We start from the raw sequence: 56,741 nt of genomic DNA, 5'->3' as shown, positions 1-56,741 counted from the left end.
GGGTTTTTCCATTAAAAAAAGAATAAACCGGCGAGCGCCACACCTGCAATCAGCCCAAGGCCAATACCGTACGCGGCTCCATATCCATATCCGTAGCCGCCCCAATATCCATAGCCAAATCCGCCTCTGGGGCCACCTGAAGTAACTGGAGCAATAAAAACTTTACTGTTGGTGACCCGTGTAATTCTGCCCACGTGGACTCTGCCGTTTCTTTCTGTAATTCTAGCAACTTTTCCTTGGTGCTGGCGGCAAAGATGATAGTATTTTTCCAATACAATTCCCTCCTAATCCGTCTTTCTATCAGCTTATGAAAGATAGACAAAAAAGGTTGGACGAAAAGAGGGGGGGATGCGCCGTTTTACTTGTATGCGATAAAGATACAATGACCCATATACTCGCTGTATGCCTGCATGAGGTCATAGTGGGACTGAAGCGTATCGTAGTAGATAGGATCAATTGCATGCGATACATCCATTTCTGTAGTCGGTTCAAATTCCATATCTTCCGGCAAAAGGGTGATCGTTTCTGTTTTCTGAAATCCATGGGCACGAATCGATTCCATCCACTCCAATTCGTCATAAAGCTTTGTAAAACCGTAAAAGTCCATCATTTGCTTCTTTTCGCGCGGAGGCATCGGTTTTTTGAGCGCCGCTTCAATACCGATCAGCATTCCGCCCGGCTTCAATACTCTATTAATTTCTTGAAGGGAGGATGTCACATGGGAAAAACTGAGGACAGATTCGGACAGGACGCAGGAAAAGGATGCTGAAGAAAACGGAAGACGTTCCAGCTCTCCAAGATATGCAGGGATGGCCAGCCCTTCATTTGCAAATCTTTTTTTGGCCTTCTCAAGCATGACAGGGTCTCTATCAACGACTGTGACAGGATAAAGCAAATGTCCTAAATAAGCCGCAGTTTGCCCCGTTCCGCATCCGGCATCAAGAATCGGCTGGTCAGGCGGAGGCGCGGCTTTTTGCAATAGGGCTTTTGAAAAAGCAAGCCCGCCTGGATGTGCACCAGAGACACCGAATAAGGACAGCATTTCTAAATATCGGCTCAAAATGGTATCCTCCTTTTTCGTTATTATATGTCGTGAAAAGGCATAGGTTTATGAAACGCTAAAGAAGGGCACTATCTCTATATTTTCTGCTCCGAGTTGACGAATAGGAAATCGTCCATGATAATAATGTAAGAAGAAAAAGGTGGTGTTTAATTGAAACGGCAATTGAAACTGTTTTTTGTTGTGCTGATCACTGCGGTTGTCGCTTCGGCGCTGACTTTATTTATTACGGGCAATTCAAGCATTCTGGGCCAGAAATCAACAAGCACAGGAGACAGTAAGTTCGATAAATTAAATAAAGCGTATGAGCAAATCAAAAGTGATTATTACAAGAAAACAAATGATGACAAATTAGTAGATGGAGCAATTAAAGGAATGATTGAGTCTCTGGACGATCCTTACTCTACATATATGGATCAAGAGGAAGGAAAATCATTCGAAGAAAGCATTTCTGCATCCTTTGAAGGAATAGGAGCGCAAGTAGAGGAAAAAGACGGTGAAATCCTTATTGTTGCGCCAATCAAAGGATCACCTGCTGAAAAAGCCGGAGTCAAACCGAAGGATCAAATCCTGAAAGTAAACGGTAAAAGCGTAAAAGGCATGAATGTAAATGAAGCTGTCGCTTTAATCCGCGGCAAAAAGGGCACAAAAGTGAAACTTGACCTGAACAGAGCGGGAGTGGGAGAGATTGATCTTTCCATTCAGCGCGATACGATTCCTGTTGAGACCGTCTATTCTGAGATGAAAGACAACAGCATCGGTGAGATCCAAATCACTTCTTTCTCTGAAACAACTGCTAAAGAGCTGACAAATGCCATTGACAGTTTAGAGAAAAAAGGTGCCAAAGGCTATATTTTAGACTTGAGGGGCAACCCGGGCGGATTAATGGACCAGGCGATTACAATGAGCAATCTGTTTATTGATAAAGGGAAAAATATTATGCAGGTTGAGTACAAAAACGGCTCAAAAGAAGTCATGAAAGCAGAAAAAGAACGAAAAGTCACCAAGCCGACTGTCGTTTTAGTAAATGACGGAACAGCGAGCGCTGCAGAAATCATGGCCGCTGCTCTTCATGAATCATCAGGCATTCCGTTAATTGGAGAAACCACATTCGGAAAAGGCACAGTGCAAACCGCAAAAGAGTATGAGGATGGTTCAACCGTCAAACTGACAATGGCCAAATGGCTGACTGCTGACGGTGAATGGATCCATAAAAAAGGCATCAAACCGCAAGTGAAAGCAGAGCTTCCTGATTACGCGAAGCTCCCATATTTGGACGCTGATAAAACGTACAAATCGGGCAATACAGGCACGGAAGTCAAAGTCGCTCAGCAAATGCTGAAAGCACTTGGCTATCAGGTAAAGGTAAACAGTGCGTATGATCAAGATTTTGTATCAGTCATCAAACAGTTCCAGAAAAAAGAGAATCTGAAAGAAACAGGCGTGCTGACTGGCGATACTACAACAAAACTAATGACAGAACTTCAACAAAAGCTGTCAAATAATGATACGCAAATGAAAAAAGCAATTGAAACGCTGAAAAAAGAAATGTAAAAAACCATACGCGGTTACCGCGTATGGTTTTTTTTAAGCACCCTTCTGGTTCGAATTCGGTTCAGTTTTTTTAGCAAATAAACCTTCCTTGACTGGATTTGAACCTGCTCTTTTTACAAACAGCGGATTGAGAATGACTACAGCGATGATATTGGCGGACAATCCCCAGAAACCTTCATAAATACCGTGTGCAGATTGCGTGATATACACAATAAACGTAACCGCAAGGCCGGCTAATAATCCGATTATTGTCGCCTCTCTCGTTTGGTTCTTCCAGAATAAGCTGACGGCAATCGCCGGGAAGATCTGCACCATGCCGGAAACGCCTAAAAGCTGAAGTGTCACTAAGGCAGTTGGGAACAGCATTCCAAATAGAAGAGCAAGACCGATCACAACAAACACCATGGAACGTGTAATAAGGGTCAGCTTGCTTTGTGACACATTTGGATGGATCAAGTCACGGTATAAGTTATTGGCAAATAAATTCGACGCTCCGATAGCCATGATCGAACAAGGGATCAATGAGGCAAGGGCGATAGTGGCATAGGCAAAACCTTGTGCCACGCCGCCGTAAGACGCCTGAATTAGATGCAGCAGCGCCAGTCTTGGATTTGTATCTTCCGGCAGCACAAGAAAAGCGATAAAACCAAGGAAAATAACTAAGATTAAAACGATGTTATAAAGCGGCAAAAACATGCTGTTTTTTCTAACTGCATCGGCACTTTTCGCCGTAAATACACCTGTAGCGGCATGCGCCCACATAAAAAGTGCCAAGGCGGATACAATAGATGCTGTAATAAACCAAGGGATGCCTTTTGGGCCTTCTGTCGGTATCGTCAGCATTTGCGGCGCTTCCTTCACCAATGTATCAATCATCGGCGTCCAGCCGTTGAAATGAATAAGCGGGAGTGAAACGACCATAAACAGCATAATCACCCATACTAAAATATCTTTAATAATGGCTGTAAAAGTTGGCCCTTTAATCCCGCTGAAAAACGTGTAAAGAGCAACAAGGATGAATGAGATAATGACAACGAACTTTACGTTGATATAGCCGGTGCCCGCAACCTGAAGCGTATCTTGAATTCCGCTAAGCTGAAGACAGATATACGGGATAAGCATCAGGACCCCGACAATTGCAACGAGACTTGCCAACAGCTTACTGTCAAAACGTTCCCGCGCATAATCTGCGAGAGTTGTTAATTTGTGAATTTTCGCAACATTCCAAAGCTTCGGCAGGAAGAAATAGGCGATAAAATAAGCCAATACAGAGTAAGGAATGGCAAAAAACGCAACACTACCGCCTGTGTAAGCCGTACTGGTCAGGCCTAAGAAAGTATATGCCGTGTAAAGGTCTGCGCCTACTAAAAACCAAACGAGAAGGCCGCCAAAACGTCTGCCGCCGACAGACCATTCTTCCACCGAGGTTCGCGATGATTTGTCTCTCCCGGCGAGAAATCCGATACAGACAACAGTTAATACGATAATAGCCGTAATCATAAGTGCAGTGAGATTTCCTTGCATTATTCAATTCCTCCATCTTTTCTTTGCACCAGGTAAATGCCAAATGAACATACCGGCGTAATAATAATCCACAGCAGCAGCCAAAAGTGGAAAAAAGGAAGGCCGAAAATAATCGGGTCAATTCGATTCACAAGCGGCAAAAGCGCAAGCTGAACGAATGGTAAAATGATGAGTATAACAATAAGTGCTTTTTTAACCATTTACTTTCCTCCTGAAACATGATAATGCTCACTATAATAGCAGTTGTAAGATAAGATCACAAGATAATTATTAGAAAAAAATGATTTTTTCAATTATTTAATTAAATCACATGGTTTGCATCCTGCACAATATAGGTTTAAAATAATAAATATCTCGAAATCAAGATAATTAAGGAGTGAAGAGATGAAAACAGAAGGATTGCACCATGTCACAGCATTTGCAAGAGATCCGCAAGAAAATTTGCGATTTTATACAGAAGTGCTCGGGCTTCGGCTTGTCAAAAAAACAGTGAATTTCGATGACCCGGGAACATATCATTTTTACTTTGGGAATCAAAATGGAGATCCAGGGACCATTATTACCTTTTTCCCGTTTCAAGGAAGCGGGCAGGGGACGGTAGGGAAAGGCCAAGCCGGCCGGATTTACTTTTCAGTCCCTAAAGGCTCTCTGGCTTTCTGGAAGGAACGCCTTCAAAATAATGGGCTGAATGCAGAGGAGAAAATGCTATGCGGGGAACAGGCGCTTATCTTTGATGATACGGAAGACCTTCCGTTAGCGATCATGGAAGACGGCGATAGCGAAAAAAGCGAGTGGACACCTGACGGCATTTCAGAACATGAAGCCATCACCGGGATGAAAGGCGTGCTGCTGTACTCCTATGATCCGCAAGCGACGATTCAATTGTTAGTGGAAAGCTTCGGATACAGCAAAGTGGCGGAAGAAGATCAGATCGTTAGACTCAAATCCGCAGCGGCTGTCGGAAACGTGATCGACGTTCATTTGCAGCCGGAAAAAAGAGGCGTCGGCGGTTATGGAACAGTTCATCATATAGCGTTTCGGACAACGAGTGAGGAGCAGGCCAATTGGCAGCCGGTGATTGCTGAAAAACATCTCCCTTCATCAGAAATTCTTGACAGGGAGTATTTCACATCAATTTATTTCAGGGAAAAAGGAGGCATCTTATTTGAGATCGCCACAGATGAACCAGGCTTTATGACAGATGAAACGTTTGATGAGCTGGGGACATCATTAAAGCTGCCCGAATGGCTGGAGCAACACCGCAAACAAATTACAGATCTTTTGCCTGAATTGTAGGAGGGGAACATGATGAAGCATATTTTTGAAAAAGGAACATCTGACAACGTCTTACTGCTGTTACATGGAACCGGAGGAAATGAGCATGATCTCCTTTCATTGGGACGTTTTATAGATCCGGATGCTCATTTGCTCGGTGTCAGGGGATCAGCGCTCGAAAATGGAATGCCGCGCTTTTTCAAACGCCTCAGCGAAGGTGTATTTGATGAAAAGGATCTCGTTGAGCGGACAAAAGAATTAAAAGATTTTATCGACGAGGCGGCACAAACGCATCAATTTGACCGGAGCCGAGTGATTGCAGTCGGCTACTCAAACGGTGCAAATATCGCGGCAAGCCTGCTTTTTCACTATGCGGATGTTTTAAAGGGGGCTATTCTGCATCATCCTATGGTGCCGATCCGGGGGCTTGAGCTTCCCGATATGACAGGGCTTCCTGTTTTCATTGGGGCCGGGAAATATGATCCGCTCTGCACAAAGGAAGAATCGGAAGAGCTTCACCGCTGTTTGCTTGACAGCGGGGCATCTGCTTCAGTTTTTTGGCAGGATGGGGGCCATCAGCTCACACAGCATGAAGCTGAACAGGCTCGCCAATGGTACAAAGATACGTTTCAATAAAAAAACCTTAGTCCGTGTTTATCCGGACTAAGGTTTTTCTTAGATTTACAGCCAAGTTGACACTTTTGTTAGAGGCAAGCGGTTGCTTTGATGTGCAGGTTTCACTGCTTTACCGATAGAAATAAGCATAACCGGAACATAGCGCTCGCTGATATCAAATTCCTTTTGGAACTGCTCCTTATTAAATCCTCCGATTGCGCAGGTGTCATAGCCTTTCGCTTTTGCGGCAATCATAAGCTGCATAGCAGCCAATGAAGCATTTAAGAAAGCAGAATCGCGTGCGAACTGTTCACTTTGGTAAGCACCGTTAATTTGGCCCAGCAGCGTTTGTTTGATTTCGTCCGTGATGAAACCTTGGTTTGCCAATTCAGCGTAAACGTCTTCACCGTTTTCATTCGCTTTTAGATCGCCTAAAATGGCAACAACAGCAGATGATTCAACAATTTGCTTTTGGTTATATGCTACAGGCAGAAGAGCCGCTTTTGATTCATCGCTGTGGAATACTGTAAAATGCCAGTGCTGCAGGTTCCATGCAGAAGGCGCTTTAGTCGCGAGCTCCAAAAGTTCAGTCAGTTCCTCTTTAGAGATCGGGGCATTCGTATCATATTCCTTAACAGATGCCCGTGCTTGCAAAATGTCCAGAGTATCAGTCATAATGTTTCCTCCTTCGGGTAAACGTGGTATGATAATAGAAAAGTTAGAAGCTTACTAAATGTAACTTGAAAGATCATTTTAATGGATCAGTGAATACTTGTCAAACAATAGATGAAGGGATGAAGACTAGTGGGAAATACAATGTGCCCTAAAATGGAGTCAGCTTTCTCATTGCTGGGAAAACGATGGAACGGTCTGATCATCCATGTACTAATGGATGGGCCGAAACGATTTAAAGAGATAACGGAAACCATACCGATGATCAGCCAAAAAATGCTGGCAGAGCGCCTTAAAGAGCTAGAGCAAAACGAAATTGTAGAACGCCGGGTTCTTCCCGAGACACCGGTAAAAGTGATCTACACGCTGACTGAAAAAGGAACAGCGCTGGAAGCTGTATTTCAAGAAATGCAAGCGTGGGCCGATCAATTTTGTGAGCCTGGTGTCACAGTATGCGAAGAAGAGAAATAATGGAAGGGAACAGAAAAGGGTTTGTTTCAGTGAGAAAGTCATGTAAGTGGGTCATGCCGTTTACATGACTTTTTATTTTAGGCCATGATGTGTATCAGCTTTTATTTTACATGGATAAAAAGAGATGTTAGGATGAATTCAACATACATAAATAGGAAGGGGTCCTTCCTTGAAAAAGTTACTAACAGCTATCCTGTTGTTAATGGGAATCATCATTTATCTTGTTGTTCAAATCAGCAAACCGGAACTCTATCTGCCTGAATTTTATATTTACGATCAAAACCCTGTCAGCTTTCATTGGAATTACATAGGCATTGAAACTAGATATAAAAAGGGAGACCCTAATTCTATCCACCAAATCTGGATCACTCCGTTATATTTTGTTTTGCTGGCTGTTTTCATTCTGGTTATTTCAGCTTTTCTGAAAAAGAAATAATAAAAGAGAGGTCTTGAATAAGGATCTCTCTTTTTTATTTCATTGACTGGCCATTTTCTAAGTGTAAAGCAGATGAATACGTTTCACCATTTTATAACTTGCCATTCAAAAACTGTGCTTCGCCGAGCCCGAAACTCCAATCAGCATCACCGTTTTCTGTAATGGAAACCATTAGGTCTTCCGGGGAAATACCGCATTCTGCTTCTAGTTTTTCAGCCAGCAAGGCATATAATTTTTCTTTTTGGCTCTTTGTTCTTGTTTTACTTGTAATGCTGATGACGATCAAATCCTTGCTTCTATGAAACCCTAGTCCGGTATCGTGAATCACGAGCTCATTCTCGGGATGCTGGTGGACAATTTGATATCGGTCACTCTCCGGCACGCCAAATGCTTCTACCATTGCTTGATGAGCAGTGTCTAATAGTGCTTGTAATGCTTTTTGATCACGGCCTTCTATTAGATCGAAACGTAATAATGGCATTTGAATACCTCCTTTTGAGACACAGATTTTATGAGCCTTGTTAACACATTGTTTTGTTATCGGAGCCAATTGATAGCTGAAAATTTGCTGGCTTGATAAAAAACATAACATATAACCAATAATTGATCAATATATAACCATAATATTATCTGACAGCCTATAAAATCATAAATATTATTGACAATAGTTGATTAGAAGATTAGTGTGAAAATACTAGTTGATCAAAAGATGACAATCATATCGCCAAGGATTTTATTTCGGCAAAGTGAAACGCTTTCTGATAAGCATCCTGTGCTATATCAGAAAACAAAAATGCAATGGAGGTTAGTCATGCCGGTTTTTATCGTTGCAACCGGGGTTCTTATTTTGTTATTTCTGATCATTAAAATGAAATTACATACGTTTGTATCTCTTATTGTCGTTTCATTTGTAGTGGTGATCGGCCTGGGAATGGATCTAAGCAAAATCGTACCTTCTATAAAAGCGGGAATCGGCGGTCAGTTGGGACATTTAGCTTTAGTATTTGGGTTTGGTGCAATGCTTGGGAGACTTGTCTCAGACGGGGGAGGCGGTTATCGGATAGCCATTACGCTGATTGACAAATTCGGAAGGAAAAGAATACAGACAGCTGTGGTTATTGCCTCATTTATTATTGGCATTGCTCTGTTTTTTGAAGTCGGCCTTATTCTATTGACTCCTATTGTTTATGCCATAGCGAAAGAATTAAAGGTGCCTTTTCTCTATTTGGGAATCCCGATGGCTGCTCCGCTTATGGCGGACAGCAGTGTAAATCCGGGATTGATGGTGCTTGTGACCGGAGCGGGAAGCGTGATCGCATGTCACGTAAATGACGCAGGGTTTTGGATGATAAAGGAATTTTTCGGCTTGAGCACGAAGGAAACGTTTCAAACATGGACACTGCTTTCAACGGTCCTCTCGGTAACAGGGCTGGGCTGTGTTGTATTGGCTGGATTATTTTTGTACCAATGCTTTATCAATAAAAATTAATGTAACAATAGCCTCTAGCCCAATCGTTTTTCTTCCTGGATGAATACCTTACATATAGGCAGACATAAAGGAGGAAAAAGTCATGTACCCTCAACACTCGTATCTTCGCGGGAACCCAGGTCCGGCCGGATACCCGGAACGAAACCCTTTTTTGTTTGGCGCTCCTTTAGTCGGCGGTTTATTAGGCGGTTTTCTTGGGAGTGCTCTTTTTAATTATCCGCGTCCCTATGCGTATCCGCCTGTTCCCTACGGTTACGGAGGTGCACCATACGGTCCAGTGCCGTATGGCGGAAGTTATCCCGGTTTCTATTAGCAAAAACGGCCTGCGCAGAAGCAGGCCGTTTTTTATCGCATTATTTCTACCTCGGACATATTGTAGTCCTGCTGTTTATAAAACATGACTTCCAAATGGCCGTCTTTATAAACGGCTTTCGTCCCTTTCCGCTTGACAAGACACGGAAGATTTACTTTTTTAGGATGGGTCGAACCTGGGAAATGTTCAATCAGTAATCTGTGAGATGTATGTTTAATTTTAAGCTGTTCCAGCTGGCTTTCGGTTACTGCAACCTTTACAAACACATGGTCTGCTGTTTCGAATATATCTATATCAGGTTCGGTGCGCTGTGTTTTTTCTTTAGTCGGGAGGGGATCGCGAAATGGAAATTGAGCCGCGGAATCACTTCCGAACACACTTTCCATTACACTGTTTACATAATGCTCAACCTCTTTTGGATCAGCCTTTTTTAATGCTTCCTTGGAAAATTGATTGTGGAAAGGAAAGTATTTGTTCCACTCAAACATCTTCGTCACACCCTTTCTTCACGGACAAAATAGTATATGTCTGCTCGATCTTTCACGTGATATAATATAAGATGCTCTAAAGAAAGGCAGGGACAAAATATGCATCATTCAGAAACAAAAAAAGGCGTTCTTTACACAGCCGTTTCCTTTACCATGTGGGGGCTGTTTCCGCTCTATTGGAAGCTTCTTGAACAGCTGCCTGCACTTGATATTTTAGCTCACCGTATCATTTGGTCTTTTGTTTTTATGTGTATCGTGCTATTTTTCTTTCGTCAATGGAAAACGGGGTGGCATGAGCTGCGGTCTTTAAAAAAGAACGGAGGCATACTATCCTTATTTCTCGCTTCAATTCTCATTTCGATTAACTGGTTTGTATACATATGGGCTGTCAATCATGGATTTCTGCTTGAAGCAAGCCTTGGCTACTACATAAATCCGCTTGTGTCAGTTCTTCTCGGCATTTTGTTTTTAAAGGAAAAGCTGAATCGTCTTCAATTGGTTGCTGTTTCGATTGCGGCAGCCGGTGTAATTATTTCTGCGTTTCAATACGGATCCATTCCGTATATCGCGCTGCTGCTTGCATTCAGCTTCGGCTTATACGGGTTTACCAAAAAAAGAACAAGCCTTGCAAGCGCTATCGGTTTAACGCTGGAGACATTCATGATTATGCCGATTGCATTGGGGTATTTGCTGTTTAGCGGCCATATTCAGCCTGCGGGTGCAGAAAGCGGCGGGGCATGGGTGCTTCTCTTTTTTGCCGGTGTGTTTACCGCGCTGCCGCTTTTATTGTTTGCTGAAGGGGCGAAGCGGCTGCCGCTGTATCAAGTCGGTATATTACAATATATTGCACCGACCATCACCTTGCTGATCGGGCTGTTCGTTTATCATGAGCCATTTTCAAGCTCGAAGGCATTTACTTTTGCCTGTATATGGGCTGCATTAGTCTTGTTTACGTTTTCACAAGTAAAATGGAAACGGGCATCAAAAAGCCATTGAGCCTTTGGCTTTTCAGTTTGCCTATATATTATGTATAATCATTTCATGTATGTAAGACATAAAGGAGCAGGACGATGGACAATGATATAGAAATAGGAAAAGCATACGCCTCGCTATGGAACAGCCGCTCTTTCTCAAATGAAGATGAAGAAGCGATTACAGAGGCAATTGATCTTGAGCTTTTGGATAAGAGAACACATCCGAGACTCCGTAAATCTATGCTGGAAAAATATTATGCCGCTATACAGCGCATTGTGAATTCACAGCTGGAACCGGCTGTCAAATATCAACTGGTCAAATTACATACAGAACGCGTACAGTATTTAAAAGAAGAAAGAGGGGAGCAATTATGAAAGCAATCATAAAAGAAGATGTGCAAGCATCTTTAGAACGATATGCGGACCGCCCTGTATATATCCATTTAGAAACCACAACCGGTTCTTACTCGGCACATTTAAATGAAAAAAACATGACGGTTGTTGCTTATATACGCAATGCGAAGGTAACCTATCATCAAGCTAAAATCAAAGGGAGCGGGCCTTACCGGGTCGGCTTAAAAACAGAAGAAGGCTGGATTTATGCTGAAGGCCTGACTGAGTATACAGTTGATGAAGAAAACCGCTTATTAATGGCAGGACACTTGCCGGGCGGGAAACTGGCTATTTCACTTCAAATCAGTGAAAAACCGTTCACAGTTTAAAGAAAAGGGTGAAAAAATGATGAAAGAACACGTGCTTGTAATCCTGCCTCACCCTGATGACGAATCATACGGTGTGGCGGGTCTGATAGCTTTAAACAGAAAAAAAGAGGTGCCCGTTACATATGCTTGCGCTACGTTAGGCGAAATGGGCAGAAATATGGGAGATCCATTTTTTGCTAACCGGGAAACCTTGCCATTATTAAGAAAACAAGAGCTTATCAATGCCTGCAAAGCAATGGATATCAATGACCTGCGGATGCTTGGGCTTCGTGACAAAACGCTTGAGTTTGAAGATGATGAATATTTAGCTGATATTATGGAAGAAATCATAGATGATGTAAAACCAAGCTTAATTGTCACATTTTATCCGGGACATGGCGTGCACCCTGACCATGATGCATGCGGGGAAGCGGTCATCCGGGCATTGTACCGCAAAAAGAAAGAAGACCGTCCGCGCACACTATGCATGGCTATTACACGCAATAGAGAAGAGGTGCTTGGTGAAGCAGACGTCGTACTTGATATCAAAGAAGTAGCAGATATTAAAATGAACGCGTTAAGAGCTCATCGCACCCAGACGGAAGGTATGCTTCGAGAGCTTGAGGAAAAACTGAAAAACAATGAACCTGTTATGGCAACATGGTTTGAAGAAGAAGTGTATTGGACATATCAATGGAATGATTAAAAAAAAGGTATAAGGTCTATAGGGACCTTATACCTTTTTTAATTTCAAGTCGGATGCAATCGCTGACGCAAGGGTAGATCTCAGTGAGATGTCCTCAAAAGACAAACCGAGCTGAACCGCTGTTTGCGCAATTTCCGGTCGGATCCCCGACAATGTGGATGAAACGCCAATTAAACGCAACGCCTCAATCAGACTGAAAAGCTGGTGGGCAACCATGGTATCAATGACCGCTACCCCGGACAAGTCAATGTAAAGCTGCGTCACCTTTTTTTTCGCACATTGATTCAAGGTATTTTCCATGATCAATTTAGCACGGACGGTATCAATATCTCCGATTAACGGAAGCAGTCCCACACTGTGGAACAGCACGATCACCGGTGCGCTCAATTCAGTGATCATATCCTTTTGGGCCTGAAGCTGAAGGCTTGTGTTTTTGTACATTTCTTCTATAAAAATATGAATCACAAGATCAAACGCCTTAATAAGAGTGTGATATAAATCCTCGGCTTCTTCGCTTTTCACGGTATCCTGATTGATATGAACAAATTCCTTCACATAGGAAACAAACAAGTCTCTTACTCTGACAAACTCACGAATAATATAGTGGATAGGCGTTTTTAAATGCTCTTGATCCTGAGTGACTTCAAAAGCCCAGGCTTTTAGAATGGGTAAGTATACCTCTTCTTCATCTATAAAAATACGGCTGATCTTATAATTGAAAGCAAGGTTCTGGCTCTTTAAATTTTTAATGACGGCCGGGTCTGTTGATGCATAGATTGAATTTGGGTCAGTTTCCTCGATTGTTTCATACCATGCTGAACTTATTTCTTCCGCATGCTGAGACAGATACTCATATAATTTCTGATTTTGTGCCATGCATATCACCTCTTTTAAAATTCCTGTTTCAATAAATAACGTTTTTGCAGTTTAACCAGCCTGAAAAACAGACCGACTGCTCCTGCCGCTAGCCCTGCAATTAACCCGATCCAATAACCGTACGCGCCAAGTCCTGTAAACGTGCCGACCGCATATCCGACAGGAAGGCCGATAACCCAATAAGAAATAAAAGCCGCTGCAAGTGTATAATTGACATCTTTATATCCTCTGAGGGCGCCCTGAATAGGTGCTGCCACTGCGTCGGAAAGCTGAAAAAACAGCGCGTAAATTAAAAAGTGCTGCGTGAGCCGGAGGACATCCGGATCAGAAGTGTACATGCCTGCGATTTGCTCTCTGAATAAAAGGATACAGGCAGCTGTTAACAAAGAAAAGCCTACCGCCATCATGATGCCGATAAAGCTGTAAGAGCGAGCGTCTTTAAAACGAGCTGCTCCGGCCTCAAACCCGACAACTATCGTTAAAGCCATGGACACGCTGAGCGGCAGCATATATAAAAGTGACGCAAAGTTCATGGCGGCCTGATGGGACGCGATGGTCACTGTATTAAAATGGCTCATCAGCAAAGTGACAGCCGCGAAGATGCTCGTTTCAAAAAACACGGCAAACCCGATAGGCAATCCGATTTTTAGCATATTTTTGCACGCTTCCCAAGAGAACTTATACATGGTAAGGAAAATGCCATATCCAGAAAACGGCGCTGCTTTACGAATGATGATAAAACTGATGATACAGATGCACCAATACGTAAGCGCTGATGCAAGCCCGGCGCCGACTCCGCCAAGGGCAGGCATGCCGAATTTCCCGAAAATAAATACGTAGTTTAACACAAAATTTATCGGCAGTGAACATAGTGTAATCATCATGGTGACTCGTGTTTTTCCTAATGAATCAATGAACGATCTCAAAACGGTGTAAACAAATAAAGGAAAAATCCCCAAAGATAAAAAACCTAAAAAGTGCTTCGCAATGTCATGTACGTGAGCCTCAAGGTTCAATCGGGATAGAACAGGATCAACTATTCCATATCCAGCCGCTAAAACGGCGATGCTTAGAAGCGCGGCCACATATACTGCCTGTAAGACAGTAAAGGGTATTTGTTTGGTATTCTCAGCGCCTAATAGCTGCGCGACGATTGGGGTGACTGCCATTAATATCCCCGCCAGTCCAGTATAGACAGGCGTCCAAAGACTTGATCCAATGGCCACACCGGCTAAATCGGCGGCGCTGACTTTCCCTGACATCACCGTATCTAAAAAGGTTATGAGAGAAAGGCCCGCCTGAGTGATTAAAATCGGAATTAAAATGTGCAAAAGCTGTTTTACCTTTTGTCCGGCGTTTTTTGTTTCTTTCATACATTGATCCCCGTTTCTTTATCATAACGAGAGAAATTATAACATTTTATGTATAAAAAGCAATGAACGCCTGGCCTATTCTTTTTTTGTCGGTTTCGTTTTTCTAAACATTTGGGCATAAATAAAAGAAAGCGAAATAACGCCTAAAAAGGTGCAGATATACTGAATGATTCTTTCCATTTCCATTCTTTACATACCTCCTTTACCAATAGAATGTGCATCAATAAGATAAGCATGCGTGCAAAGTTGAAAATATGAAAAGGAGATGAAGGCCCATGCATTACGAACAGATGACAGAAAGTGTATTCACGGCAAAGATACAATCGCATTTAGAACAGATATTAGGGGATGCTTCTCTTATTTTGAAAACGCTTCATGAAAAAGATCAATGCCTCCTTTGTGAATTGGATGATTTGGGACGTATTTTTCAGAATATGCATGGCATCGCCTCATCCTTTTATTTGCAATCATACATTGAACAATTTACACCTTCATTTGTGGAACTGGCCAAGGCGATTAAAAATTTATCGGAAAATAAGCATGGCGCGTTAATTGTCATTGAAAGGACAGACTCGGTTGACAAGTTTATTCAAAAAGGAACATCGCTTCATGCAGAAATCAGTGCTTCATTAATTGAAAGTATCTTTTTTCCGGGAAATCCTCTTCATGACGGCGCTTTATTAGTGAGGGAAAATACACTCGTCTCAGCAGGAAACGTTCTCCCGCTGACGACCCAAGAAGTGGATACTCATCTGGGAACCAGACACCGGGCAGCTTTGGGGATGTCTGGATATACAGATGCGCTTGTACTGGTTGTTTCTGAGGAAACAGGCAAGATGTCGTTTGCGAAGGATGGCGTGTTATACCCGCTCATCTCACCGAGAACATAAAAATAAACAAAAGGACCCGAACTGCTTTTGTCTCATGAGACAAAAAGACTGAAATAGAACCCTTTTTCAAAAGCATTCATGCCATACTGAATGCTTTTTTTCTTGAAAATAGAAAGTCGGGAAATGTAACCTGGTATAAAAGTTATATAAGATTAATATTAATTAAGTTAAATACTTTACCTGATTTTGTATTTATAGTACTGTATAAAATATTACATAAATTTTAATGAAAGGGCGTGGCCGCATGGCTAATGTATTAATGGTCGGTTTTCCGGGAGAGGGCCATATTAATCCGTCTATCGGTGTAATGAAGGAACTGAAATCAAGAGGAGAAAACATTACTTACTATGCAGTAAAGGAATACGAAGAAAAAATCACCGCGCTTGATATTGAATTTCGTGAATATAACGATTTTAGAGAAGATTATTTCGGAAAAAACGCAACTGGTAATGAGGAAAGAGATTTTGCCGAAATGATATGTGCCTTTTTAAAAGCGTGTAAGGACATCGCCACCCATATTTATAATGAAGTCAAAAACGAATCATATGATTATGTCATATATGATCACCATTTCTTGGCCGGTAAAATCATTGCCAATCTGCTGAAGCTGCCGAGATTTTCATTATGTACGACTTTTGCGATGAATGAGGATTTTTTAAAGGAAATGATGGATACATTCAATAGCAGCCCATTGGAAGACTCACCTTATTTCGAATCCTATCAGCAGCTCGCAGAAACCTTAAATTCCGAGTTTCAAGCGGAAATTACCAAGCCGTTTGACGTTTTTTCGTCCGATGGAGATTTGACGATCGTCTTTACGTCAAGAGAATTTCAGCCAATGGCAGAGCAATTCGGAGAAAACTATGTTTTTGTTGGTCCTTCAATTGCAAAAAGAGCCAAAAGCAATGACTTTCCATTCGATCAAATGAACAATGAAAACGTGCTGTTTATTTCTATGGGAACTATTTTTAATAATCAAAAAGAGTTTTTCAATCAATGTCTTGAGGTATGCAAAGACTTTGACGGAAAAGTTGTGCTGTCCATTGGGAAGCATGTTAAACAAAGTGAGTTAAACGATATTCCGCAGAATTTTATTGTGCGCCCGTATGTGCCTCAGCTTGAAATCCTGAAAAGAGCCAGTTTGTTTGTCACCCACGGCGGAATGAACAGCACAAGCGAAGGCTTGTATTTTGAAACACCGCTCATTGTCATTCCGATGGGAGCCGATCAATTCGCTGTCGGAAAACAGGTGGAGCAAGTAGGTGCGGGGAAAGTGCTGAAAAAAGAGCAGTTGTCTGAAAGCCTTCTGAAAGAAACCATTCAAGAAGTGATCAGCAATCCTATTTATGCCAAGAAAGCAAAAGCAATTGGCCAGTCACTGAAAGCGGCAGGCGGTGCTGAAAAAGCTGCCGTCAGCATTTTTGAATATGTTAAACACAATACTCAATCAGCTAATGCATAATGGATTCAGCCTGTTCATTTGAAATGGACAGGCTTTTAACTGTTTAGAAAAGCTGGGCAGTGTTGCAATCAGAAGAAGGGATTTGACACTTTGATAGAGAATTGAAAGAAAAACAGACAGAAAAGGAGGAAAATCTGCTTCTTTCATCAACTTAAACCAATCATTTTACCCCCGCTTAAATAGTTCCTTAGACTTTCGATAAACCTATCCAAATTATGTAAAATATTAGGTGTTTATCTAGAGGTTTAAGGTCGAACGAAGCTACATTTGCTGCCGAATCTATAAAAATTTGTTTATAACGCTAAAAAAGTGACGATATAACGTATGTGTGCCATTTTTGGAAACGGGATACTAATTCTTTCTGTTTGTGTCATAAAAAGTTTAGGAGGTTGCATGAATGAAAAAGAAGATCGTAGCCAGTTTGGCTGTTTCCGCAGTTGTTGGGTCATCGATGGCAGCAGCACCCGCGGATGCAAAAACGATAAAGGTGAAAAGCGGTGACTCTCTTTGGAAACTTTCGCGCCAGTATCATACGAGTATTTCTGCATTGAAATCCGAAAACAAATTGAAATCGTCAATGCTTTATGTCGGACAAAGTCTTAAAGTTCCAGAAAGCAGCAAAAAAAGCAAAACATCCTCATCAAACTCAAACAAAACGTCAACATACACCGTGGCATATGGTGATTCTTTATGGATGATTGCCAAAAATCATAAAATGAGTGTTTCAGAGCTTAAAAGCTTAAACAGCCTGAACAGTGATTTGATTCGTCCCGGCCAAAAACTGAGAATTAAAGGGACAAGCAGTTCAAACGGTTCGAATGGACCGAAAAAAAGCAACGGTTCAAATTCTACAGGTCCATCAAAAAGTACATATACTGTAAAGCTTGGTGATTCTCTGTGGAAAATCGCAAACAGTTTAAATATGACGGTTGCCGAATTGAAAACCTTAAATGGCTTAACATCAGATACACTTTACCCTAAGCAAGTATTAAAAATAAAAAAAGGCAGCTCATCCAATAGCGGTAGCAGCGGTTCAAAAAAGCCGTCAAACTCAAATTCTTCAAAAACAACTACATACAAAGTGAAATCAGGTGATTCGTTATGGAAGATTGCGAATCAGCTGGGCGTCACTGTGCAAAGTATTCGTGATAGAAACAATTTGTCTAGCGATGTTCTGCGAATCGGACAGATTCTCACAATTTCAGGAACGACTAAATCAAATAATTCCAATAAGAATGTCCCGAAAGACAAATCAGGATCAAACGTTCAAATAGGAACAAAGATTGACAGAATGATAACGGAGGCAAAAAAATATGTCGGTGTTCCGTATCGCTGGGGAGGAAATACGCCTTCCGGTTTCGATTGCAGCGGCTATATTTATTACCTCATTAATAAAGTATCATCTATTTCAAGGCTGAGCACGGCAGGGTACTGGAATGTGATGCAAAAAGTCAGCCAGCCGTCAGTCGGTGACTTTGTTTTCTTTACTACGTATAAATCCGGGCCGTCTCACATGGGGATTTACTTGGGCGGCGGCAATTTTATTCATGCAAGCTCCGACGGTGTGGGCATTTCCAATCTCAGCAATTCGTATTGGAAACAGCGCTACTTGGGAGCACGAAGCTATTTTTAAACTTTGAGCATGGACATTAGACAGACGGGGCGTTTGGGCAGAACGTCCTGCTGCCCTAATGTAAAAGCCTTTTAAAAGGCTTTTTTTAGTTTATATCGGAATATGATTGACCACACTGTTAGAAAAAACAAGGGGGAGACAGCATGAATCGTTTCTTGCTCCTTATCGTGGTGGCGGCACTGGGTCTTGCGGGATGCAGTCAGGAAACACCGCCTGACCATCCGCGGCGGGTACCGGATAAAAAGGTGATAGAAACGTCAGCGTTTAGTCATCAGATCCAGCTGGTCAATAGAGAAGGCAAAAAAGTCGGGTATATTGAAATAAAAGAATCAGAAGACGAAGGGCTCGATTTTCACATCTCAGCACACAGCCTGACACCCGGGGCTTCACTCGGTTTTCATATTTATGAAAAAGGATCATGTGTCAGGCCGGATTTTGAATCTGCGGGCGGACCCTTTAATCCGCTGAACAAAGAACACGGCTTCAATAATCCGATGGGACATCATGCCGGAGATCTTCCGAATCTTGAAGTCGGCGCAGACGGGAAAGTAGATGTTATTATGAATGCGCCTGAAACCTCTTTACAAAAAGGAAGCAAATTGAATATTCTCGACCAGGATGGCAGCGCGTTTGTTATTCATGAACAGGCTGACGACTATCTGACGAATCCGAGCGGAAATTCAGGAGCGCGAATTGTGTGCGGAGCGCTTTCTGGCAATAACGAGAAACAGTAATATAGCGGGAGCCCTTTGTATTGAGCATACAGGGGCTTTTTTAGTATACTCGTTAATGGAATACGAATAGGAAAGGAAACCTGTCTATGACATCTCAATTGCAGCACTTAACATTGCCGGAAGATATACAAAATAAGCTTTTATCATATAAAAGCCAGCCGATTTCTCCAGAATTTCAATCGCTTATCGGGACATCAGGCTATGAGGCGGAGGATGAAGCCATTTTATTCGATGCCATTATCGCATTGGCGATGGGGAAAAATATCCTGTTAAAAGGGCCTACAGGCTCAGGTAAAACTAAGCTGGCGGAAACATTGTCCAGTTATTTTCATAAACCAATGCACAGTGTCAACTGCTCAGTTGATTTGGATGCTGAAGCACTGGTTGGCTATAAAACCATTGAAAATCAATCTGGCCAGGCAACGATCGAGTTTGTCTCGGGGCCTGTGACAACGGCCATGAATGAAGGCCACTTTCTTTATATAGACGAAATCAATATGGCAAAGCCGGAAACCCTGCCCATCTTAAATGGTGTATTGGACTATAGAAAAATGATGACAAATCCGTTTACAGGAGAAGTCGTTCGTGCAAAAGAAGGGTTTGGAGTCATTGCTGCCATCAATGAAGGCTACGTTGGAACCGTACCGCTAAATGAAGCGCTTAAAAACCGTTTTGTCATTATTGATGTGCCATATATTAAAGGCGAGCTGCTAAAACAAGTACTCATGTCTCAGTCTGCTCTTCATGATGAGAAATTGATTGACCGGTTTATCACGCTGTCTTCTGATCTGATCGTTCAGGCCAATAACGGGCAGGTGTCTGAAGAAGCGGCATCTATCAGAGCTTTAATTGATACGTGTGATTTAGCCGCTTATATTCCGCCGCTACGGGCCATCGAACGGGGAATTGTAGAAAAGCTTGACGATGACCGTGAAAAGGCGGCGGTCCGAAATATCGCAGAAACTCTGTTTGAATGAGGGATGTGCGATGAAATTTATCAAATTTAATGACAGCACAATTGACTCATTTTTATTTATGATGCTGACCGATTTGGCCAAAACGCTCACCAAAAGTGAGGCGGTGGAAGTGGAGTATGGCGTTCAGTCCTACTACAACCCATTTGAAAAAAAAATCTACATGAGCCACTTTTGGAAGGACAGAGCAGCTGAAGATATGGAAGCAGGTCTCAAAAGCGATGTCTACCTTCGATCGGTCGGAACAAAATACAGCTCGCTGCAAGAGTTTACGAACTTTTTGGATGATATCCATCGGCATCTTACATTCAAAAGCTTTGCCAAACAGCTGTTTATGCTGCTTGAGGACATCAGAATTGAAGAATGTATCAAACACGAGCGTCCCGGCACAAAACATGTATTTGCAAAACGAAAAGACATGTACAGAAAACATTTCTCCACACAGCTCACTTTAAATTTAGAACGAAGCATTTTTACGGATGCACTCTTTTGCGCCATGTATACCAAGCTGACGGCGGAATCGCCTCTGGAAACCATCCCGTCTATGCGTGATGATATTGATCTGATGCGACCGTTTATTGAACAGCAGCTCTTGCGTGTGTATGAAGCTGACTCTACACGCCACGTTCTGAAAATTGTCGAAGACATCATGGACGGACTTGAAGAGGTACTTGATAAAGACATGCTGAATACCTACTTCTTTTTGCCTGAGTTGGATTACGCTAAAGCCGCAGAGCAGCCGTTATTTGAAGAAGAGAAAAAAGCGCCGAAGCTGAGTGATGACGTAACGCTTCCGAAAAAATCAGACGGCGATGAAGATATTCACGATGAAGAAATGCCGACTTGGCACCGTGAAACAGAAGCGCCGTCTAAAAGCTTCCTTCAATTTGATATTGAACACGGCGCAAAATCCGATTTAGGAAAAGATGCTTCTCGTGAAGGGGACGATGGAGACCAAGCTCTCGGCTCTGTTCAAGGTTCAGCCAGACAGACAAAACGAAAAGACTATTCCAAACTGGAAGCGCTAGAGTCCAAAAAAGACCAGCCGAACGGCGCGGGTCTTGCCGACGGAAAGGAAAATAAATTCGCGTTTGCGATTTATAAAGAACCGGAGCCTGCAACAAAAGATGAAGAGCTTTCTTATAAACAGCAGGCAAAATCGATCGAATCGTATCAGAAGCGTTTAAAACAAATGATTCAAAAAACGCTTGAACACAAAAAAACGCTGCCAAGGACTGACCTCCACGCGGGCCGTCTGAACAACAAGCTTCTCCGTTATTTTACGGAGCGGAATCCGCGTCTTTTTTACAAAAAACAAGAGCCTTCTTCAGAAATTGACGCTGTTTTTACATTACTGGTCGACTGTTCAGCCAGTATGTTCGACAAAATGGATGAAACGAAGCGGGGTATCGTATTGTTTCATGAAGCCTTGAAATCAGTAGCAGTTCCGCATCAAATTGTCGGCTTCTGGGAGGATACAAACGATGCGACCGAAACGAGTCAGCCGAACTATTTTAATACGGTAATTCCATTTCAGTCGTCCTTAAGACAGGCAGCGGGACCGGCGATTATGCAGCTTGAACCTGAGGAAGACAACCGTGACGGCTATGCGATCAGGCAAATGACGAAAAAAATGCTGCAGCGGAGCGAGGCGCAAAAATTCTTAATTGTGTTCTCTGACGGAGAGCCGGCCGCATTTGGTTATGAGCAAAATGGGATTGTCGATACAAGTGAAGCGGTTATAGAAGCTCGAAAAAGGGGAATAGAAGTCATAAATGTTTTTCTCTCCAACTCAGAAATTGAAGAATCACAAATGAAAACGATACAGGATATGTACGGGAAGTTCAGTATATTTGTCCCGGATGTCGATCAGCTTCCGGATGTTCTGTATCCGCTTCTTAAAAAACTGCTCCATAAAAGCATAGGATAACCCTTTATCCTATGCTTTTTGGCGTTTCTTTTTGTAAATGATTAAATTTTTTGTTTTTTATAAAGGTTTTTTACTATTTTGTGAACAATCAAGGTAGAATCAAATTGCAAACAGTGGTAAAATATCGTTGGAAGCGTTTTTATTACATAATTTTGGACACAGCGTTCGAAAGTTATTTTAAGATAGTGAATGAATCACTTGATTATCTAGGTTGGGGGTAATATTCAAATGTTTCAAAATAATATGAAACAACGAATGAATTGGGAAGATTTTTACGGTCCGAACCTCGGCTATGCGCTGGAGCTTTACGATCAGTACACCCAGGATCCGAACAGCATTGATCCGGATCTGAAGGACATGTTCGATGAACTAGGAGCTCCTCCAAGCGATATAAAAGAGGCATCGGGAACAAAAGAAAAGGGACGTGTTACAGCCGATCTGATACAAAAGATCGCATCAGCAATCAGACTTGCAGAAGATATACGAACCTATGGCCATTTGAACGCTTCCGTCAATCCGCTCAGAAAGGATGGGAAAAAGAGCGAGCTCTTTCCACTATCCGATTACGGGCTAACAGAAGAGGAAATAAAAGAAATACCTGCGTCGGTCATTTGTAAAGACGCTCCTAAAAACATTACGAACGGTCTAGAAGCCATTCAGTATTTACGAAATACGTATAAAAGAACCATCTCATTTGAATTTGATCATGTACACGACTTTAAAGAGCGAGAGTGGCTGACTCAAAAGATTGAATCCGGTGAATTGTTCCAAAAGAACTCAGCCGAAAAGCTGTCAGCTGTGCTGGAGAGACTGACGGAAGTAGAGGGATTCGAGCAATTTTTACACCGAACCTTCGTCGGGCAGAAGCGTTTTTCAATTGAGGGTCTGGACGCTCTTGTTCCAGTGCTTGATGACATTATCGCACAATCTGTCAAATCAGGTACAACGAGCGTTAACATCGGTATGGCGCACAGGGGCCGCCTGAATGTGCTGGCACATGTGCTGGGCAAACCGTATGAAATCATATTCTCAGAGTTCCAGCATGCGCCGAACAAAGATTTAGTCCCGTCTGAAGGATCTATCGGCATCAGCTACGGATGGACGGGGGATGTCAAGTATCACCTGGGAGCGAACCGCGAGCTTCAAGACGCTGAAACGAAGTCGGCGCGTATTACGCTGGCGAATAACCCGAGCCACTTGGAATTTATCAACCCGATCGTTGAAGGCAGCACAAGAGCGGCGCAGGAAACAAGAACACAAAGCGGATACCCGGTTCAGGATGAAACAAAATCACTTGCGATTTTAATTCATGGAGACGCTGCATTCCCTGGGGAAGGAATTGTCGCTGAAACATTGAATTTAAGCTCTTTAAAAGGGTATCAAGTAGGCGGTGCGATTCATATTATCGCCAATAACATGATCGGATTCACAACAGAAAGCGCTGAATCAAGATCAACAAACTATGCCAGTGACCTGGCGAAGGGCTATGAAATACCGATTGTTCACGTAAATGCGGACGATCCTGAAGCCTGTCTTTCAGCTGTTAAGTTTGCGGTAGAATACCGAAAAACATTCAACAAGGACTTTCTGATTGACTTAATCGGGTACAGACGTTACGGACACAACGAAATGGATGAGCCGTCAACTACTCAGCCGATGCTGTATGATGCTGTAAGAAAGCATCCGACTGTCAAACATATTTTCGCGGAAAAGCTCATTAAAGATGGGGTGCTGACCGAGGAAGTTGTTCAAAACATTGAAAAGTCGGTAACGAAACGCATAGAAGACGCTTATCAAAAAGTGCCGGCTAAAAAGGAACCTGTCGCTTGTGAAATAGAACTTCCGGAACCTGTTTCAAACGGTTTTCCGGATGTAGACACATCTATTGATTTTGATGTGCTCCGCAAGCTGAATGGCGAATTGGTCAATTGGCCGGAGTCGTTTAATGTATTCGGTAAGCTAAAACGCATTTTAGAAAGACGGGCCAAGGCGTTTGATGATGACAGAAAAGTGGAATGGTCATTGGCTGAATCTCTCGCGTTTGCTTCCATTCTGAAAGACGGAACACCGATTCGATTAACAGGACAGGATTCTGAGCGCGGAACGTTTGCCCAAAGAAACCTTGTACTTCACGACAGTGAGACAGGCAAAGAATTTGTGCCGCTGCACCATTTGTCAGATTGTGATACATCATTTGCCGTTCATAACAGCCCGCTGTCTGAAGGATCGGTTCTCGGCTTTGAATACGGGTATAACGTGCATTCACCGGAAACACTTGTCCTGTGGGAAGCGCAGTATGGAGATTTCGCCAATGCTGCTCAAGTGTACTTTGACCAATTTATTTCTGCCGGACGCGCAAAATGGGGCCAAAAATCCGGATTAGTGATGCTGCTCCCGCACGGTTACGAGGGACAGGGTCCTGAGCATTCAAGCGGTAGAATCGAGCGGTTCCTGCAACTAGCTGCTGAGAACAACTGGACGGTTGCCAACCTGACAAGCGCCGCTCAATATTTTCATATATTAAGAAGACAGGCTAAAATGCTGCTGCGTGAGGAAATTCGTCCGCTTGTCATCATGACGCCGAAGAGCCTTCTGCGCAATCCGAATACCGTTTCTGAAGTGCAGGAGCTCAGCGAAAGCCGCTTCCAGCCTGTTTACGAACAGTCAGGACTTTCTCATGAATATGAAAAAGTGACGCGGCTCGTATTATCCAGCGGTAAAGTATCTATAGACATCAGCGATCATTTCAACAAGTTAGAAGACGGGAAAGAGTGGCTTCACATTGCGAGAATTGAACAGCTGTATCCATTCCCTGCAAAAGGAGTCAAAGAATTATTTGCAAAGCTTCCGAATCTTAAAGAAATCGTTTGGGTTCAGGAAGAGCCGCAGAACATGGGGGCATGGAGCTATATCAGCCCTTATTTGACAGAACTTGCACCAGAAGGAGTAAGCGTTCAATATATTGGACGAAGAAGACGATCCAGTCCTGCAGAGGGAGATCCGACAGTTCATAAAAAAGAACAGGAACGTATTGTATCTGATAGCTTGACTCGCAAAAACTAAGGGGGAAATGAAAAAATGGCGGAAATTAAGGTACCTGAATTAGCAGAATCAATCTCAGAAGGAACAATAGCCCAATGGTTAAAGCAGCCCGGTGATTATGTAGAACAGGGTGAATATCTGCTTGAACTTGAAACGGATAAAGTAAATGTTGAATTGACAGCAGAAGAATCGGGTGTTCTTCAAGAGGTATTGAAAGATTCGGGTGATACCGTCCAAGTTGGAGAAATTATCGGTACCATTACAGAAGGCGCGGGTGAAAGTTCTGCCCCTGCTCCTTCAGAGAAGGCTGAAAGCAAAGAAAGTGAAAAAGAAGAAAAGCAAGCTGAACCAGCGGCGCAAGAAGTGAGCCAGGAAGCGCAAACGGAAGCAAAATCAAGAACAATTGCATCTCCTTCTGCCCGAAAGCTGGCGAGAGAGAAAGGGATTGACCTGTCTCAGGTTCCAACTGGCGACCCGCTTGGAAGAGTGCGAAAACAGGATGTTGAGGCGTATGAAAAACCAGCGGCGAAACCAGCTCCTCAGCAGCAAAAACAACAGCCGCAGGCTCAAAAAACACAGCAAAGCTTTGACAAACCTGTTGAAGTGCAAAAAATGTCACGCCGCAGACAGACGATTGCTAAACGTCTAGTCGAAGTTCAGCAAACATCTGCGATGCTGACTACATTTAATGAAGTTGACATGACGGCTGTTATGAATCTCAGAAAACGTCGCAAAGACCAATTCTTTGAGCAAAATGAAGTGAAGCTGGGCTTTATGTCTTTCTTTACAAAAGCTGTTGTAGCGGCATTGAAAAAATATCCGCTCTTGAATGCAGAAATTCAAGGCGATGAGCTGATTGTTAAAAAATTCTATGATATCGGAATCGCTGTTGCAGCTGAAGAAGGACTTGTCGTTCCAGTTGTAAGGGATGCAGACCGTCTGACATTTGCAGGCATTGAAAAAGAAATCGGCGAGCTTGCGAAAAAAGCGAGAAACAATAAATTAACCCTTGGTGAGCTGCAAGGAGGCTCATTTACAATTACAAACGGAGGGACTTTCGGTTCACTCATGTCGACACCGATTTTAAACAGCCCTCAAGTTGGTATTCTGGGTATGCATAAGATTCAGCTGCGCCCTGTCGCAATTGATGAAGAACGTTTTGAAAACCGTCCAATGATGTATATTGCTTTATCTTATGATCACCGGATCGTAGATGGTAAAGAAGCAGTTGGATTCCTTGTCACTATTAAGAACTTACTAGAAGATCCTGAACAGCTTTTGTTAGAGGGATAAAACAAAAAAGGTACATCACGGCTAAACGTGATGTACCTTTTTATATAGAATAGAATGTTAAAGAGACAGTTCTGTGCTGTTTGAATCTTCTTTTTGATTCTTACCTTTTTTAGACCAATATGTAGCGAGCAGAGAGCCTGAAAGGTTGTGCCAAACACTGAAAATCGCGCTAGGAACAGCGGATAGCGGTGAAAAATGTGCCGTAGCAAGTGCTGCGCCAAGCCCTGAGTTTTGCATGCCGACTTCAATTGCAACCGCTTTTTGAGATGCATAATCCATTTTTAACAGCTTTGCACAAAGAAACCCCAGTAAATATCCAATGCCATTATGCAGGATAACTACTGAAAAAATAAGCCATCCTGATTGAAGCAGGTTTTCCCGATTGCCGCTTACAACAGCTGATACAATCGCAACGATACCGATGACTGAAACAAGCGGCAGGACATGAACGGCTTTTGCGACCTGTTTTTTGAAAAACATTTTGACGATTAGGCCTGCAATGATTGGAAACAATACAGCCTGCAAAATCGAAATAAATAATGAGCCAGGTGAGACAGGCAGCCATTCCTTGGCAAACAGCATAATCAATACCGGCGTCAAAACAGGTGCCAACAAGGTGGAAATTGTAGTGACAGCAACAGACAGGGCCGTGTTGCCTTTTGCTAAAAATGTCATGACATTAGAGGCAGTTCCACCCGGACAGCAGCCAACAAGAATGACGCCTACCGCGATCTCCGAGGGGAGATGCAAGCCATAGGCTAAGCCGAAAGCAACAAGCGGCATAATCGTATATTGGGCAATCACTCCGATAATGACGTACAAAGGTTTTCTGATCAGCTCTTTAAAATCATCGGTTTGCAGTGTTAGCCCCATTCCAAACATGATAATGCCGAGAAAAATCGTAATATAAGAATTGATCCAAGAAAATAATAATGGGAACGAAAATCCGAGTACGGCAAAAACAATAACCCAGATGCCGAAGGTTTGTCCCGCGAAATGACTAATCTTTCTGATGTTTTCCATAAAAACACTCCTCATACACTGATCAAGAACTTCAGCAGAAATCCTTACAGATTTTTTGGTATTCCCCTATTATAATTAATTTTCTGAATAATTCAATATTGATAGATTGACTGTATTCTGATATCCCTGTGTAGGTAGATGATAAATATATTATGTAAACTAATCAAAATATTCTTGACTATATAGGTAGATATTCTTACAATGAACCTTTAAACTGTTTTGAAAAATAGGAGTGATAGGGTGAAGGAAGCTAATCAATGGTCTTCGAAGCTGGGCTTTATTTTAGCAGCGGCTGGATCGGCTATCGGTCTCGGTGCGATATGGAAATTCCCATATGTCGCAGGCACCAGCGGAGGAGGCGCGTTTTTATTTATTTTCATTTTATTTACAATATTAATCGGACTGCCATTATTGCTCGGTGAATTCATCATAGGCAGAAAAACACAGCAAGATGCCGTCCAATCCTATAAATCTCTTGCTCCTGGGTCTAAATGGCATTGGATAGGCTATTTAGGCATGGCGACGTGCTTTATTCTGTTATCATTCTACAGCGTTGTCGGCGGATGGATTTTAAATTACATTTTTAAAGGCTTTACCGGCGGTTTATCGCATACATCAGGGTTTGATACGCTGTTTGCGAATACCATTTCAAATCCATATTTGGCTGTAGGAGGCCAGCTGCTGTTTATGCTGGTCACAATTTTGGTTGTCGCAAAGGGTGTAAGCAGCGGAATTGAAAAAGCAAGCCAAATTTTAATGCCGGCGCTATTTATATTATTTATTATTTTAATGGTGCGTTCAGTTACTCTTCATGGAGCGATGGAAGGCCTTACGTTTTTCCTGACACCTGATATCTCCGCTATTGACGCCAATACAATATTATATGCGATGGGCCAGTCCTTCTTCTTATTAAGTGTCGGTGTATCTGTAATGGTAACGTATAGTGCCTATCTAGAAAAACAAGAAAATCTGGTGCAGTCTGCTGTATCTGTTACGGTTTTGAATGTTCTTGTCGCCATTATGGCGGGAATCGCAATCTTTCCAGCTGTTTTTTCATTCGGCCTCAAACCGGATCAAGGACCTGTCCTGTTATTTAATGTGCTGCCGACTGTATTTAATCAAATGCCGTTTGGAATTGTCTTTTTATTAGCATTTTTAATTCTATTTTTATTTGCGGCACTGACATCTGCCTTTTCAATGCTTGAAATTTTGGTTGCTGTGCTTTCAAAAGGCGATGTGAGTAAAAGAAAACGATTTGCCTGGATCGGCGGGATGGCTATCTTTCTGGTCGGCGTACCGTCTGCGTTATCATACGGTATTTTAAGTGATATCACCATTTTTCACATGTCCATTTTTGACGCAGCTGATTTTCTGGTCAGCAATATTTTAATGCCGTTAGGAGCGTTATTGATTTCTATCTTTGTACCGTTAAAAATACCGAAAGAAGACTTGTTTAACGAGCTGAAAAGCGGCTCAAATCTCAAGCGAAAGTGGTTTGCGGTTTGGCTTCTGCTCATACGTTATCTTTCACCTGTTGCAATCATTATCGTATTTTTACATGTATTAGGTATTTTTTAAGAAATGAAGCCCCCTGGAAAAGGGGGCTTTTTTAATAGAGTTTCCATACGACTTCTTTTGCCTGTTCAAAACGTTTTTCGGCTTCACGCCAATCGACTACATTCCACCAATGATCAACATAGCTTCCGCGGTCATTTTTATATTGCAAATAGTAAGCATGTTCCCATACATCAAGCGGTAAAAGAGGGATTACATCCCACTGGCTGAAGAGCTGGTGCTTCTCTGCGGCTAAAATCTCCAGCCGCCCGGAACGAGGGGACCAGACAAGAATGGCCCACCCGACACCCTCCACTTTTTTTGCAGCTTGGGTAAAATGCTCCTTAAAGGCCGAATAGCTTCCAAATGAAAGATCGATCATTTGAAACAATGCTCCAGTAGGCCTTCTTTTTCCGTTTGGATGCATAGAAAACCAAAAAATGCTGTGCAAATAATGGCCCGCTCCATGAAATGCCAGCTCTCTTTCCCAATGAGTGATCAAGTCATAGTTCTTTGAAGCTCTGGCTTTCTTAAGCTCCAATTCTGCTTTATTCAGTCCGTCAACATAGCTTTGGTGATGCTTTGTATGATGAAGCACCATAATATCACGTGAAATATAAGGTTCTAAAGCGGAGTACTTGTACGGAAGCTTTGGGAGAATATGTTTTCCTATAGGAACGAAAGCACGTCTTTCACCTGTTTCTTCTGATTGTGTAATATTCCGATAGAGTGTGGCGGCCTGCTGATACCACTGTTCTTCTGTCGTCTGGTCATCCTCCAGCGCTTCAATCATCCTTTCGATTTGATCCTCAAATTGATCAAGCTGTCCTCGTTTTTGAATCTGATCTTTTAAGGCTTCACACCAATTGAACATCTCGGTTTGATAAGATTCACGTTTCATATGCTGTCTCCTTTTCAATAGAATTCAAATATTTGCCGACAGCCAGCAAAGGGAACACATAAGGATAACTGTGGTAACGAATATAAAACTGCTTTGGCAGCCCGATTCCCACTGGATAAGTCAAGCTTCTACCGTCATGAGAACTGCTGTCCATGAGGTAGTTCATTCCTTTCACAATTGCTGGATGACTGGGTTTTTCATATAGCAATAAAGCATCTAAAGCCCAGGCAGTTTGTATAATGGTTCCTTCTTTAAGCGGCACATAGGTTTTGACCTCCGCGCTTTTGCAGGATTCACCCCAGCTGCCGTCATCATTTTGTATGGTTTTGAGCCACCGGATTGCCTTTTGTATCGAAGGGTGTGTACGAACAACTCCGCAGGCGTGCATGCCGGTTAAGGCAGCCCATGTGCCGTAAATGTAGCAAACACCCCAACGTCCGTACCAAGATCCATTATGTTCCTGATTTTCATAAAGCCAGTTCACAGCACGCTGAATGTGGTGATGTTTTACTGAAAAGCCGGCTTTTTCACCTAAAAAGTGCAGCACACGCCCGGTAAGGTCAGCGGTTGAGGGATCAACAGCCGCATCCTCGGCGGATTCAAGCGGGAGGTGGCGGATAAGAGGGTGGTTCACATTTTTTTCAAAGGCGGAAAACCCTCCATCATTGTTCTGCATCGATAAAAGCCAAGCCACGCCTCGCTCCCAAGAAAAAGGAGAGAAGCTGCGGGGAATTGCTTTTAAGACGGCTGCAGTGTCGTCACAATCAGGGTTATTCGTGTTAATATTTGAAAATCCCCAGCCGCCTGGAGATACGTTTGGATTGTTGACAGACCAATCTGCTATCTTGGTATGCTGCCGCTTTTGTAAAAAAGAAACGGCTTTTGTAATTGTACCGTCTGTTTCGGCAACGCCGTTTTGCTGAAGCGCATAAGTGATTAATGCAGTATCCCAAACAGTGGAAGTGGAATTTTCTAAATAAGGAATGCCGCCACATTCAGTCACCAATGCTTTGATGCCATTAATGGCCCTTCGGATGACCGGTGAATGGCGTGACACACCAAGTGACAGAAGGCTGTATACCATAAATATTGTGGCGCTTGCATAACTGTACAGTGTGCCGTCTTCTTCAATTCGGTCAAGCATATATGTTTTAGCTGTGTGTAAGCCAAGCTCCTGAAGAGCAAAGGGTGCACGAAAAAGCCGCTTCCAATGAGTCAGAACAGAAGAGAGGTCTCTCTCCTCGAAAGCATCAGAACGGAGCCATGTCAAAGGGTTTTTTGTCATGTGCGGGTCGAGGTGGCGGAGAGATTGAATATTGCGGTTTTTTAGTGTGAATCGCTGATTGAGTGTGACAGCCATCGGCGCAAAGTGAATACGGGCATAGGTGCTGAACTGATAGAAATGAACCGGGAATGTTGGGGGGATTGCTAAAAGCGACAATGGTACATATAAAGCGGGCCAAGGGTAAAGGCTGTTTGCTGCAAGCATCCATTTTGTCATAAAATGAATATTCCTCAAGCCGCCATGTGATGTAATGAATTGTTCAGCTTTTTTCATGTGCGGATCAGTTCGATGGTAGCATCCTGAAGCCAGCATTCCGACATAACCTTGGACGGCAGCTGTTATATTGCCGCCTGTTTCGTCAGGGAAATTGTTAAACGTTCCATCTGGCTGCTGATTTTCGCGAATGCCGGCTGCGAGCGCCGAAATGAGTTCTTTTTCATTTTCACCTTCATCAAGTGAGGTGAGGAGCAGAATAAAAAAAGAATTCGTCATGATTGGCCCTTCAAAGCAAAATGTCCAAGAACCGTCACCATTTTGCCTATCTTTCAGCTCTGAAATCGTGTTTTGCTGATAGCGCCTCACCTTCTCCTGAAGTGTGCTCATCACGCTCAACTCCTTCAGAAAGATATATATTCATCAGCTTTTGTTGCCATTACTGAAAGAAAAAAACTGCTGGCAGGCAGCAGTTTTTTTAAAAGCTTTTAGTCTTCAAGATTAATCCATACACTTTTGACTTCTGTGTAGTTATCTAGAGCATATGAGCCCATTTCTCTTCCTAGTCCGGATTGTTTATAACCGCCGAACGGCGAAGCTGCGTCAAACACATTATAGCAGTTTACCCAGACAGTTCCGGCTTGAAGGCGATCTGCAATATAATGGGCTTGTTTTACATTCTCAGTCCATAGGCCGGCAGCAAGTCCGTATTCAGAATGGTTGGCTCGTTCAATGACTTCATCCACTGTTTCATACGGAATCGCCGTCAGGACTGGTCCAAAGATTTCTTCTTTGGCGATTGTCATATCGTCTTCAACATTCGCAAACACAGTCGGTGCGACAAAGTATCCTTCTTCATAAGGGCAGCTTCCGCCAGTGACAGCTTTTGCTCCTTCATCTTTCCCTTTTTGAATATAAGAAAGAACGCGTTCATGCTGCTCCTTGCTCACGAGCGGGCCGATTTGGGTATCTTTATGAAGTCCGGCTCCTTGGCGGAGTGATTCAGCATAAGACACCATCTCATTGACAACTTCATCATACTGGTCTTTATGAATAAAGACGCGTGAGCCCGCACAGCAGACTTGGCCTTGGTTAAACATGACACCGTTTAAAGCGCCTGGAATGGCTTTTTTCAAGTTGGCATCCGGTAGCAGGATATTAGGTGATTTTCCGCCCAGTTCCAGGGTGACACGCTTAATGCTTTTTGCCGCCGTGGCCATGATTTTCTTTCCGATTTCTGTTGATCCGGTAAAGGCAATTTTGTCAACCGCTTCATGGTTGGTAAGTGCTTCTCCAGCATCTTCACCGAATCCCGGAATGATATTGATCACACCGTCAGGGAAACCGGCTTTATCAATTAACTCAGCCAAATAAAGAGCTGAAAGCGGGGTTTGCTCAGCAGGCTTAAGCACAATTGTACAGCCGGTTGCAAGAGCCGCACCCATTTTCCACATCGCCATAAGGAGCGGGAAATTCCATGGGATGATTTGGCCGACGACGCCGACAGGCTCATGGCGTGTATAATTAAAATAGGAGCCGGAAACAGGGATTGTCTGCCCTGTTATTTTTGTGCACCAGCCGGCGTAATAGCGCATATGCTCAATAGCCAGCGGGATATCTCCATTTGTTGTTTCGTTTATTGGCTTTCCGTTATCAAGGGTTTCAAGCTGAGCAAGCTCAGTTTTATGCTCTTCCATTAAATCTGCCAGCTTATACATCAGTCTGCTTCTTGATGCTGGAGACATTGTTCTCCACTCGCCTTGATCAAAGGCTTTGCGGGCAGCTTTAACGGCTTTGTCCACATCTTCTGCCCGGGCTTCATACAGCGACATTAAGGTTTCGCCTGTCGCCGGGTTAGGCGTGTCAAAGGTTGCCCCTGAGGCACTCGGAACAAACTTCCCATCAATATAAAGCTTTTTCGTTCCCTGTAAAAATGTCTCCAGCCTTTTACTCACTTGCATCGTTAAAGAACTCATTCGTAACAAACCTCCAGTCATTTTTATGGCCTGTTCTGAGATTCTTGGTGATAGAATGGATATTGCTTCATTGAAGAGCGGAAATTAGCTGTGATCGTTACTATGGAAGTAAGCGTATACAACCATTCTATACTAGAAAACATGACAAAATCAATGAATAACCGATATTGCAATTTACAAAAGAAAAAAGCTACAATAGGCTTATAGACAAGTAAAGGAGATTTCATCATGATACATAAAAATTGGCTTGATAAAGAAACCGTTAAAAAAGTAAAATGTGTTCAGACAAACGCAAAAAAATATATTGTAAATCGTGTATTAACACCAGGGAAAGAATATGAAGTGAAGAATGAGACAGAGGAATTTCTGTTTGTCGTCGATAATACAAATAAAATCGGCGGATACTATAAAGAATATTTTGAAGAGGTATAATCACCGAGAATCCCTGATTGAAGGAGAAACAGAAGCCTTTCATGAACGGCTCATCGGGCAGGAAGCATATGTCCCATCAATTTCAGACTCTTATAAAGATGGCACAATTGAAGATACGATGGTTATGCAAAGGACCGCAGCTAAGCTGCGGTTCTTCTTTGATTCAAAAAGGGAAAATAAAACAGATACACAGAAGAAAACGTTAAAAAACTCATTTTTCAAAAAATATTTGTGAAAAATGAAACTTTTTTCTCTATTGGTGCGTACTACATGATGACAGCAATACAAAAAACAAGAAACAAATCAAAAATGTGAAAAATGTAATCTGTTCGTAATGGTTTAAATGTCTTCTATGTCGTATTCTTATATAGGGATAAAGGACTTATTTTATTTAATGTAATCTCGTCATAAGAAAAATAGATAAATGCAGAAAGAGGGGTTCTTCATTGGGTATTTTTTCTGTTAGCAGACCAACTGACGCAAAGAAGCTTGAAGCTTTGCTCGTTGAAGGGGAAAGAATAGAATCGATTTATAAGCTCCGGGTTGACCAAATTTGTTTTACAAATAAACGTATTATTTTCTTTGATAATAAGGTGTTTTCTAAAAAGAAGGTTCGTGTATTTCTTCCATATAAAACGATTGAAAGCTTTGCCATTCAAGAAGCGGGAATGTTTGATCCCGACACCGGACTTTTATTAATGACAAGAAGCAAAACCTTTGAATTAGAATTTGCGAAAGATACCGATTTAAGCGAAGTGCAAGCGGTATTGACGAAGTATTTATGCAACTGAATAAACTAACTGAGGCCAGCCGTCTCTAAAGAATGGTTTGGCTTTTTTTGTGCCGTAAAAACGCCTTTTTTGGTTTGTCAGTATTCAAAACTGGGAACAGAGAAAAAAAGGAGAGGATACACATGGCACTGACTAAAGAACAAACTCAGCATCTCTACCATAAATTGCTTCATCTGCAAAAAGAATTGTCTGGTGAAAAAAAGAAAACACAATCAATGACTGAAGAAGTAGGAGAGCTGTCTAATGGTGTTGATAACCATATGGCTGACCACGGAACGCTTGTGACAGACCGCATGACAGACCAAACGGTAAAAGAAATAGACCGGGAGCTTTTGGAGGAAGTTAATCACGCTTTACAAAAGATAAAAGACGGAACGTACGGAATTTGTGAAAAAACAGGTCAAGATATCCCATACGAAAGATTGGAAGCTGTTCCATACGCAAGAATGACAGTGGAAGCCCAAGCTGATGTAGAGGACGATTTGGAAACGGATGCTCCGTCATTTGAAAGGGAGTTTCACCAACAAGTTAAAGATCTATCTAATAAAGAAACAATTGATCAAAAAAGTTCTCAAACGTATGAGATTTTAGACCGCGAGCAGGATTCAAATTGAAAATCGCAAGCAAGTACACCGATATAAGGTGTACTTGCTTTTTTTTATAAAAAAATCTCATATTCGAAATAAAGTGATTGACTTTGCATAAAAAAGAAAGTAACATACTATTTGTAAGTTAATATAAAAAGTTTACCGGGAGGAATACAAATGTCTACAGTTTTATTTGTAAAATCAAGTGACCGTACAGCTGAAGAAGGTGTTTCAGTTAAACTATACGAAGCATTTTTAGCTGCATATAAAGAAAACAACCCTAATGATGAAGTGATTGAATTAGATCTTCATAAAGAAAACCTTCCTTACCTTGGAAGAGATATGATTAACGGAACATTTAAAGCAGGTCAAGGTATAGAAATGACTGAGGAAGAAAAAAAACAAGCTGCAACAGCTGACAAATATCTGAACCAATTTGTAAAAGCTGATAAAGTGGTGTTCGCATTCCCGCTTTGGAACTTCACAGTGCCAGCAGTGCTTCATACTTATGTGGATTACCTGTCTCGCGCAGGCGTTACATTCAAATACACACAAGAAGGACCAGTTGGTTTAATGGGCGACAAAAAAGTTGCACTTCTTAACGCGCGCGGCGGCGTTTACTCAGAAGGACCAATGGCTTCACTAGAAATGTCCTTAAACTTCATGAAAACAGTTCTTGGTTTCTGGGGTGTTCAAGACTTGCACACAGTTGTCATCGAGGGACATAACGCAGCGCCTGATAAAGCACAAGAAATTGTTGAAAAAGGCTTGCAAGAAGCGAAAGAGCTTGCTGCTAAGTTTTAATGAATGAAGACTCCTATCCGTGAGATAGGAGTTTTTTTGCGTACATATTATATAGAAGAAAGTGATCACTTCTTGCCGCTAGAAAATGATGTTTTTTTTATTGTAATATATTTTTTGTTTGTCGAATCATAAGATATATTAGCGAAAAAACAGTTTTATGAATGAAAAAAAGTTTTTCTGAACAATTGATTTACCCCCTTGATAAAATATGTCCAATGGTGTACTATATAAAAGAAGCTACTTTGTACGTATTGTTAATTAAGTTTTAACCTTTAAGCTGTAATAGGGAGTTTTATATCGAAGCCGGAATGTCATGCCTCCATTGCAGAGGACGACAGGAACGTTTCTGCAAACACCCACTTTGAGGAGTGGTGGTTTAAAACTTTCTTACTTGCATACGGCAAGATGTAGCGAAGGCCATTTCCTTTATGGAAATGGCTTTTTATTTTATCTGAAAAAGGATTTTTATATCGAAAATTCAATTTCCATTCGGGAAGAAATGCAGGTCTATTTTTTGTGATATGATGGGAGAAATTGAAGGAAAAGCGAGGGTTAGACGTTATGTTACATAAAGCCCAATCTCTGTTGGCGCATTATTTCGGTTATGAAAAGCTGCGCAGAGGGCAGGAGGAAGCCATCCGTTCGGTGACAGAAGCGAGACAAAACACGGTCTGCATTATGCCGACGGGCGGGGGAAAATCAATATGCTATCAAATTCCGGCACTGATGTTTGAAGGAACAACGATTGTCATTTCGCCGTTAATATCATTAATGAAGGATCAGGTTGATGCTCTTGAAGAAGCGGGAATCAAAGCCGCTTACATCAACAGTTCGCAAACCAATCAAGAAATATATAAAAGGCTGAATGGCCTGAAAGAAGGGGCCTATAAGCTTTTTTACATTACACCAGAGCGGTTAACCTCAACAGAATTTATACGTATTTTGCAAAGCATCGACGTTCCTTTAGTAGCAATAGATGAAGCGCACTGTATTTCTCAATGGGGCCACGATTTCAGGCCAAGCTACAGAAACATTGAAATTCTGTTTCACGAGTTAAATGACAAACCTGTCATCATGGCATTAACGGCAACAGCAACACCTGAGGTGCATGATGATATATGCCGTCAGCTGCATATTCAAAAAGAAAACACGGTGTATACCGGTTTCTCCCGTGACAACCTGACTTTGAAAGTCGCAAAAGGGGAAAATAAAGATCGTTTTATTGATGAGTATGTAAAAAGAAACAAACATGAAGCAGGAATCGTCTATACCGCGACAAGAAAAGAAGCAGATCGGATTTATGAGCGGTTAAAACGAAATCAAATTAGCGCAGGGCGGTATCACGGGGGCTTACAGGACGAAGTCAGAAAAGAACAGCAGGAAAGGTTTCTGAACGATGAGCTGCAGGTCATGGTTGCCACATCTGCTTTCGGGATGGGCATCGATAAATCAAATATCAGGTTTGTTCTTCATGCACAGATACCGAAAGATATGGAAAGCTACTATCAGGAGGCGGGACGAGCTGGACGGGATGGCCTCGACAGTGAATGTGTGCTTTTATTTTCTCCGCAAGATATTATGGTGCAGCGCTTTTTAATCGAGCAATCGGAAAATGAAGAAAAGCAAAAGCAGGACTTGAAAAAACTGCGACAAATGGTTGACTACTGCCATACGGAAGATTGTCTGCAGCGATTTATTCTGATGTATTTCGGAGAAAAGGAACCTGACGCCTGCGGACAGTGCGGAAACTGTACAGATAAAAGAACAGCCCATGACGTGACGAGAGAAGCGCAAATGGTCTTATCGTGTATCATTCGTATGAATGAACGTTTTGGGAAGACGATGGTTGCCCAGGTGCTCGCTGGATCAAAAAATAAAAAAGTGCTCGAAAACGGCTTTAGCAGCCTTTCAACATACGGAATATTAAAGCACCGATCAGTTAGTGAAATCAGCGACTTTATTGAATTTCTGATTGCTGACGACTTTATTAGGATGTCAGATGGAACATTTCCGACTCTATTTGTTAGCGGCAAAGGGAGAAATGTGCTGAGAAGCGAATTGGCAGTAGCGAGAAAAGAAGCATTAAAAGCAGAAGCCATTACGGAAAATGACGAGCTGTTTGAACGGCTGCGCACCTTACGCAAGCAAATTGCAGCAGAGCAGGGCGTTCCGCCTTTTGTCGTTTTTTCTGATCAGACGCTGAAAGATATGTCAGGAAAACAGCCTGTAAATGATGAAGAACTTTTGTCTATAAAAGGAGTCGGAGAACAAAAAAGAGCAAAATATGGCCGGCTTTTTTTAGAAGAAATACAAGCTTATGTACAGGTGACAGCCCCGAAAAAAGCATAAATCAACCTTTTTTTCTTTGAAAAACACATTTTCTTTTCTTTTTTTTGACTCAAACTTAAAAGACTTGAAAAGCCTATTATATCAAGGGTTCAGTAAGACTTTCCAACAGAGAGAAATCCTTCATGTAAAGGAACTGTAATCTAAATCATATCTTTTTGTTATTGATTTGACATTTACATGTGTTACGATATCACCTGTTAGCCGCCAATAAAAAGCTAACAAGGGAGGATTTACTTATGAAGAAGACGATTATGTCCTTTGTAGCAGTTGCAGCACTTTCAACAACTGCATTCGGAGCTCACGCTTCTGCAAAAGAAATCACGGTGCAAAAGGGTGATACGCTCTGGGGGATCTCTCAGAAAAACGGAGTGAACCTGAAGGACCTAAAAGAATGGAACAAGTTAACTTCTGATACAATCATTACGGGAGAAAAACTGACCATTTCTTCAGAAGAAACAACCACATCTGGGCAATATACAATTAAAGCGGGAGATACGCTTTCTAAGATTGCTCAAAAATTCGGTACGACAGTTAACAACCTGAAAGGTTGGAATAACTTAAGCTCTGACATGATCTATGCTGGATCTACACTTTCAGTAAAAGGTCAGGCAACAGCAGCAAACACAGTGACTGAGAATGCGCAAACAAGCGCACCTCAAACTGAAACAAAACAAGAGGCTGTGCAAAAAGAGCAACCTAAACAAGAAGCTGTTCAACAGCAACCTAAACAAGAAACAAAGGCTGCAGCAGACACTTCTGTTAAAACAGAAGAAAAGGCTGTTGAATCTAATACAAATCAACAAGAAGCGACAAAAGAACTAACAGTTACTGCTACTGCTTACTCTGCTAACGACGGCGGCATTTCCGGCGTTACAGCAACAGGCATTGACTTAAACAAGAACCCGAATGCTAAAGTTATTGCGGTTGATCCAAACGTGATTCCGCTAGGTTCTAAAGTCTATGTTGAAGGTTATGGAGAAGCAACAGCAGCAGACACTGGCGGCGCAATAAAAGGAAATAAAATTGACGTATTTGTACCAAACAAAAGTGATGCACATAATTGGGGCGTCAGAACAGTAAGTGTAAAAGTGTTAAATTAATAGAATAGATGAAGATAAAGGACATGTAGCTCTAAGCTCGTGTCCTTTTTTTGTTTTTAGAGACGTAAAACAATAATATGCCGATAAAAAAATTGTGCTCCTTCTGCAATGATAAATAGAAGGTAAACGGCCCCTATCATCTTTATCTTTGCAGAAGGAGCTGCTGGCTTTTGCTTTGAAGATTGTATCGTTTCTTATCATGAATACCTGCATATTTTTATGGCGAAGGACAAGGGGCTCAGCTTGCATCCTCTAACCGTTATTCCTTAGGGGGAGAAGCCTTACTGCTTTATTATTGGAAGCTCGCTTTTATTAACGAATGTATCAACCGAGCAGATGGTGGGGTTAAATGGACAAAGCTAAGCTACGCGACCTCTATGACAGAATGTCTTCGGAAGCTTGTGCGCCGCTGGCGTTAATTTCTCTGGCATTTGTCTTTTGGCCAGGTTACTTAAAATCAAGAATCATGACGATACCTGATTTTTTTGGAGCAGCGATTTGATTAAAGAACAACAGATCGTTTCTGAGCTTTTGATCATAGGTTACACTGTATCATTCCTGCCGAAGTGCTGTATTCAGGGGATCTTGTTTTTGGCATCAGCACGTTCATTGCGGTTTAAAGTGAAAAAACTGTTTTTAAATGAGAAGGCTGCTAAAGGAAAGATCCCTTAAATCAGATAATCACACATCTAAATACGTATAGCCATGGACATGAGCCGTTTCCTAGACTTGGGATAACGGCTTATTTTGTGATTGGTGGACGAGGAAATGGAAGAGGGCTTTGTCTGCGCTGTTCTCCCAAATATCTTGCCTGTCTTCCTAACATAAGGTTTAATGTCTGATGCTGGTTACGGAATAATGTTTGGTGATGTTGATGCGAGGACACGCAAATGTTGTACTGGTTCGCTGTTGGAGTTTTACACCTATCGTGCCGAGAGATATGGTTTTATGTCTTCTGAAGACATGGAGACAGACGTACGGAGTCTAAAGTTGAAGGAATGAGCTGGCACCAATGAGGTGTGTTCATATGGCTTACAAAATTTAAAATGAATCTTCCCCTATAAATACATTAGAACGTGTTGGGAAGAGAAAATTTATTGCTGCACAAGGCGAGTGCCACATGGACCAACTTAAACAGATAGATTGACGGCTCTCATGAAAAGGCAGAATTTAATAAGAAAATTGATTCTGAAACCGGACCTGACTCTGTGTAAGTGAAATTTCAGGATTAAGCTCAGCAGGCTGGCAACTGTGAGGACAATACAAGAAATCACGATTCTCATGCTTCTTTAGAGAATAGTGATTTTGAAACTTCTACCTAGATTATTTGATTTGGATTGCCGAAGCCTTGTTGTCCCAATCTGAAGCCATATTGGCAGTTTTGCGATGCCAATCAGAATGTCTAACCATGACTCCTTTTCCATACCCTTGAGTTGAAGTGTGCTCACAGAGCGTCGTTGAATAGCTTGAAATAGGCGAAGCCATACTTAAGGAGGAAATTCTGTTATTCCAGGTGGAAGGCTAGTTTTTTAACCCGTCTCTCCAATAAATATACAGCGCGGGGCGCGGCAGATTAACAAAAAGAGGATCTTGGACATATGTCAAGATCCTCTTTTACTTAAACCAGCCTTTTTCCTTTGAACGCGTAATGGCTTCTATTCGGTTTTTCACTTCAAGCTTTTCTAGAATCATGGAGATATAATTTCGCACCGTCCCGCTTTTAATGCTGAGTTCTTGGGCGATTTCTTTTGTGTTTTTTCCGTCAGCCACAAGTTCGAGCACTTCTTTTTCTCTATCTGTGAGAGGGTTGGCCTCGCTATACATATCCTCCATCAGCTCAGGAGCGTAGATACGCTTTCCATTTATGACGCTTCGGATGGCGCTCGCGAGCTCTTCGCTCGGACTGTCCTTTAACAAATAGCCTTTAACGCCGGCTTTAATGGCTCTCTGAAAGTAGCCGGGGCGGGCAAAAGTGGTTAAGATAATAATTTTGCAGCCTGTATCCTTTAACTCCTCAGCTGCTTCAAGGCCTGTCTTTCCGGGCATTTCAATGTCCATAATGCATACATCGGGCTGGTGTTTTTTTGCAAACTCGACAGCATCCTGTCCGGTTGTTCCTTTGCCGACGACTTTCATATCGTCTTCTAAGTTTAATAGTGATCCTAAAGCACCCAGCAGCATCTGCTGATCTTCTGCAATAAATATATTAATCATGTAAGCCATCCTTTTTGTTTATTTTGAGTTATTAGGAATTTTCATGGTAAGCTTGGTTCCATTTTTGGTGTTGATGTGAAGGCTCCCGTTTGCAAATTCAAGACGCTCTCTCATACCGAGTAAGCCATGTCCTTTTGAAAAGCACGTTTCTCCTCCTTGAAATGTTCCATCGTCTGACACTGTAATAACAACTTCCTTCCAGAGCTCCTGGATATCAACTCGGCATGTTTTAGCCTGACTGTGTTTGACAACATTTGTGACAGCTTCCTTTAAGCACATGCTCAAAATGTTTTCATTAAGCAATGAGATATTTTCGGGCATTTTCTCATCTTCGTAGATAAATGTAATGTCAGCAGCTTCGAGAATTTGTTTGATGTTTATGATTTCATCCTTGAGCCGGATGCCTTTCATAGAGGATACGATTTTTCTTACTTCATTTAAAGAAGTTCTCGCTGTTTGCTGAACGCTTTTCAGCTCACGCGCTGCTTGTTCGGGATCTTTGTATATTAATTTTCTCGCCAAGTCGCTTTTTAAACCGATAAGAGAAAGCTTTTGACCAAGCGTATCGTGGAGATCGCGGGCAATCCGCTGCCTTTCTTCTAATTTTACCAAATCGGCAATCCGTTCATTTGCAAATTCGAGTTTTTCTTCCAGCTGTTCGCGCTCCTTGCGGCTTTTGATACTGAACGGCAATAAAATCGCACTGATGAGGGTGATGACGACAAAAGGAATTTGTGTCAGAAAGAATTCCTTTTTTAACACAAGGCTGAAATTCGCTGCGACAGCTGCGCTTATTAAATGTACGTAATATAAAATGTGGAAAGGGACGCGTTCTTTTATGTTTCCGATAAAATACGCGATAAAAAAAGCAAAATAAATATAACTGAACAGCGTAATGGAGGCGGTTGAAATGCCGATTAACAGAAACGCCCACAAATAAATGGCCCAGCCTTTTGAGACAAAAGCAAATCGATAAACCGAAAAAAATAAAAGCGTCAAAATAATTCCGACGATAATAACAAATGTAGAAGATGATTTAAATATAAAGTAGAACGGCAGGATGAAAAATATCGTCCATATATAAGGCGTGATCCCACTTAGTTTTTGAAATGTAAAATGCTTTTTGATCATGATATAACCTCATTTTCAGCTTTTCATCTTAATTGTAACTTTACCATTGTAAAAGCCAGATTGCACCACCGAACAATAAAAAGGAAGTCTTCTTGTTGTATAAGAAGACCTCCTAATTGTCAGGCGTTCTCCCGCAGCTTCTGTTTTTCTGTTGAATCAGGCGGAAGGCGGAAAGATATTTGTTTTATACCCCGAAATGATACAAATTGTTTTTTGTCTTCATCCCAAAGGCGGAAGGCGAGTGATTGCAGGCTTGTTTTTAAGGTAATTGTCGGTACGTTTTTTAATGGTTCGTGATGTTCATGAGCAACTTCAAGCTTGTAGTTGGGCACCTTTGGGCTCAAATGGTGAACGTGGTGGTAACCGATGTTGCCTGTCAGCCATTGAAGGAGTTTCGGGAGTTTATAAAATGAACTGCCCTCCACAGCGGCCTGAACGTAGCTCCAGTTTTCATCTGCTTCAAAATAAGAATCTTCAAATGTATGCTGTACATAAAACAGCCACACGCCGATTGAACCTGAGATCAGAAAGATAGGGCCTTGCACGAGCAAAAACGATTGCCAGCCAAAGATGAGACAGCAAACAGTAGCCAATGACACAATTGCCAGGTTTGTAAGGTACGTGTTCACGCGCTCCTTACGTCTTGCGCCTTTTTTGTTAAAACGGTTGGTGATCAGAAAAACATAAATTGGTCCGAGAATAAACATGATAAACGGATTTCTATAAAGTCTGTATGCAAGTTTTGTGCGTCTAGATGCGGCTATATATTCGTTTACCGTTAACAGCCAGATGTCACCTGTTCCGCGTTTATCCAGATTGCTGCTGGTCGCGTGATGAATCGAATGGCTGTGCTGCCATTGAAGGTAAGGGAACAAAGTCAGAACACCTGTCAGAAAGCCGAGAATATGGTTATAGCGCTTTTGTTTGAAAAATGATTGATGGCAGCAGTCATGAAAGATAATGAAAATTCTTGTCAAAAACCCTGAGGCAACCACTGTTAATGCTAAAGTAAGAAGATAGGAGACATTGAGGCTGAAATAAGCAAGAAACCAAAGTCCGAAGAAAGGGATAAACGTGTTTAAAAGCTGAATCAGACTGTTTTTTGTTTCGGGCTGAGCAAAAGCAGCGACTTGCTTTGTCAGCAGTTTTTGTTTGTGTTTAAGGGTTGGTTCAGTCATAGTAAAGGATCCTCTCATTGTGTGTCTCGCTTAAGTATACGAAAGAGAAGGATGTCTTTGTAGTAGCACACATCATACATCATATATGACATTTGTCATGTGGACAGAGATGGCGTGCAGATGTGAAAACAGCTTGTAAAAGATTTTACAAGCTGTTTAATGTTTGTCAATCCATATTCGTGATGTACCCGAAACAGCTTCAAGCCTGCATGTTCCCCCAATAGGGAACGTGGCAATTGGAGAGGTGTGCCCGGCATTTATGTTTGCGACGACGGGGAGGCCAGATAATTCTTTTTTTGTACCAATTATCGCTTTTACGTGATCTATTGATACGTTTGATGCTTTTTGAAACCTGCCGATCAATATCCCCTTTACATTTGAAAAAGAAGGGAGGTGGATGAGCGATTGTAAATCGCGGTCAAACATGTTTGCGTCTGACATATAATCATCTTCAATCAGTAAAATTGTATTTTCTGCTTCAGGAAAATACTCCGTTCCCTGCAGCAAATTAAGTGTACACAGGTTGCCGCCAATCAATGTGCCTTCAGCATAGCCATCCTGGATCACAATAGGACCGGAATGAGGGTGAAAGTGCCTGTTTTCTTGATCTAAAAACCATTGATCATCGCTCCACTCTTGTGATGGCAGAATTTCAAAGGCTTCATCCGAAGCGCAGCAAGCCAGAAAATAATCTTTTATATATTCCAATCCTTTTTTCATTGCAAATGTAGAAAAGTGGGGGCCTGAATATGTAACGAGACCGGTTTTTTGATAAATGGCATTAGCGAGAGCCGTAATATCGGAATAGCCGCAAAATATTTTTGGATTCTGTTTGATTTTCTCGTAATCAAGATAACGCAGCAGCTGATTGCTGTTGAATCCGCCAAGTGTCGTTAAAATAGCTTTGACGTCGGGATCGAAAAAGGCGCTGTGCAGATCACTTACTCTTGATTCAATAGAGGATGACTGGAATTCGTTTAATTCTTCTGCGTGTTCAGCAATGGTCACCCGAAAACCCAATTGTTCTAATGTCGTTTTTGCGTGCAACTTTGCTTCATTTGTTAATATGGACATGCTGGTGGCGGGAGACACGATTCGAATTTCGTCTCCCGGTTTCAGTTTGGGTGCAAACACTTCAGGTCCTCCTAAGCGGTTTTACACCATTACAGCATATTTCGGCACATTCTTCCAGATTTTTTTAGAAATCTGTCCATTTAATGCTTCCTGATTGTGTATCGTAGTCAATACATACTTCAAATTGATGTTTTTCATAAAAATGAATGAGCCTGTCCACATGATTCCAATCCCGTTTGGCTATGTCGCCGGTAACTTTCGGGATATTGCAGTCTCTGGCAATATCCTTTAAATATTTCATACAAATAGAACCGAAACCGTAATTCGGAGGTCCTTTAATATCTCCAATATGAATGGCATCGTCCTGATAGGATGCTACAAGTGAAAAGCAGCTTTCCCCTCTATAAGCTGTTTCACAATCCGTGAGCATAATTTTGCATGTTTGGCCATCATCAATCGAGGAAACAATCATCCAATCTTCATCTTTCGATTGATCAATACCAAGCACTCTGGCATCTTTCGATAGATCCTTTATATTTTCCTGCATGCGATAAAGTTGAAATTCTAAATGATTCAGCTCTTCTTCAAGCTCTTGGCGGTTTTTTTCCTTAATGGTAATCAAAATCAAACCCCTTTCAAAAATAGTTAGAAACACAGTAACCAATTGTAGTAGATAGAAGAGGCGTTTGTAAATGATAAATCCATAATTGCTAGAATTTAGCGCAAGTAAGGTTTAGTTGGTTTTAAGAGAGGAAAAAGAAAAGTAACCCGTTGCAAAAGGAGGAAGATGAATGCCGATTGATTCATTGATTAAGAAATTGCGTTATGTCCAATTGGAACCCCCTGACAAAATTCTTTCGTTATATCTCAACACAGATATGAGGGATCCAGAGCAACAGGGGGGAGAATGGAAAATTACCCTTAAGTCAGGGTTCGGGAGATTAAAAGAATATCTGGCAGCAAGTGACCCGGAGGAAGAAAAGTGTCTGAATGCAATCAGTGACAAAATCTATCAGCACCTTAACGGAATAGGAAAAAATATGCCGCGCAGCCTTGTATTTTTTGTTTCAAATAGCGGGATATGGGAAGCGATCACGCTTCAGATTCCTGTTGAAACAACATTTTTCTGGGAGGAGACAGCTGTACTTGACCAGCTGGAAAATTTGCGCAAAACGTATCCAAGTACAGCTTTTATTTTAACGCAGCAAAATGAAGTGAAAATTATAGAAACCGTTTTAGGCAAAATTGAAGCGGTCGAACATTATGAATATGACGCAATCAATGAGTCTTGGGAGAGCAGCCAGTCTTCTAAAACCAAATCGGCATCATTAGAAGAGGAACACCTGAAGAATCATGTAACGGAGAATCAAACGAGACTGTACAAGCGGCTGGCGGCCAATCTCGACCAGAAAGCCGCGGCAAAAAAATGGGAGCGAATGATCATTGCCGGTGATAAAAAAACAGCTGACATCCTGGATCAGCATATGAATAAACCCATTCATTCGAAAATCCAAAAGAATTTGCTGAATGAAAATGAACATAAGGTCGTTGATCATTTAATGCAAGAGGCATAAACCAAAAGGCTGGTGCTTTTTAAGCATCGGCCTTCTGAAGTGTGTCTAATTTCTGACGAAGCCATCGAAAACGTTGACATCTCCGTTGAATTTGCATACGATTTGGATAGCCAGTACAAATTAGGAGAGGTCACCAAATGAATCAAACAGAAAATAAACCGAAAAATTATACTGGAATTGTCCTTACGCTGACAGTTCTGATTAACGGTTTGATCGCAGTGCTGTTTTTTATGCCTAAATTAGATCAGTTCAGCCATGCGAATATTCACATTTTGCCAATGCTGAATGCGATATTCAACAGCTTTACGTTTATCTTCTTGTTGGCGGCATTGATTATGATTAAACAAAAAAACATTAAGGCGCATAAACGCTTTATTTTAGCTGCTTTTACGACAACATTATTGTTCTTGATTTGCTATGTCACATACCATTCGATTGCGGAGAATACGCTGTATGGCGGAGAAGGTATTATGCGTCCGATTTATTTCTTTATATTAATTACGCATATCTGCCTTTCTGCAATCATCGTACCGCTTGCGCTGTTTACGCTGATCAGAGGCTTCAGCATGCAGGTGGAACGCCATAAAAAAATCGCCAGATGGACAATGCCGCTGTGGCTGTATGTCAGCCTTACAGGTGTTATTGTTTATTTGATGATATCACCGTATTATTAAAAGCCATACTCAGTATGGCTTTTTTGAGGTTTGTAAACATGACAAAAGCCCAAATATCGTTTTGGGCTTTGTCAGTAAATTAACAGGCTCCTTTAATGAGCCGTTGATTCCATGGTTTCAAGTGTTGCGACTTGTAAAGATTTTTCAACCGTTTTCGTTTTTTCTTTTACTTTTTCCGCGTACGTGTAATCACCGTAGCAATACGGATAACGGAAATTGTTTTCATTTCCTCCGCAAGTATAGAGCCCGGGATTTTTTTCGACTTGCTGCTCGGAGTATTGTTTTGCCAATTCCTCAGTATGCGTTCCTCCATGTTCAGCTACAAAATCAATATAACCTGCCCCCATGTTGTAGCTTTGAATAATCGTGTCCAAATCCACACCTTTTTCTTTACCGGTTTTGTACATGAGGGTAAATTGCTTGATGCCTTGTTTAATACTGAGTTGAGGGTCTGTTATCTCATTACGCTTTAACCCCAGAGATTCAGAGGACTGCATCGGATCATTGCCTTTTCCTTTTGACTCCTGATACATCATGCCGAGTATCAGCGATGTGTAATTGGAGAGTCCCCGGTTTTCAAGCTCGTCCTCAACCAGCGGTTTATAATCAGTTAAACGTTCGAGGACAATTGTTTTCGTGTCAATCGGAAGTTTTTTGATTAAATCGCGGTTGAACAAAAGCAGGACCAATAAAAAAGAGGCCATGACAAAGACAGAAATCATCATAAAACCCGCAGCAGCGAAACAGCCTTTTCTCTTTTTCTTCACTGTGTTTCACCCTCAATGTTTGCAGCAGTATGACTTTTTTATTATGACATAGAACATATACCAGACCAAGTAAAAACCTGATTTGAAACATAAATTTAAACTGTGAGGTTGAATTGAAACAAGAAGAGACAGGTTTGCATGAAAGGTCATTTGTTATAAGATAAAACTATGAAATAAGAAAGGTGAGACACATGACTGAATTTCGAGAAGCGGACCGTGCAAATGAAACGGTGACCGATTTGGATGAAGAAACTTTATTCCTAGTCGCACAAACCTTCAAAGCGCTTTCTGATCCTACCAGAATCAGGATTCTCCATTTGCTTTCTCAGGGTGAACATGCTGTGAACGGGATCGCTGAGAAACTGAATTTACTGCAATCAACAGTATCCCATCAGCTCAGGTTTTTAAAAAATCTCCGGCTCGTGAAATCGCGCAGAGAAGGTACATCAATCTACTATTCTCCCGAGGATGAGCATGTTTTAGATGTGCTTCAGCAAATGATCCACCATACAAGACACGATTAAAAAAGACATCCTTGCTGCCGCATGTCGCGATTAAGCAAGGATGTCTTTTTCTTTACAGTGCCCATTTTGCTCCAGCCCGTTTCTGCTGATTTTGATGACAATAGAGGAAAAACCGATATAATAGACGGCGATCAGAAAACAGACGCCAATCGTGAAAGGATCAGTTCCGATAGACTGGCTGTATGATCCCAGGCTGTGTAAATCAGGCGCGGCAAGGTACAGCTCTGTTACACGATAAAGAAATCTCGATAAAAATAGGGTTAGCAGAATAAGCTCCACCCAAATATGAGTCCGAAAATAAATTTTTCCTCTGCGTTTTTCAAAGGAGAGATTTTTCCTAGCGAAAAAAACCAGCAGACATCCGCCAAGAATTCCGATAATGAAATATCCGTACAAAGATGGATGAATGAGGCTGAAGATGGTGAGACCGAATGCAAACATTGAAAAAAGAACCAAACGAGTAAAAAGCCAGCGAGGCTTCAGCGGCTGATATCCGATGGAGCGCTTGATTTTTTTATACAGAAAAAAGACGATAATCATGACAGGATAAACGCTTTGAAGTGTAAGATGCATGATGTGAATCCCCTCCGTTGAGAAGTGTATGCTTATCCGTTTTGAAATAGTAGTTAAATAAACAATGACCATAAAAAAAGAAGGGGAGGCCCCTATTTTCATAATATATGCACGATGCCTTTAGGCTGCATAATAGATATGCCCAAACCTCATAAAATGGTATGATAATATTGGAAAATAAAAGCAGGAGACAAGGTGCGAAAAATGAAACTGGAACGTATGTTAGCGATGGTGATGTTATTAATCAGCAAAAAACAAGTCCAGGCTGCTGATCTAGCTGATTTGTTTGAAGTATCAGTCAGAACGATTTACCGAGATATTGATACGATCAGCAGAGCGGGCATTCCAATTGTAACCTCACAAGGCGCCGGGGGCGGGATCAGTGTGATGGAAACGTATCGGCTTGAAAGAGAGTGGCTGAAAGAAGAGGAGCTATTTGCTATTGCTTCCGCTTTGCAGAGCATCTCATCCATGTATGAACCCGCTTCTCACAGCGCGGCTTATCAAAAAATAAAACATCTCATACCAGACCAGGCCGCAGAGGCATTTAAGCGTGAAACGGAAAAATGGTTTATTGACATGACGGCATGGGGACAAACAGAGGACCAAAAGGCGCTTCGAGAAAACATCAGTGATGCAATCGATCGGTCGTCAACCATATCGTTTACATATACAAATGCAAACGGGGAAACACTTCTCCGTGAAACAGAGCCTTACACGCTGGTATGCAAGGCAGGCCGCTGGTATTTATACGCCTACTGTCTGGTTAGAAACGATTTCCGCTTTTTTAAATTAAGCCGCATAAAAGATATGACTATTTTACATCAATCATTTATGAGAAAAGACATACAGCTGGAGACTCTGCCCTGGGATGTGAATTGGTATCGAAAGGATCGTTTAACTGAGCTGGTCATCCTTGTTCAGCCCGGGGCACGTCAGCGTATAAGTGAATGGTTTGGAAGTGATAGCCTTCAATTTGATGAAAATGAAGCCTGCCGAGCGGTGATATCTCTGCCCGAGGATCAATGGCTGATTGGTTTCTTGCTGCAATTTGGCAAGGATATTGAGGTTCTGGAACCTCTTCATATCCGGGAAAAGGTAAAAGAAACGATTTTTCATATGCAAAAAATATATGAAACCTGACACAATGCTGTCAGGTTTCTTCTTTTATAATCTAGGTAAAAAGGAGGTATCATATGAACTATTCACATGTAACACATTTAGAACAAAAGCGCTTTTCAGGACTATCCCAAAGAACAAGCAATGCACTGGAAATGACAGAAAAAAGACAAATTCCGCTCTTATGGAATCGATTTTGGCAGCAGGATACGAGCGTGTTACTCCCGCCTCATAAAAAGGATCAGAGCATTATCGCTTTATACTCTCATTACGAACAGCAGGAGAATGGGTTTTACACATTTTCTGTCGGCGCTTTTACCGAGCATAGCGACATGCTTCCGGAACCGTATGAAGATATATATTTACCGGCTTCCGCTTATGCTGTTTTTACTTCAAAAATCGGTCCTATTGAAGACGTTGTACTCGAGACGTGGAAGGAAATTTGGACTTGGGACAAGCGGCATTTGCGTACGTTTTCGGGAGACTTCGAACAGTATGATCAAAGTGCGCTTTCACCGCAGCGGGCGCAGGTGAAAATATTTGTCGCCATAAAACTAGCATAACACTCTTGAAAAACTAATGGTATTAGTTAATAATAAAAACTAACACCATTAGTTTTTTATTCAGGAGGAGTTATCATATGAGAATGATTCAGAATCAAACTGTGCGGCAGCTGACGTTTTATCCGGCATTATTTCCGGTCAATTGTTATCTTGTAGAGGAAGAAAATGAAGTAACCTTAATAGATACTGGTCTTCCGAACAGCTATAAAGGGATTATCCAAGCAGTGAATCAGCTGGGAAAACCACTGCAACATATTTTACTGACTCATGCGCACGGTGATCATGTCGGTTCGTTGGATGTACTGTCCCAAGCTTTTCCTGATGCAAAGGTTGTCATTTCCGAGCGTGATTCATTTTTGTTAAAAGGTGATGTTTCTTTGCGGAAAGATGAACCGCAGACGCCTATAAAAGGAGGAATTCCAAAAAAAATCAAAACAAAGCCTGACGTTTTGCTGGCGGGTGGCGAAACAATCGGTTCTCTCCTTGCGATTTCAACTCCGGGTCATACCCCGGGAAGCATGTCGTTTCTGGACACAAGAAACGGAATTGTAATAGCTGGGGATGCATTTCAATTACGCGGGGGGATAGCCGTTTCCGGCCAAATGAGATGGACATTTCCTTTTCCTGCCTTCGCCACTTGGAATAAGGAGGCTGCTGTAAGAAGTGCGGAACGGCTCGTTGACAAGGCGCCGAGCTGTCTTGCGGTCGGACATGGTCATTTCCTTGCTTCACCTGAACAGTCGATGAAATTAGCCATTCAAAAAGCAAAGAAAGGGGTTTGAACATGTCACCGAGAGCAGGTCTACATCAAAAGATGATTATAGAGGCGGCGGCAGAGATTGCTGATCAGGAAGGAATAAACGGCGTGACGCTGGCCGCACTCTCTAAAAAAATGAATGTACGGCCCCCGTCTCTGTATAATCACATAAGCGGGCTGCAGGGAATCAGAACAGAGCTTGCTGTCAGCGGTTTGACAAAACTTTTTGATCAGATGGCTGATTCCGTCAAAGAACAGAAGGGGGAGTCCGCCTTGCTATCTTTAAGCGATGCATATGTTGGGTTTGCAGTTGAAAATCCGGGTTATTATGAAGCGACTTTGTTTAAAATTCAAGATGAAAGAGCTGAAAGCCTGTCAAACCAGATTGTCCGGCTTGTCGCGAAACTGCTTACTGACAGCGGTTATACAAACGAACAGAATGTGATTCATGCAACAAGAGGGCTGCGAAGCTTGCTGCACGGATTCGCGACTTTAATCGGAAAAGAAGCGTTTGAACTAAAGGAAGACATTTCAGACAGCTTAGCATTTTCAATTCGATTATTCCTATCGGGTCTGTCGATAAACAATAAAAATATTATGTAAACCAAATAATGCATGTCTTATATTTCTGAATATTGTATAATATATCTTGCAGTATAGATAAGGGAGAGGCAAGAGGCTATGCATGATATTTACAAAATTGAGCAATTAGCGGCAGCATCATGGCCGTCTTATATTCAAAAGAGAATGGGGAAATGGCTTCTTAGAGCGAATTTTGGCGTGACCAAACGTGCAAACAGCGTATGGACATCGGCGGATATGCCAGAAGGAGATTACCAAAAAGAGATCGAGCATTTTTATAAAAGTTTAGGCCTGCCTGTTTGTATTCAAATCAGTGACGCATCACCTGAAGGACTGGATGATGCATTGGCAGACAGCGGATATGAAAAGATAGATGAATGTTTTCAAATGACAGCATCATGCTGCGATATGTTAGAACGTACTTTTGACAGCAGCCGATTTACATATAAATGGGAGCAGGAGCCATCGTCTTTATGGATTGATGATTTTATCCGATTGGAAGAATTTTCACAAGAACGGCATTGCGGCTATTCAAGCATTTTCAAACGAATGCAGCCGTGTAAAACCTTTCTCACTATGTATGACCAAGGCAGCCTGACAGCAGTGGGCACGTCCTCCGTTATCGATGGCTATGGGGGACTCAGCAACGTTGTTGTAGCAAAGGAACATAGAGGAAAAGGGGCAGGGACTCAAGTCATCAGGGCTCTGACTGAATGGTCAATGAACAATGGAGCTAAGTATATGTACTTGCAAGTGATGAAAGAAAACTCAGCCGCCGTTTCTTTGTATGAAAAAATCGGGTTCTCGCCTATATCGGAACACCATTACCGGATCAAAAAGGAGGATGGCTGATGAATTCGCTTCAAGAGATTATCTGTGAAAAACGGACATATACACGCCTTTATTCCTCACATAAGCACGCGTACAGCCAATTTCTTTTTCCCCTTGAAGGGAATATCGATCTTGAAACAGAGGAGCGTCAGGTCAAATTAAAGCCGGATCATTTTTTATACATTCCGCCAGAGTGCGAGCATCGGTTCCGCTCTATTGGCAGAAATGAATGTCTTGTGCTGGATGTGCCGCTTCATGCGATGAAAATTGAGGAGTATCATGCAGCCGCAGGGGTTGAAGCTGCAATCGATCCTTTTTGGTCATCGATCAGGCACTTATTAATAGAGGAAGCAAATACACGCTCAGCACATACGCTCCATCTGCTTGTTCAATACATAAAAGAAAAACTGCAAACCCATACTCATGCTTCAATCGCATACATCCATAGCCATTTGTCTGAGCCGCTGACAATACAAAAGCTGGCGAAAATTGAACATTATCACCCAGCTTACTATTCAAGCTGGTTCAAGAAACAGACCGGAAAATCCCCTCAAGCCTATATAGCTGACCTCCGTCTCGAGGAAGCGAAACGGATGCTGATTGAGAAAAATGAAACACTGACTGTTGTGAGCCAATCGCTCGGCTTTCAAAACCTTTCTTCTTTTACAAGATGGTTTGCAAAAAGTACAGGTGTATCGCCCCGAATATACCGGAACACCTTTCACTCGGATAAAAAAATATGAGCTTTTGGTTAAACAATTAACAAGTGCTTCTTTTAAAATAGTAAGAAAAAGGAGATATAATGATGACTGTAATTGAGGATTTTGAAAAATTGGATATCAGAACAGGGACCATTATCAAAGCAGAAGAATTTCCTGAAGCAAGAGTCCCGGCGATTAAACTGTTCATTGATTTTGGAGAAGAGATCGGCGTCAAACAATCAAGCGCGCAAATCACGAAGCGCTATCGCCCAGAAGAACTGACCAACTCACAAATTATCGCTGTCGTGAACTTTCCGCCGCGCCGAATCGCAGGTTTTAAGTCCGAAGTGTTAGTCCTCGGCGGCATTCCCGGCCAAGGTGACGTCGTCCTGCTTCAACCGGGACAACCGTTACCAAACGGAACAAAAATCGGATAACACAAAAAAGACGTTTGCCTAAGAGGCAAACGTCTTTGCGTATTGAGGCGATGCACCACACGCCACATTCGTGTGTGCCGCAAAGGGCATGTACATCGGCTTACACAATTCAGCTCATCGCTATATGAATATAGCATGGTGGGGGAGGAAATGCAAGGGTTACTTTGAGTTATTGTGATTAAATTTGTTGTAAAAACGCGTCTTCTTTTGACGAAATTTGTCGAAAATAATCAAAAATCGACTATGATTACTGTATTATTGTTAATTTGTATAACAATAATTGGTTCTATCCTTGTCATCAACAATCGCAATGTGACTTAACTGTGACCTGAGTGTGACCTGAAACACCGTTTTGTGAATGTGAATAAATGCTGTTAAATCAACGAAAACGTACTAAATGATAAGGTGATACAGGGGAGTAGTGTGACCTGGATTTTTAATTCAGGTCTTTTTTTATGCACAAAAAAATGCCTATCTAGAGATCATAGGCATTAAATATTATTATCAATATCTTCATTTATTTTTTGCTAGGTTTCTGAACCTTCTCTTTAACATTTGAAACAGCTCTTTTTTGAATTTCATCAAAGTTCTCCTGAATATAGTCCATGACACTTCTTATTAGAACTTCACTTTCAAAATTGAATATCTCATTTATTTTTCTGACTGTTCTTCATCTGTTAGGTGATGGTATTGAAGTTGTTTAGCATTTACTTCAGCAGCTACATCAATCCTAACTTAGTTGTTCTGATTGTACAATTTCATATTCACCTTTTGCATACTCTTGCTCCGCATAATGGCTTCCCCATTGACAGAGCTCCTGCAAGATAGGTTTAAGAGATTCTCCAAGTTCAGTGGATGAATATTCAACCTTCGGCGGTACTTGATTATACATCTTTCTGCTCACAAGTCCACTGGCTTCAAGCTCTCTAAGTGTTTGAATCAGCATTTTCTGAGTTATATTTGGGATAATGCGCTTTAATTCACTCGTTCTCTTTGGTCCATTCATTAAAAAGTATAATACAAGGCCTTTCCATTTTCCACCAATAACTTCCTTTGTCACTTCAAACCCACAGCTAAATTTTTTCATGTCTAAAGCTCTCCATTCCGCATTTATTACTTTTTAGTTACTATATCACAAAAAAGTGGGTACTTCCGATAATGTGCTTACTGAAGGATACTATATCTTGTAAGTTGTTCTACAAGTACTTAAAGGTACTAAACATAAAATAAAATTAATTCTAAAGGAAGTGTTAAGTATGGGTAAATTTGAAGGTAAAATAGCGCTTGTAACGGGTGGAACAAGTGGGATTGGTCTTGCTACAGCACAAAAATTTGTAAACGAAGGTGCATATGTTTATATCACGGGACGTAGACAAAACGAACTTGATAAAGCTGTTAACCAAATTGGCAAGAACGTAACCGGTGTTCAAGGTGATATTTCTAAGCTTGAAGACTTAGACAAACTATATGACATGATAAAGCAGGAAAAAGGTAAGTTGGACATTCTTTTTGCTAATGCAGGCACCGGCAACTTCCTTCCATTAGGTGAAATTACTGAAGAGCAGGTTGATAGAACGTTCGACATTAACGTTAAAGGAACCATCTTTACTGTTCAAAAAGCGTTATCACTATTCCCAGACAAAGTAGGTTCTATTATTGTAATGGGCTCTACTGCTGGATCAATTGGCAACCCAGCGTTTAGTGTATATGGAGCATCTAAAGCAGCATTAAGAGCACTAGTTCGCAACTGGATTCTTGACCTAAAAGGTACTGAAATCCGTGTAAATGTGGTTAGTCCAGGAGTTATTCTTACACCTGCATACGATGAGCTTTTTGGTGATGCACTTGAAGGAGCAATGGAAAATACCAGAAATACTGTTCCAGCTGGAAAAGTTGGGACACCTGAAGAAGTAGCAAACGCTGTATCTTTCCTTGCTTCAGACGAAAGCAGTTACTTGACGGGTGTTGAATTGTTCGTAGATGGCGGGCTAGCACAGGTATAATTTCACTGCGCAGAGATTACAAATAGTCCCCAAAAAAGGTTAATGGGGATTTACTTGAAGAAGTCGTATAAAAAAGTCGTTTTCCTTAAAGGACAGGGAATTCGACTTTTTTATGTTTGAATTTGATTAACGTTGTAAATTCGCATTTTCCTGGGGCTACCACTAAATGACCTGTAAAAAAGATTACTTTGTGAATAAATGTACTTAATGTAACGGGGGCGTTAGTTGAAGAACAAACAACACCGTTGTTGTAGTAAATGAGGTCATTTGTTGTACGAAAAAAGGATAGTTGAATACAGGCATTTTCACCCTGTTCATCTATCCTCTCTTTTTGTTTATAAAATGTGTGACATTTCATTTGGTTGCTTAAATATTAATAATATTAAACATTTTCTTGACTTTTAATAAAAAATAATATCCCTGTCCTTGTATTTTAATACTTTTGAAAATATTTAAAGGAATCCTTCAATTGAACGATTTCCTAATGATCACAGCAAAATGGTTTATGACGTAAAATCGATTTGCGGGAAGAGGTTAGG

Annotated in this window: 60 protein-coding genes, 1 other RNA gene and 1 pseudogene; 40 read left to right on the top strand and 22 right to left on the bottom strand. The window is 41.7% G+C overall.

The annotated features are described in order from the left end of the window. Window positions 1–11: 11 nt before the first annotated feature. Window positions 12–272 (bottom strand): hypothetical protein, encoded by a 261-nt coding sequence (locus tag NST56_RS12020; protein ID WP_229147209.1) that lies wholly within the window; start codon window positions 270–272, stop codon window positions 12–14. Window positions 273–358: 86 nt separating this feature from the next. Further along, window positions 359–1,060, bottom strand: coding sequence for a class I SAM-dependent methyltransferase (locus tag NST56_RS12015; RefSeq protein ID WP_168748066.1), 702 nt, complete (start codon window positions 1,058–1,060; stop codon window positions 359–361). Between the two features lie 153 nt (window positions 1,061–1,213). On the opposite strand from NST56_RS12015, the gene NST56_RS12010 reads away from it, so the two are divergent. Next, window positions 1,214–2,614 (top strand): S41 family peptidase, encoded by a 1,401-nt coding sequence (locus tag NST56_RS12010; protein WP_029441322.1) that lies wholly within the window; start codon window positions 1,214–1,216, stop codon window positions 2,612–2,614. Window positions 2,615–2,647: 33 nt separating this feature from the next. Here the strand turns inward: NST56_RS12010 and NST56_RS12005 are convergent, their stop codons facing one another. After that, on the bottom strand, window positions 2,648–4,138 hold the full coding sequence (locus NST56_RS12005; RefSeq protein ID WP_010334606.1) for a sodium:solute symporter: 1,491 nt from the start codon (window positions 4,136–4,138) through the stop codon (window positions 2,648–2,650). Continuing rightward, window positions 4,138–4,338 carry a DUF3311 domain-containing protein gene (locus tag NST56_RS12000; RefSeq protein ID WP_168748065.1) on the bottom strand — a complete coding sequence of 67 codons (201 nt, stop codon included), beginning with the start codon at window positions 4,336–4,338 and terminating at the stop codon, window positions 4,138–4,140. The genes NST56_RS12005 and NST56_RS12000 overlap by 1 nt, the downstream gene beginning before the upstream one ends. 184 nt (window positions 4,339–4,522) lie before the next feature. On the opposite strand from NST56_RS12000, the gene NST56_RS11995 reads away from it, so the two are divergent. Together NST56_RS11995 and NST56_RS11990 are read left to right on the top strand one after the other, a co-directional pair. Further along, complete coding sequence (locus tag NST56_RS11995; RefSeq protein WP_339176868.1) at window positions 4,523–5,434, top strand: ring-cleaving dioxygenase; 912 nt, start codon at window positions 4,523–4,525, stop codon at window positions 5,432–5,434. Window positions 5,435–5,446: 12 nt separating this feature from the next. Further along, entirely contained in the window at window positions 5,447–6,049 is a 603-nt protein-coding gene (locus NST56_RS11990) for an alpha/beta hydrolase (RefSeq protein ID WP_168748063.1), read from the top strand. A 45-nt stretch (window positions 6,050–6,094) separates the two neighbouring features. On the opposite strand, the gene NST56_RS11985 is transcribed toward NST56_RS11990, so the two are convergent. Then, complete coding sequence (locus NST56_RS11985) at window positions 6,095–6,703, bottom strand: nitroreductase family protein (RefSeq protein WP_010334602.1); 609 nt, start codon at window positions 6,701–6,703, stop codon at window positions 6,095–6,097. A gap of 129 nt (window positions 6,704–6,832) precedes the next feature. Between NST56_RS11985 and yodB the strand changes: the two genes are divergently transcribed. Continuing rightward, complete coding sequence (yodB, locus tag NST56_RS11980; protein WP_168748062.1) at window positions 6,833–7,171, top strand: transcriptional regulator YodB; 339 nt, start codon at window positions 6,833–6,835, stop codon at window positions 7,169–7,171. Window positions 7,172–7,340: 169 nt separating this feature from the next. Then, entirely contained in the window at window positions 7,341–7,607 is a 267-nt protein-coding gene (locus tag NST56_RS11975; protein ID WP_339176866.1) for a hypothetical protein, read from the top strand. A gap of 91 nt (window positions 7,608–7,698) precedes the next feature. Here the strand turns inward: NST56_RS11975 and NST56_RS11970 are convergent, their stop codons facing one another. Beyond that, window positions 7,699–8,088 carry a tautomerase family protein gene (locus tag NST56_RS11970; protein ID WP_168748061.1) on the bottom strand — a complete coding sequence of 130 codons (390 nt, stop codon included), beginning with the start codon at window positions 8,086–8,088 and terminating at the stop codon, window positions 7,699–7,701. A gap of 330 nt (window positions 8,089–8,418) precedes the next feature. Between NST56_RS11970 and NST56_RS11965 the strand changes: the two genes are divergently transcribed. Together NST56_RS11965 and NST56_RS11960 are read left to right on the top strand one after the other, a co-directional pair. Beyond that, window positions 8,419–9,096: an SLC13 family permease gene (locus NST56_RS11965; protein WP_339176863.1), complete on the top strand. Its 678-nt coding sequence runs from the start codon at window positions 8,419–8,421 to the stop codon at window positions 9,094–9,096. Window positions 9,097–9,178: 82 nt separating this feature from the next. Then, on the top strand, window positions 9,179–9,409 hold the full coding sequence (locus NST56_RS11960; protein ID WP_339176862.1) for a hypothetical protein: 231 nt from the start codon (window positions 9,179–9,181) through the stop codon (window positions 9,407–9,409). Between the two features lie 32 nt (window positions 9,410–9,441). On the opposite strand, the gene NST56_RS11955 is transcribed toward NST56_RS11960, so the two are convergent. Beyond that, the gene (locus tag NST56_RS11955) at window positions 9,442–9,897 is read right to left on the bottom strand and encodes a spore gernimation protein GerT (protein ID WP_268471386.1); all 456 of its coding nucleotides are present in this window, start codon (window positions 9,895–9,897) and stop codon (window positions 9,442–9,444) included. A gap of 99 nt (window positions 9,898–9,996) precedes the next feature. On the opposite strand from NST56_RS11955, the gene rarD reads away from it, so the two are divergent. The 4 genes from rarD (at window position 9,997) to bshB2 (ending at window position 12,278) form a co-directional block, all read left to right on the top strand. Next, window positions 9,997–10,893 carry an EamA family transporter RarD gene (rarD, locus tag NST56_RS11950; RefSeq protein ID WP_339176860.1) on the top strand — a complete coding sequence of 299 codons (897 nt, stop codon included), beginning with the start codon at window positions 9,997–9,999 and terminating at the stop codon, window positions 10,891–10,893. Between the two features lie 74 nt (window positions 10,894–10,967). After that, complete coding sequence (locus NST56_RS11945) at window positions 10,968–11,246, top strand: hypothetical protein (RefSeq protein ID WP_010334595.1); 279 nt, start codon at window positions 10,968–10,970, stop codon at window positions 11,244–11,246. Further along, on the top strand, window positions 11,243–11,593 hold the full coding sequence (locus NST56_RS11940; RefSeq protein ID WP_010334594.1) for a YojF family protein: 351 nt from the start codon (window positions 11,243–11,245) through the stop codon (window positions 11,591–11,593). The genes NST56_RS11945 and NST56_RS11940 overlap by 4 nt, the downstream gene beginning before the upstream one ends. A 19-nt stretch (window positions 11,594–11,612) precedes the next feature. Continuing rightward, window positions 11,613–12,278 carry a bacillithiol biosynthesis deacetylase BshB2 gene (bshB2, locus tag NST56_RS11935; RefSeq protein ID WP_010334592.1) on the top strand — a complete coding sequence of 222 codons (666 nt, stop codon included), beginning with the start codon at window positions 11,613–11,615 and terminating at the stop codon, window positions 12,276–12,278. Window positions 12,279–12,305: 27 nt separating this feature from the next. Here bshB2 and NST56_RS11930 read toward each other — a convergent pair whose 3' ends face one another. Both NST56_RS11930 and NST56_RS11925 read right to left on the bottom strand, forming a co-directional pair. Continuing rightward, window positions 12,306–13,154, bottom strand: a complete 849-nt coding sequence (locus tag NST56_RS11930) for an STAS domain-containing protein (protein ID WP_268505082.1) — start codon at window positions 13,152–13,154, stop codon at window positions 12,306–12,308. Window positions 13,155–13,168: 14 nt separating this feature from the next. Next, complete coding sequence (locus NST56_RS11925; protein ID WP_168748056.1) at window positions 13,169–14,527, bottom strand: MATE family efflux transporter; 1,359 nt, start codon at window positions 14,525–14,527, stop codon at window positions 13,169–13,171. A 275-nt stretch (window positions 14,528–14,802) separates the two neighbouring features. On the opposite strand from NST56_RS11925, the gene cdaS reads away from it, so the two are divergent. The 8 genes from cdaS (at window position 14,803) to odhB (ending at window position 26,485) form a co-directional block, all read left to right on the top strand. Next, a complete protein-coding gene (cdaS, locus tag NST56_RS11920) occupies window positions 14,803–15,417 on the top strand; it encodes a sporulation-specific diadenylate cyclase CdaS (protein WP_010334588.1) in 615 nt (204 codons plus the stop codon). Between the two features lie 244 nt (window positions 15,418–15,661). Then, window positions 15,662–16,879: a macrolide family glycosyltransferase gene (locus NST56_RS11915; RefSeq protein WP_268505083.1), complete on the top strand. Its 1,218-nt coding sequence runs from the start codon at window positions 15,662–15,664 to the stop codon at window positions 16,877–16,879. 397 nt (window positions 16,880–17,276) lie between these two features. Further along, window positions 17,277–18,512 carry a peptidoglycan endopeptidase gene (locus tag NST56_RS11910; RefSeq protein WP_268505084.1) on the top strand — a complete coding sequence of 412 codons (1,236 nt, stop codon included), beginning with the start codon at window positions 17,277–17,279 and terminating at the stop codon, window positions 18,510–18,512. Between the two features lie 143 nt (window positions 18,513–18,655). Next, window positions 18,656–19,246 carry a superoxide dismutase family protein gene (locus tag NST56_RS11905; protein WP_095713107.1) on the top strand — a complete coding sequence of 197 codons (591 nt, stop codon included), beginning with the start codon at window positions 18,656–18,658 and terminating at the stop codon, window positions 19,244–19,246. Between the two features lie 86 nt (window positions 19,247–19,332). Continuing rightward, window positions 19,333–20,223 (top strand): MoxR family ATPase, encoded by an 891-nt coding sequence (locus NST56_RS11900; RefSeq protein ID WP_010334584.1) that lies wholly within the window; start codon window positions 19,333–19,335, stop codon window positions 20,221–20,223. 10 nt (window positions 20,224–20,233) lie between these two features. After that, the gene (locus NST56_RS11895; protein WP_339176852.1) at window positions 20,234–22,150 is read left to right on the top strand and encodes a nitric oxide reductase activation protein NorD; all 1,917 of its coding nucleotides are present in this window, start codon (window positions 20,234–20,236) and stop codon (window positions 22,148–22,150) included. 228 nt (window positions 22,151–22,378) lie between these two features. After that, window positions 22,379–25,213, top strand: coding sequence for a 2-oxoglutarate dehydrogenase E1 component (gene sucA, locus NST56_RS11890; RefSeq protein ID WP_168748050.1), 2,835 nt, complete (start codon window positions 22,379–22,381; stop codon window positions 25,211–25,213). Window positions 25,214–25,228: 15 nt separating this feature from the next. Further along, window positions 25,229–26,485, top strand: coding sequence for a 2-oxoglutarate dehydrogenase complex dihydrolipoyllysine-residue succinyltransferase (gene odhB, locus NST56_RS11885; protein WP_010334582.1), 1,257 nt, complete (start codon window positions 25,229–25,231; stop codon window positions 26,483–26,485). Window positions 26,486–26,542: 57 nt separating this feature from the next. On the opposite strand, the gene NST56_RS11880 is transcribed toward odhB, so the two are convergent. Continuing rightward, window positions 26,543–27,508 (bottom strand): bile acid:sodium symporter family protein, encoded by a 966-nt coding sequence (locus tag NST56_RS11880; protein ID WP_339176849.1) that lies wholly within the window; start codon window positions 27,506–27,508, stop codon window positions 26,543–26,545. Between the two features lie 240 nt (window positions 27,509–27,748). Between NST56_RS11880 and NST56_RS11875 the strand changes: the two genes are divergently transcribed. After that, window positions 27,749–29,086 (top strand): sodium-dependent transporter, encoded by a 1,338-nt coding sequence (locus NST56_RS11875; RefSeq protein ID WP_010334580.1) that lies wholly within the window; start codon window positions 27,749–27,751, stop codon window positions 29,084–29,086. 31 nt (window positions 29,087–29,117) lie between these two features. Here the strand turns inward: NST56_RS11875 and NST56_RS11870 are convergent, their stop codons facing one another. The 3 genes from NST56_RS11870 to dhaS form a co-directional block, all read right to left on the bottom strand. After that, window positions 29,118–29,963 carry a superoxide dismutase gene (locus NST56_RS11870; RefSeq protein ID WP_229147235.1) on the bottom strand — a complete coding sequence of 282 codons (846 nt, stop codon included), beginning with the start codon at window positions 29,961–29,963 and terminating at the stop codon, window positions 29,118–29,120. Further along, entirely contained in the window at window positions 29,953–31,851 is a 1,899-nt protein-coding gene (locus NST56_RS11865; RefSeq protein ID WP_339176847.1) for a prenyltransferase/squalene oxidase repeat-containing protein, read from the bottom strand. The genes NST56_RS11870 and NST56_RS11865 overlap by 11 nt, the downstream gene beginning before the upstream one ends. A gap of 98 nt (window positions 31,852–31,949) precedes the next feature. Then, entirely contained in the window at window positions 31,950–33,437 is a 1,488-nt protein-coding gene (dhaS, locus tag NST56_RS11860) for an aldehyde dehydrogenase DhaS (RefSeq protein WP_010334578.1), read from the bottom strand. A 228-nt stretch (window positions 33,438–33,665) separates the two neighbouring features. Between dhaS and NST56_RS11855 the strand changes: the two genes are divergently transcribed. The 9 genes from NST56_RS11855 (at window position 33,666) to NST56_RS11815 (ending at window position 40,172) form a co-directional block, all read left to right on the top strand. Next, window positions 33,666–33,869, top strand: a complete 204-nt coding sequence (locus NST56_RS11855) for a DUF6501 family protein (RefSeq protein WP_268446048.1) — start codon at window positions 33,666–33,668, stop codon at window positions 33,867–33,869. Between the two features lie 446 nt (window positions 33,870–34,315). Continuing rightward, window positions 34,316–34,660, top strand: coding sequence for a PH domain-containing protein (locus NST56_RS11850; RefSeq protein WP_010334575.1), 345 nt, complete (start codon window positions 34,316–34,318; stop codon window positions 34,658–34,660). Between the two features lie 122 nt (window positions 34,661–34,782). Continuing rightward, window positions 34,783–35,274, top strand: coding sequence for a TraR/DksA family transcriptional regulator (locus tag NST56_RS11845; protein WP_268505090.1), 492 nt, complete (start codon window positions 34,783–34,785; stop codon window positions 35,272–35,274). Window positions 35,275–35,424: 150 nt separating this feature from the next. Further along, a complete protein-coding gene (azoJ, locus tag NST56_RS11840) occupies window positions 35,425–36,051 on the top strand; it encodes an FMN-dependent NADH-azoreductase AzoJ (RefSeq protein ID WP_339176844.1) in 627 nt (208 codons plus the stop codon). A 231-nt stretch (window positions 36,052–36,282) separates the two neighbouring features. Further along, window positions 36,283–36,469: non-coding RNA, 6S RNA (gene ssrS, locus NST56_RS11835), on the top strand. Between the two features lie 143 nt (window positions 36,470–36,612). Beyond that, complete coding sequence (gene recQ, locus NST56_RS11830) at window positions 36,613–38,400, top strand: DNA helicase RecQ (RefSeq protein ID WP_339176842.1); 1,788 nt, start codon at window positions 36,613–36,615, stop codon at window positions 38,398–38,400. 236 nt (window positions 38,401–38,636) lie between these two features. Further along, window positions 38,637–39,500 carry a LysM peptidoglycan-binding and 3D domain-containing protein gene (locus NST56_RS11825; RefSeq protein WP_010334572.1) on the top strand — a complete coding sequence of 288 codons (864 nt, stop codon included), beginning with the start codon at window positions 38,637–38,639 and terminating at the stop codon, window positions 39,498–39,500. Window positions 39,501–39,849: 349 nt separating this feature from the next. Beyond that, complete coding sequence (locus NST56_RS11820) at window positions 39,850–40,002, top strand: hypothetical protein (protein WP_229147248.1); 153 nt, start codon at window positions 39,850–39,852, stop codon at window positions 40,000–40,002. After that, window positions 39,999–40,172: a hypothetical protein gene (locus NST56_RS11815; protein WP_229147249.1), complete on the top strand. Its 174-nt coding sequence runs from the start codon at window positions 39,999–40,001 to the stop codon at window positions 40,170–40,172. The genes NST56_RS11820 and NST56_RS11815 overlap by 4 nt, the downstream gene beginning before the upstream one ends. A 651-nt stretch (window positions 40,173–40,823) precedes the next feature. Here the strand turns inward: NST56_RS11815 and NST56_RS11810 are convergent. The 6 genes and pseudogenes from NST56_RS11810 to NST56_RS11785 all read right to left on the bottom strand — a co-directional run. Further along, a pseudogene (locus tag NST56_RS11810) lies at window positions 40,824–41,054 on the bottom strand (hypothetical protein); the annotation flags it as partial. A gap of 60 nt (window positions 41,055–41,114) precedes the next feature. Further along, the gene (gene desR, locus NST56_RS11805; protein WP_339176839.1) at window positions 41,115–41,714 is read right to left on the bottom strand and encodes a two-component system response regulator DesR; all 600 of its coding nucleotides are present in this window, start codon (window positions 41,712–41,714) and stop codon (window positions 41,115–41,117) included. 18 nt (window positions 41,715–41,732) lie between these two features. Then, window positions 41,733–42,845 (bottom strand): two-component sensor histidine kinase DesK, encoded by a 1,113-nt coding sequence (desK, locus tag NST56_RS11800; RefSeq protein ID WP_010334570.1) that lies wholly within the window; start codon window positions 42,843–42,845, stop codon window positions 41,733–41,735. Window positions 42,846–42,964: 119 nt separating this feature from the next. Next, complete coding sequence (gene desE, locus NST56_RS11795) at window positions 42,965–44,023, bottom strand: fatty acid desaturase DesE (protein WP_010334569.1); 1,059 nt, start codon at window positions 44,021–44,023, stop codon at window positions 42,965–42,967. A 156-nt stretch (window positions 44,024–44,179) separates the two neighbouring features. Then, window positions 44,180–45,157, bottom strand: coding sequence for a S66 peptidase family protein (locus NST56_RS11790; RefSeq protein WP_326330160.1), 978 nt, complete (start codon window positions 45,155–45,157; stop codon window positions 44,180–44,182). Window positions 45,158–45,221: 64 nt separating this feature from the next. Continuing rightward, complete coding sequence (locus NST56_RS11785; protein ID WP_010334567.1) at window positions 45,222–45,719, bottom strand: hypothetical protein; 498 nt, start codon at window positions 45,717–45,719, stop codon at window positions 45,222–45,224. A 169-nt stretch (window positions 45,720–45,888) separates the two neighbouring features. Here NST56_RS11785 and NST56_RS11780 point away from each other — a divergent pair, with 169 nt between their 5' ends. Further along, entirely contained in the window at window positions 45,889–46,671 is a 783-nt protein-coding gene (locus NST56_RS11780) for a VLRF1 family aeRF1-type release factor (protein WP_168748041.1), read from the top strand. 137 nt (window positions 46,672–46,808) lie between these two features. Further along, a complete protein-coding gene (locus NST56_RS11775) occupies window positions 46,809–47,345 on the top strand; it encodes a DUF420 domain-containing protein (RefSeq protein ID WP_003231280.1) in 537 nt (178 codons plus the stop codon). 92 nt (window positions 47,346–47,437) lie between these two features. Here NST56_RS11775 and NST56_RS11770 read toward each other — a convergent pair whose 3' ends face one another. Then, entirely contained in the window at window positions 47,438–48,112 is a 675-nt protein-coding gene (locus NST56_RS11770; RefSeq protein WP_024121708.1) for a lysozyme family protein, read from the bottom strand. Between the two features lie 191 nt (window positions 48,113–48,303). Here NST56_RS11770 and czrA point away from each other — a divergent pair, with 191 nt between their 5' ends. Continuing rightward, the gene (czrA, locus tag NST56_RS11765) at window positions 48,304–48,636 is read left to right on the top strand and encodes a Zn(II)-responsive metalloregulatory transcriptional repressor CzrA (protein WP_010334564.1); all 333 of its coding nucleotides are present in this window, start codon (window positions 48,304–48,306) and stop codon (window positions 48,634–48,636) included. 30 nt (window positions 48,637–48,666) lie between these two features. On the opposite strand, the gene NST56_RS11760 is transcribed toward czrA, so the two are convergent. Beyond that, window positions 48,667–49,209 (bottom strand): kinase, encoded by a 543-nt coding sequence (locus tag NST56_RS11760; protein WP_229147254.1) that lies wholly within the window; start codon window positions 49,207–49,209, stop codon window positions 48,667–48,669. Between the two features lie 204 nt (window positions 49,210–49,413). On the opposite strand from NST56_RS11760, the gene NST56_RS11755 reads away from it, so the two are divergent. The 7 genes from NST56_RS11755 to csaA all read left to right on the top strand — a co-directional run bounded on the left by NST56_RS11755 (window position 49,414) and on the right by csaA (window position 54,199). Then, complete coding sequence (locus NST56_RS11755) at window positions 49,414–50,352, top strand: YafY family protein (protein WP_339176832.1); 939 nt, start codon at window positions 49,414–49,416, stop codon at window positions 50,350–50,352. Between the two features lie 53 nt (window positions 50,353–50,405). Further along, the gene (locus NST56_RS11750) at window positions 50,406–50,891 is read left to right on the top strand and encodes a GyrI-like domain-containing protein (RefSeq protein WP_286058433.1); all 486 of its coding nucleotides are present in this window, start codon (window positions 50,406–50,408) and stop codon (window positions 50,889–50,891) included. 77 nt (window positions 50,892–50,968) lie between these two features. After that, complete coding sequence (locus tag NST56_RS11745; protein ID WP_326227167.1) at window positions 50,969–51,673, top strand: MBL fold metallo-hydrolase; 705 nt, start codon at window positions 50,969–50,971, stop codon at window positions 51,671–51,673. A 2-nt stretch (window positions 51,674–51,675) separates the two neighbouring features. Further along, on the top strand, window positions 51,676–52,251 hold the full coding sequence (locus NST56_RS11740) for a WHG domain-containing protein (RefSeq protein ID WP_339176828.1): 576 nt from the start codon (window positions 51,676–51,678) through the stop codon (window positions 52,249–52,251). Window positions 52,252–52,329: 78 nt separating this feature from the next. Further along, window positions 52,330–53,082 (top strand): GNAT family N-acetyltransferase, encoded by a 753-nt coding sequence (locus NST56_RS11735; RefSeq protein ID WP_286058435.1) that lies wholly within the window; start codon window positions 52,330–52,332, stop codon window positions 53,080–53,082. Next, complete coding sequence (locus NST56_RS11730) at window positions 53,082–53,804, top strand: helix-turn-helix domain-containing protein (RefSeq protein WP_168748035.1); 723 nt, start codon at window positions 53,082–53,084, stop codon at window positions 53,802–53,804. The genes NST56_RS11735 and NST56_RS11730 overlap by 1 nt, the downstream gene beginning before the upstream one ends. Window positions 53,805–53,866: 62 nt before the next feature. Beyond that, complete coding sequence (csaA, locus tag NST56_RS11725; RefSeq protein ID WP_339182193.1) at window positions 53,867–54,199, top strand: chaperone CsaA; 333 nt, start codon at window positions 53,867–53,869, stop codon at window positions 54,197–54,199. Between the two features lie 730 nt (window positions 54,200–54,929). Here csaA and NST56_RS11720 read toward each other — a convergent pair. Next, the gene (locus tag NST56_RS11720) at window positions 54,930–55,286 is read right to left on the bottom strand and encodes a winged helix-turn-helix transcriptional regulator (protein WP_339176825.1); all 357 of its coding nucleotides are present in this window, start codon (window positions 55,284–55,286) and stop codon (window positions 54,930–54,932) included. A 169-nt stretch (window positions 55,287–55,455) separates the two neighbouring features. Here NST56_RS11720 and NST56_RS11715 point away from each other — a divergent pair, with 169 nt between their 5' ends. Then, complete coding sequence (locus NST56_RS11715; RefSeq protein WP_339176824.1) at window positions 55,456–56,202, top strand: glucose 1-dehydrogenase; 747 nt, start codon at window positions 55,456–55,458, stop codon at window positions 56,200–56,202. Window positions 56,203–56,741: the final 539 nt, after the last annotated feature.

Source organism: Bacillus sp. FSL R5-0560 (assembly GCF_037966305.1).
Lineage (GTDB): Bacteria > Bacillota > Bacilli > Bacillales > Bacillaceae > Bacillus > Bacillus mojavensis.
Note: the sequence above shows the minus strand (reverse complement) of the source record. Positions and strands in the feature narration are given on the sequence as shown.

What these genes read in the sequence shown, in the direction of transcription:
- NST56_RS12005 (WP_010334606.1), bottom strand. Translation starts at nt 4,138, where the DNA reads ATGCAAGGAAATCTCACTGCACTTATGATTACGGCTATTATCGTATTA.
- NST56_RS12000 (WP_168748065.1), bottom strand. Translation starts at nt 4,338, where the DNA reads ATGGTTAAAAAAGCACTTATTGTTATACTCATCATTTTACCATTCGTT.
- NST56_RS11995 (WP_339176868.1), top strand. Translation starts at nt 4,523, where the DNA reads ATGAAAACAGAAGGATTGCACCATGTCACAGCATTTGCAAGAGATCCG.
- NST56_RS11990 (WP_168748063.1), top strand. Translation starts at nt 5,447, where the DNA reads ATGAAGCATATTTTTGAAAAAGGAACATCTGACAACGTCTTACTGCTG.
- NST56_RS11985 (WP_010334602.1), bottom strand. Translation starts at nt 6,703, where the DNA reads ATGACTGATACTCTGGACATTTTGCAAGCACGGGCATCTGTTAAGGAA.
- NST56_RS11970 (WP_168748061.1), bottom strand. Translation starts at nt 8,088, where the DNA reads ATGCCATTATTACGTTTCGATCTAATAGAAGGCCGTGATCAAAAAGCA.
- NST56_RS11965 (WP_339176863.1), top strand. Translation starts at nt 8,419, where the DNA reads ATGCCGGTTTTTATCGTTGCAACCGGGGTTCTTATTTTGTTATTTCTG.
- NST56_RS11960 (WP_339176862.1), top strand. Translation starts at nt 9,179, where the DNA reads ATGTACCCTCAACACTCGTATCTTCGCGGGAACCCAGGTCCGGCCGGA.
- NST56_RS11955 (WP_268471386.1), bottom strand. Translation starts at nt 9,897, where the DNA reads ATGTTTGAGTGGAACAAATACTTTCCTTTCCACAATCAATTTTCCAAG.
- rarD (WP_339176860.1), top strand. Translation starts at nt 9,997, where the DNA reads ATGCATCATTCAGAAACAAAAAAAGGCGTTCTTTACACAGCCGTTTCC.
- NST56_RS11945 (WP_010334595.1), top strand. Translation starts at nt 10,968, where the DNA reads ATGGACAATGATATAGAAATAGGAAAAGCATACGCCTCGCTATGGAAC.
- NST56_RS11940 (WP_010334594.1), top strand. Translation starts at nt 11,243, where the DNA reads ATGAAAGCAATCATAAAAGAAGATGTGCAAGCATCTTTAGAACGATAT.
- bshB2 (WP_010334592.1), top strand. Translation starts at nt 11,613, where the DNA reads ATGAAAGAACACGTGCTTGTAATCCTGCCTCACCCTGATGACGAATCA.
- NST56_RS11930 (WP_268505082.1), bottom strand. Translation starts at nt 13,154, where the DNA reads ATGGCACAAAATCAGAAATTATATGAGTATCTGTCTCAGCATGCGGAA.
- NST56_RS11925 (WP_168748056.1), bottom strand. Translation starts at nt 14,527, where the DNA reads ATGAAAGAAACAAAAAACGCCGGACAAAAGGTAAAACAGCTTTTGCAC.
- cdaS (WP_010334588.1), top strand. Translation starts at nt 14,803, where the DNA reads ATGCATTACGAACAGATGACAGAAAGTGTATTCACGGCAAAGATACAA.
- NST56_RS11915 (WP_268505083.1), top strand. Translation starts at nt 15,662, where the DNA reads ATGGCTAATGTATTAATGGTCGGTTTTCCGGGAGAGGGCCATATTAAT.
- NST56_RS11910 (WP_268505084.1), top strand. Translation starts at nt 17,277, where the DNA reads ATGAAAAAGAAGATCGTAGCCAGTTTGGCTGTTTCCGCAGTTGTTGGG.
- NST56_RS11905 (WP_095713107.1), top strand. Translation starts at nt 18,656, where the DNA reads ATGAATCGTTTCTTGCTCCTTATCGTGGTGGCGGCACTGGGTCTTGCG.
- NST56_RS11900 (WP_010334584.1), top strand. Translation starts at nt 19,333, where the DNA reads ATGACATCTCAATTGCAGCACTTAACATTGCCGGAAGATATACAAAAT.
- NST56_RS11895 (WP_339176852.1), top strand. Translation starts at nt 20,234, where the DNA reads ATGAAATTTATCAAATTTAATGACAGCACAATTGACTCATTTTTATTT.
- sucA (WP_168748050.1), top strand. Translation starts at nt 22,379, where the DNA reads ATGTTTCAAAATAATATGAAACAACGAATGAATTGGGAAGATTTTTAC.
- odhB (WP_010334582.1), top strand. Translation starts at nt 25,229, where the DNA reads ATGGCGGAAATTAAGGTACCTGAATTAGCAGAATCAATCTCAGAAGGA.
- NST56_RS11880 (WP_339176849.1), bottom strand. Translation starts at nt 27,508, where the DNA reads ATGGAAAACATCAGAAAGATTAGTCATTTCGCGGGACAAACCTTCGGC.
- NST56_RS11870 (WP_229147235.1), bottom strand. Translation starts at nt 29,963, where the DNA reads ATGAAACGTGAATCTTATCAAACCGAGATGTTCAATTGGTGTGAAGCC.
- NST56_RS11865 (WP_339176847.1), bottom strand. Translation starts at nt 31,851, where the DNA reads ATGAGCACACTTCAGGAGAAGGTGAGGCGCTATCAGCAAAACACGATT.
- dhaS (WP_010334578.1), bottom strand. Translation starts at nt 33,437, where the DNA reads ATGAGTTCTTTAACGATGCAAGTGAGTAAAAGGCTGGAGACATTTTTA.
- NST56_RS11855 (WP_268446048.1), top strand. Translation starts at nt 33,666, where the DNA reads ATGATACATAAAAATTGGCTTGATAAAGAAACCGTTAAAAAAGTAAAA.
- NST56_RS11845 (WP_268505090.1), top strand. Translation starts at nt 34,783, where the DNA reads ATGGCACTGACTAAAGAACAAACTCAGCATCTCTACCATAAATTGCTT.
- azoJ (WP_339176844.1), top strand. Translation starts at nt 35,425, where the DNA reads ATGTCTACAGTTTTATTTGTAAAATCAAGTGACCGTACAGCTGAAGAA.
- recQ (WP_339176842.1), top strand. Translation starts at nt 36,613, where the DNA reads ATGTTACATAAAGCCCAATCTCTGTTGGCGCATTATTTCGGTTATGAA.
- NST56_RS11825 (WP_010334572.1), top strand. Translation starts at nt 38,637, where the DNA reads ATGAAGAAGACGATTATGTCCTTTGTAGCAGTTGCAGCACTTTCAACA.
- NST56_RS11820 (WP_229147248.1), top strand. Translation starts at nt 39,850, where the DNA reads ATGGACAAAGCTAAGCTACGCGACCTCTATGACAGAATGTCTTCGGAA.
- desR (WP_339176839.1), bottom strand. Translation starts at nt 41,714, where the DNA reads ATGATTAATATATTTATTGCAGAAGATCAGCAGATGCTGCTGGGTGCT.
- desK (WP_010334570.1), bottom strand. Translation starts at nt 42,845, where the DNA reads ATGATCAAAAAGCATTTTACATTTCAAAAACTAAGTGGGATCACGCCT.
- desE (WP_010334569.1), bottom strand. Translation starts at nt 44,023, where the DNA reads ATGACTGAACCAACCCTTAAACACAAACAAAAACTGCTGACAAAGCAA.
- NST56_RS11780 (WP_168748041.1), top strand. Translation starts at nt 45,889, where the DNA reads ATGCCGATTGATTCATTGATTAAGAAATTGCGTTATGTCCAATTGGAA.
- NST56_RS11775 (WP_003231280.1), top strand. Translation starts at nt 46,809, where the DNA reads ATGAATCAAACAGAAAATAAACCGAAAAATTATACTGGAATTGTCCTT.
- czrA (WP_010334564.1), top strand. Translation starts at nt 48,304, where the DNA reads ATGACTGAATTTCGAGAAGCGGACCGTGCAAATGAAACGGTGACCGAT.
- NST56_RS11760 (WP_229147254.1), bottom strand. Translation starts at nt 49,209, where the DNA reads ATGCATCTTACACTTCAAAGCGTTTATCCTGTCATGATTATCGTCTTT.
- NST56_RS11755 (WP_339176832.1), top strand. Translation starts at nt 49,414, where the DNA reads ATGAAACTGGAACGTATGTTAGCGATGGTGATGTTATTAATCAGCAAA.
- NST56_RS11750 (WP_286058433.1), top strand. Translation starts at nt 50,406, where the DNA reads ATGAACTATTCACATGTAACACATTTAGAACAAAAGCGCTTTTCAGGA.
- NST56_RS11745 (WP_326227167.1), top strand. Translation starts at nt 50,969, where the DNA reads ATGAGAATGATTCAGAATCAAACTGTGCGGCAGCTGACGTTTTATCCG.
- NST56_RS11740 (WP_339176828.1), top strand. Translation starts at nt 51,676, where the DNA reads ATGTCACCGAGAGCAGGTCTACATCAAAAGATGATTATAGAGGCGGCG.
- NST56_RS11735 (WP_286058435.1), top strand. Translation starts at nt 52,330, where the DNA reads ATGCATGATATTTACAAAATTGAGCAATTAGCGGCAGCATCATGGCCG.
- NST56_RS11730 (WP_168748035.1), top strand. Translation starts at nt 53,082, where the DNA reads ATGAATTCGCTTCAAGAGATTATCTGTGAAAAACGGACATATACACGC.
- csaA (WP_339182193.1), top strand. Translation starts at nt 53,867, where the DNA reads ATGACTGTAATTGAGGATTTTGAAAAATTGGATATCAGAACAGGGACC.
- NST56_RS11720 (WP_339176825.1), bottom strand. Translation starts at nt 55,286, where the DNA reads ATGAAAAAATTTAGCTGTGGGTTTGAAGTGACAAAGGAAGTTATTGGT.
- NST56_RS11715 (WP_339176824.1), top strand. Translation starts at nt 55,456, where the DNA reads ATGGGTAAATTTGAAGGTAAAATAGCGCTTGTAACGGGTGGAACAAGT.